Source organism: Arenibacter palladensis, assembly GCF_900129275.1.
GTDB classification, from domain to species: Bacteria; Bacteroidota; Bacteroidia; order Flavobacteriales; family Flavobacteriaceae; genus Arenibacter; species Arenibacter palladensis.
The window spans coordinates 119,137-176,807 of the sequence record NZ_FQUX01000002.1 but is presented as its reverse complement, the minus strand read 5'-3'; the positions used below and the strand labels follow the sequence as shown (position 1 = coordinate 176,807).

Here is a 57,671-nt window from a genome sequence, read left to right as displayed (position 1 = left end):
AATATTGGCATGAGAAAAATTATATCCCTTTTAAAAAGATGAATTCTTTCTACTCCACATTCGCTTTCACTTTTACAAAATCAACCAATAACGGAAAGGCAGGTTCGGTCATATTGTGTCCATAACCGTCCATTTCGTATAGGGTAATGTCCTGATGGCCGGCAACTTTCATCATCCTATAAAAATAGGCATTCTCCTCATAACGTCCCAGCATCTCTTTTTCCCTATCCCCGGTAATCAATAAGGTAGGTGGCGCATTTTTTCTTACATGGTACAAGGGCGCTAGCTTATCAATTATAGGTTGTTCCCCAGGAATACCCTGTTCCTTTCTTATAGTAAAATGGGTAATGGTATGCCCACTAAATGGTATTAGTCCCGCAATCAGATCCGAATCCAAATTGTATTTTTTTAGCCAGCTTTTATCCATAATGGCCATTAAGGCCAAATAACCCCCTGCTGAATGTCCGGAAACAAATATCCGACTTGAATCGCCGTTATAACGACCAATATTCTTAAATACCCAAGCAATGGCTGCAGCAGCATCGGCAATACAGGTTTCGGCCTCTATTTTTGGTGAAAGCCTATACCCTACCCCAACTACACAAAATCCTTTATTTTTTAAAGCCAATGGAATTTCCTTTTGGCCGGCAGTTAAACCTCCTCCATGGAACCAGATAACCACTGGAACTTTGTTGTCCCCTTCCGGATAATATATATCCAAAAGACTCTTTTCTTTCATGTATGAAGTCTGATCTGCTGTTTGGGAATCGTAGTAGTATACATTTTCTATGGTCTTATAATTAATGGCCTGGGCACTGGCGTAAAAGGGCAATACTGCCAAAAAAATATAAATGACAAGCTTTTTCATAGCTTAACTCTGGTTTAGGTTGGTTATATGGTTATGAATATTCCTCTAATATCATAAAAACAGATTAAAAAAATTATCCTTTTCTCTGTAAATAACAATAATAGATTTAGAATGGATACCTTATTCGACAGGAAATTAATCATTTTGCTGTAATTCAATCATGTAAAGTGTTATTCCTATTGGATTTGCCGAATGGATAAAACCTAGTAGCGTGCATATGAACATCGATTATATATTGGGAATGTCAATATTTAATCTGAATTCGATAAAATATAGGCTAGTAAACCCTAATGATATCTTTTATATTTGTAAGAAACGTCAAGTACTCTAAGGTAAATTTTGTTGGATTGATAAAATTGGGATAAGACGGAACAAGGATTGAAGTTAGTGCTGCCCGTACTTATATCATCTTCAGCCCTGGTTTCATTGTTTAATGGATAAGTGTAGGAGGACCTTGTAAGTACTGTTCTGCTTGTCTAAAAAAAATATTCTAAACTAATTAATAACCAGATGTTTGTTGTTGTTAACTTAAATGTATGGTTTATATAAAAAAATGGCTGTTTGAAGAAGGTATAAATTACTTTTCATCGGAAATTAAAGTTTTATGAAAAACCCTGGAGCCATTTCTGTGACGTTTAATTACCTATAAATTAATTAGACCATAAAATATGAAAATTGTTATTCTAGACGGATACACTTTAAACCCAGGAGATCTTAGTTGGGAGAACCTTAAAAAATTTGGAGAACTTACCATCTATGATCGAACTGAATATGAGAACAATAAAATTATTGAAGCTATTGGAGATGCGGAGATAATATTTACAAACAAGACACCTCTTCCAAAAGAAGTTTTGAATAAAGTATCTTCACTAAAATACATCGGGGTGTTGGCCACAGGCTACAATGTCGTGGATGTGGATGCCGCCAAAGAATTAGGTATTGTGGTCACCAATGTACCTGGCTACGGAACGACTGCCGTGGCACAGATGACTATGGCCCTACTATTGGAAATGTGCCATCATGTAGGAGAACACAATCGTGCCGTTAAAGATGGGGAATGGTCCAAAAGCAAGGACTTTTGTTTTTGGAACTACCCACTAATAGAATTGGACGGCAAAACCATGGGTATTATTGGTTATGGCAGAATTGGGCAAGCTACCGCCAAATTGGCCCAGGCATTTGGGATGAATATTTTAACTTCAGGGAGTAGAAGGAAACCTGAATTGGAAAGCGACACTTGTAAACAGGTAGATTTGGAAGAGCTCTTGGCCAAATCGGATGTGATAAGCTTACATTGTCCGCTTACCCCGGAAACCGAAGGTATTATAAGTGCTTCCAATATTGCCAAAATGAAGGAGGGCGCCATGATTATTAATACATCGCGTGGACAATTGATCGAAGAGCAAGATTTGAAGGAAGCTCTGGACAATGAAAAATTAGCTGGTGCGGCCATAGATGTTGTATCCAAAGAGCCTATAGATAGGGATAATCCATTATTAAAGGCTAATAATTGTATCATCACACCTCACATCGCATGGGCCTCAAAAGAGGCTAGGAATAGATTGTTGAGTACGGCCCAAGAAAATTTAGAAGCTTTTATAAAGGGAAATCCGATCAATGTGGTAAATAATTAATCTTATAATCTTTTTCAGGGAACGTTAAATACCAACCAATGGCACTGAACCTTAAACAAAAGTTGAGCAACAACCAAAATATTTACGGGATCTGTATTTTGTCTACTTCCCCCATTTGGTCAAAGGTGGTAAAGGGTACTGGTTTGGACTTTGTTTTTCTGGATACGGAGCATGTTCCCTTGGACAGGACGGAGCTGACTTTTTTATGTCAGGTATATAGTGCTCACGGTGTGGCTCCCATTGTCCGTATACCAAGTCCTGACCCCTATGCCGCTTGTATGGCCAAAGATGCTGGGGCTGTAGGTGTCCTTGCACCCTATATTGAAAGTGAATCTCAGGTACAGCAAATGGTAGGTGCTACCAAATATAGGCCTTTAAAGGGCGAGCGACTTCAGAAGGTGCTTACAGGGAAAGAGGAATTATTGCCGGCACTAAAATCTTATTTGCAGAACTTTAATCAGGACAGTTTATGTTTCATAAACATAGAGAGTAGCATAGCCGTACAGAGATTGGACGAGCTACTTGGTGTTCCCGGTTTGGACGGTATTGTCATTGGCCCCCACGATCTCTCCATAAACATGGGATTACCGGAACAATATGAACACCCTGATTTTGAGAGGACGGTTAAAGAAATAATACACAAGGCAAGGGCAAAAGGACTTGCCGCAGGAATACATTTTCCCGCCCATCCTGAATACCAGATAAAATGGGTGAAGGAAGGTGCCAATATTGTATTGCACAGTTCGGATATGCGACTTTTTAGACAAAAACTCGCTGAAGATATGGGTATTATTAAAAAGGCGGTAGGAGATAGCCACAATTTGTCCACAGGCAGCGAGCTGGCCATTTAATAATATAGGTGATGTGTTTTAAAAAGTTGATTATTAGGTTATTAAATTGATTTATATGAACAGGATTTTTAAACTATCCATATTCTCAATTCTGTTTGTTTTTGTTATTCCATCTGATCTTTTGGGACAAATGTTCAATTTGAGTGGAGCCAACATCATCAGCTTGGAGAGGAAGGTCCCCAAGTTTCCAAGATTTGGATTATAAACCAAGATGAATTAAATAAAAAGTAAGTCATGGAGGATAAAAAGAAAGACATAGATGGCAGAAGAAAGTTTTTGCTTCAATCGGGCTTGGCAGCTGTAGCCATACCCTTTACACAGTTGTCCTGTGAAAGTTCAAAAGAAAAGCAAGTAATAGAAGAAGAAGAAGAGGATGCGTTTGAATTTGCATTTCTAACGGATATACACATTAAACCGGAAATGAATGCACCCAAAGGGTTTCAGATGGCCATAGACAAGGTAAATGAATTAAATCCTGATTTTGTACTTACCGGGGGGGACCTGGTATATGACACCATGCGTGGTAATTATGAACAGAGTGAATCTCTGTTTACCCTGTATAAAGAGATGAGCAAGGGCTTTAATATGCCGGTTTATAACTGTATCGGAAATCACGACCTTTTTGCCATCTATGAGGAAAGTCCGGAATCTGAAGACCATCCCGATTATAAATACGGAATGTGGGAAAGACATTTTGGAGACACCTACTACTCTTTTGATCATAAAGGCTGGCATTTTATAACCTTGAACTCCTTGGATGTAACAGAAAACAAAAGATATCAGGGCATCTTTCATGAAAAACAGTTGGCATGGTTACAGGAAGACATTGCAAAGGTGGATAAAAGCACTCCCATTATCATTACCACCCATATCCCTATGATATGCACCTATTCCCAATTAAACGGCAGTGAAGGCAGTAGAACGGTCAATAATGCTTCTGAGGTATTCAAGATATTGGAAGGCCATAATTTAAAGCTGGTTCTGCAAGGACATATTCATTGGAAGGAATACGGATTCATCAATGATCGATTTCATTTTTTAACGGGAGGCTCTATTGCGGGGAATGGATGGAAAGGTAGAAGGCACAACACCAAGGAGGGCTTTGTAAAAATCAGGGTAAGTGGAAGCGATTTTTCATGGGAATATGTGGACCATGGTTGGGAAGCCGAAAGACTTAAATTGGCGGAAAACCACATATAGTGTTAAAATGCTTGCTAAGTAGTTACGAATTGGGGTAATTTATCAAAATGAAGATTACAACAAATACGGATTGGACCACTATTATAGAGGAAGTCTATGTGCCTTGCGGTCTAAAGGTTTCAAACCATGTGCTGGATAAGGAAAGTAAAGAATATGAAGCCTGCTCATTTCAATTAAATGGGTTAAAGGTTGTAGCTAGAAAGGCTAAAATCACTCCAAAGAAAATAGGACAATTCGTAACCTTATGGAAAAGAAATGCCAATGGCATAACCACTCCATACGAAGCCTCCGACGAGGGAGATTTATTCGTAATAAATATCCAAGAAGGGCCACGTAAAGGACAATTTATTTTCCCTAAGGGCGTCTTAATGGAAAAAGGAATAGTATCCCACCATAAAAAAGAGGGGAAGCGAGGTTTTCGCGTTTATCCTCCCTGGTCCCTGCCCACCAACAAAACAGCCCAATCTACCCGGAAATGGCAAATGGAATATTATTTGGAAATTGAAGAACATTCAAAAACGGACTTCGACAAAGCAAAAGTTCTTTATCAACTTCAGTGAAAATAACCAAGCTATAAACTATGTTTTGTTATCTGCAACCATCTCCATTCCTACTTGTTAGATTACCAAAAAGGGCATAAATCGTTCCTGTCTAGGCTATCTAACCTCCTTTCGCAATACTTCCAATGGTGGACTTTTAATGACACTTCTACTATTGGTTAATCCTATGATCAAGACCAGTAATGTAATTCCTGGGAATAACACTAAAAATGGGAATAAGGAAGGTGTAAAAGCTGATTCAAATACGAAATAAGCTAGTAACTGGCTGCTTACCAAGGAGAGCAAAATTCCGGACAAACCTCCCAAAACTCCCAAATAAAAGTATTCCAATGCCACTATTTTAAGTATTTGTTTGCTCCTGGCTCCAATAGTCCTTAGTAGCACACTTTCACGTATTCGTTGATATTTGCTGGTTCTAACTGCACCCATTAGTACGATTATTCCCGTAAGGATGCTGAAGAATGCCATAAAATTAATTATCCAAGATATTTTGTTCAACAAGCCTTCGATTACCACTAAAATTTGTCTTATATCTAAAATGGATACATTGGGAAATACCCTAACCAATTCCTTCTGTAACTTTGCCGATGATTTTTCATCGGGCACATTGGTAGTGAGCACAGTAAATTGTGGAGCCTCTTCCAAAATACCCAAGGGAAATACAATGGAAAAGTTTAGCTGCATCCTGCCCCAATCCACCGTTCTAATGCTGTTTACAACGGTATTCATGATTACCCCCTGTACATTAAAGCTTAGCTCGTCCCCCACTTCCACCTTGGCATCCCTGGCAAAATTATCACTCACGGAAATAGGTATTTTCTCTCTCGAGGTTACTTTTGGCACCCATTCCCCAAATTCCAATTTTTCGGAGGCGATAAGGCTATCCCTATAGGTTACCCTAAACTCATGGTTCAATATCCAAGAGTTTATCGTGGATGTTGTATCCTTTCTGATCTCGTTTACAGATTTACCTTCTATACTGTTTACCCTCATCGTAACAATAGGGATATCGGTCAACACGGGATGTCCGTCGTTACGTATGGTATTGGCTACGGCTTCTTTCTGTTCCGTTTGAATATCCAGAAGAATTATATTGGGGCTATTGGCATCTGTCCCTATGGTAGATTTGGCCAACAAGAAGTCTTTTGTAAAATATAGGGTGCTGATTAAAAAGGTTCCAATGCCAATTGCCAAGACCAAGGTCAAGGTTTGGTTCTGTGGCCTAAAGAGGTTGGATAAGCTGTGACGGGCAGTAAAACTCCAGGATCTAGGAAAGTATTTTTTTATTGTTTTCATTGCCAGTGCCGACAAACCGGTCATAATGGAAAAGGTAACTACAATGCCGGCAACAAAGGACAAGGAATATTTCCAATCCTTTAATAGCCAATATGAAAAGAGAAATAGGAAGGATAAAATGGCCAATGAGACCAAAATCAGCCCCCGTCTAGACCTTGATCTATCCACCTCCTGTACCCTTAAAGCTTGAAGTGGGGAAACATACAAGGTACCCATTAAAGGGTAGAGTGCGAAAAGGACAGACATGAAAAGGCCCAATAGAAGCCCCATGACTATTGCCTTCGGGGCCAAAGTCAATTGTACATCTACCGGTAATAGGTCCCCCAGAAGTAATGGAAATAATTGTTGTAAAATTATTCCTAATGCGGTACCTATGGCTCCCCCTATCAATCCAAGTGCAGCAATTTGTAGTAAATAAATTAAAAAAGTTTGCTTTTTGGTTGCTCCCAAGCATTTAAGAACAGCCACCGATCTTAGTTTCTCCTTTATGTAAATGTTGATGGCACTTGCAATTCCAATACACCCCAGAAGAAGGGCGATAAAAGCGACCAGATTGAGAAATTTTCCAAAATTTCCGTATCTCCTACCTAAATTGGCACTCGTAGAGGTATGGGTATCCAAATCGGCACCCTCGGCGTCCAATATTGGATCCAATTTTTTATCCAGTTTGTCTAGATCTGTATTTGGCTGGAAGAAATAATATTCGTAATCCAACCTACTACCCTTTTGTATCAATCCGGTTTCCTTAATGAACCTGTAGGGAATCACTACGGGCGGTGCCACAGAACTGAACAGCCCAGAGCTACCGGGTATTGATTTTAATGACCCGGAAATTGGAAAGGTAACTTCCCCTATTTTAATACTGTCTCCTGCCTGTAGGTTATATTGCAGCATAACAGTAGCGTCTACCAAAGCCCCACCATTTTGTTGGTAGTTATCCGCTGCTGATATAGGTAATGTTTCCAGTGTTCCATAAAAAGGAAATCCTCCTTCTATTCCGCGAACTTGTACCAATTTGGAAGCTCCTGTTTTTATGAAAGCCGCCATGGATGGAAAATTTATTTCTTTGGCATCAGGACCTCCAAGGGAATCCATTATTCCCAAAACCATTTCATTTGGTGGATTTCTACTGTCGATAATATAATCGGCCCCCATTAAGGATTTGGACTGTAAAGAGATATTTTTTTTAAGATTATCACCAAATGACTGGATAGAGACTACTGCGGCAATCCCCATAATAATTGAAGCCATAAAAAGAAAAAGTTTCCTTTTACTTGCCTTTCCATCGCGCCATGCCATTTTTAGCAGCCATTGGAACCCGGACTTGGAATTGATATTATATTCGTTCACAATGCCGTTGTTTCTTGGTTGGCAATAATTTTACCACCCTTTAACCTTAATATGTGTTTTGTTTTGGCTGCCAATTCCAGATCGTGGGTAACTATTACCAAGGTGGTGCCGGCATCCGCATTAAGTTGAAAAAGCAATTGTATTACCTTTTCGCCTGTTTCCGCGTCCAAATTACCGGTAGGCTCATCGGCAAATAATATGGATGGATTGTTGGAAAATGCCCGGGCCAAAGCAACACGCTGTTGTTCTCCACCTGAGAGTTGGGATGGGTAATGATGAAATCGATTTTGAAGACCTACCTTGTCCAGTAGTTCCATCCCGTTCTTCATGGCATTCTTATCTCCCCTTAATTCCAGCGGAATGGCCACATTCTCAAGAGCGGTTAGTGTTGGCAAAAGTTGAAAATCCTGAAAAACAAAACCTATATTCCTATTGCGCAGTATGGCCCTTTCATCTTCGTTTAAACTTCCTAGTGCTGTACCGCACAAGGTCACCGTGCCCGAATCTGGCTGGTCCAGTCCCGCACATATACCTAACAAGGTAGTTTTCCCACTCCCAGAAGGGCCTACTATGGAAAAAGTATCCCCTTCCTCTACGTCAAAAGTAATATCTTGCAATACCGTAAGTTTTTTAGAGCCACTCGTATAGATTTTCCCTAAATTGTTTACGTTTAATATCTTTGCCATATAATTTCTATTTCGTGATTTTCCTAAGTAGGCAAAATACTGAAATGATTTTGATTTTAATCCAATATCCCATGCGAACCTTGTTAAGATTTTCTTATTTATTATTCATTTTTTTCACTTCTTGTGGAAATATGGCCACCAAGAAGGCCGATGCTGGAGAAAAAGTGGAAGAGGCCATTGAAAACAAGGTGGAGACCAAAAGCGAAAGCAAGGTGATTTTGTTCTTTGGAAATAGTCTTACTGCCGGCATGGGCCTTGACCCCAATGAAGCTTTTCCCGCTTTGATCCAAGAGAAGATAGATTCCCTTCAACTGCCCTATAAAGTAGTTAACGCAGGCTTAAGTGGTGAAACAACGGCTAGCGGCAAAAATAGGCTTGGCTGGGTACTTAATGCCGATATAGAGGTTTTTGTCCTGGAACTTGGGGCCAATGATGGTCTACGTGGTATATCCCTGGAAGAAACCCGTGGAAACTTACAGGAAATCATAGATGTGGTGCAACAAAAAAATCCCAATACGACCATTATTTTGGCTGGAATGCAAATTCCTCCCAATATGGGTCAGGATTATACCAGTGAATTCAAGGATATATTTCCAGATCTTGCCAAAAAAAATAATGTAGGCCTAATTCCTTTTCTCTTGGAGGATGTGGCTGGAAATCCAGAACTAAATCAACCGGACGGTATTCATCCAACAGCCGAAGGACAAAAGATTATAGCCAATAACATATGGCCTATAATTGCCGAAATTATTAATGAGTAGGGTTTATTTGTGGGTTTGAAGAAGATCCTACCTGTCTTTAGGTGAATTATCCATTTACCTAGTGAATCAATGGGAAGTAATAAATCATATAGATTGGCTAACTTAAAGGAAGCTTCTTGGTACAGTTTTTGGTTATATTCGCCTCATATAATTGCTATTCAGTGCGAGTCTACATGTGGGTTAAAAATTTCTTTCCAGACAAAATATCTATCACTTTTGGGGCAAATGAAACCAGTCCATTATTTGGTGTGGGGATTAAAGCCTCCAATAAATTGCCTGTCCAAAAGCATCGGTCTGGATTATTTTTATTTCTAACATTAATTGGGTGAATCAGCCTCCTGACCTCTCGGACAATATAAACCTAAGTTCTATATATTAATTTAAAGTCGATTATGATTAAAAACAAATTTACATTTTTGCTCTCATTTTTATTTGGAGTACTGACCATAGTTAGTGCCCAAAAAAGTGAAACTTTATTGGAGAAAAAATCTGTTCCGATTTTTGAGAACGGAGAAGCCCAAGTCGTACCTGGTTTTAGTGATGAATCTACATGGATAACCCACGATCTTTGGGTTGAAACAGAATTTGATACTGACGGGGATGACAAGAAAGATAGGATGCACGTTTCTGTTACTCGACCAGGCCAAACTGAAACGGAAGGACTTAAATTGCCGGTCATATACATCAGTAGTCCATATTTTGCTGGTGTCGCTTCCAACTTGAACGAGATTTTTTGGGATGTACGGCATGAATTGGGAGCTACTCCCAAAGAGCGATTGCATCCCGAGGTAGTCAGAACAGGGGAAAGACCTTATATTTCAAAATCACATATACAAACCTGGGTTCCAAGAGGTTATATTGTAGTGCATTCATCTTCTCCAGGTACAGGATTATCCCAAGGTTCCCCCACTGTGGGTGGGGACAATGAGTCCTTGGCTCCCAAAGCCGTCATAGATTGGCTATGTGGAAGGGCTAAAGGCTACACGGAGCCTTATGGTAAGGAAAAGGTAAAAGCCTATTGGTCTACGGGAAAGGTTGGTATGACCGGTACTTCCTATAATGGTACCATACCCTTGGCCGCCGCTACAACTGGAGTTAAGGGATTGGAGGCTATAATACCCATTGCTCCAAATACTTCCTATTATCACTATTATAGATCCAATGGCCTTGTACGTTCTCCCGGGGGATATTTAGGTGAGGATATAGATGTACTATACGACTTCATACACAGCGGTGACGAGTCCAAACGTGCTCATAACAACAAAGTTGTAAGGGATACCGAAATGAAAAACGGTATGGATAGGATTACCGGCGATTACAACGAATTTTGGGCCGGTCGTGATTACTTGAATGATATGGAGCCCATGAAGGCCGCTTTATTAATGGCGCACGGGTTTAACGATTGGAATGTAATGCCAGAGCATAGCTATAGAATTTATAAGGCAGCCAAGGACAAAGGCCTGCCTACCCAAATTTATTATCATCAGAACGGTCATGGAGGAGAGCCTCCGCTAACATTGATGAACAGATGGTTCACACACTATCTACATGGTATTGAAAATGGTGTTGAAGAAGATGCCAAGGCTTGGATTGTTCGTGAGAATGATGACAAACAAAATCCCACACCCTATAAAGATTATCCAAATCCAGAAGCAGCTCCGGTAACGCTTTACCTTGAAGGAGGTGCACCAGAGAAAGGCGGATTAAGCACTAAAAAGAAGCTTGCTCAAGGCGTGGAAACCCTAGTGGATAATTTTTCCTTTTCTGGAGAAACTTTGGCCAAGGCAGAGAATACCAATCATCGTCTGCTTTATGTTACACCTACCCTTACCAAGGATGTTCACCTTTCTGGAATCCCTAAAATCAGTATTTCCGTAGCGAGTAACAAAGCTGCCGCCAATTTATCGGTTTGGTTGGTCTCCTTGCCTTGGAATGAAAGCAAGAAGGTGAAAATAACCGATAACATCATCACCCGTGGTTGGGCAGATCCCCAAAACCATAGTTCCATTACTAAAAGTGAACCTTTGGTGCCGGGACAATTCTACAATCTAACTTTTGAGTTGATGCCGGACGACCAGATCATACCCAAAGGCCAACAAATTGCACTTATGATTTTCTCAAGTGACAGGGAATTTACGCTTTTGCCCGATCCTGGAACAGAATTGTCGGTTGATTTGGACGTAACCACTTTAACCATACCTGTTGTTGGAGGTGCGGAAGCCTTTAAAAATGCTATAGAGTAGTTTGTTCTATAAGGAAGATTGGCGTTAATTAGTGGTCTTTCTAGCTTGGTTATAGTGTTGTTGGGCTGAATGCTTTTATGCCAACCTGATATTTATTAGTGAAACTCAATTTTGAGAAGTCAGTAAGACGCACTTAAAATTGCAAGTTGAACTAATCCCGCCTTTTTCGGCGGGATCTAGGTTCAATACCTCGACCCTTGGGTCGATTCCTATGATTGGGTTCAGGGCTTGCCCTGAGGTTTAATACCTTTTATCTACCAGTATCAATAAATGAAAACTCCTTTTTCCAAATTATTGGAAAAAGGAGTTTTTTTATTTGTTTGAAAGAGAATCCCTTCCATTATCCATACATCTTGGAACTATTTGCTCAAGTACATCTTACGTCTAGAATATAGGTTGTAGAATTCGTCATCCTTAAGACTGTCTATAAACAAAATGCTCTCCCCTGTACTCTTCATTTCAGGACCTAAATTCTTATTTACATTAGGGAATTTATTAAAGGAAAATACCGGCTGTTTTATGGCATAGCCTTCCAATTGCGGATTAAAGGTAAAGTCCTTTACCTTTTTGGCACCCAACATCACCTTGGTCGCATAATTTACATATGGTTCCTTGTAGGCCTTGGCAATAAATGGTACCGTTCTGGAAGCCCTAGGGTTGGCCTCTATGATATAAACAATATCATCCTTGATGGCGAACTGAATATTTATGAGTCCAACAGTATTCAGGGCTAAGGCAATTTTCTTGGTATGGTCCTTTATTTGTTGCATAACAAATTCGCCCAAATTAAACGGAGGTAAGGTAGCATTGGAATCCCCGGAGTGAATACCACATGGTTCTATATGTTCCATAATTCCGATGATGTATACATCTTCCCCGTCACAAATGGCATCGGCTTCGGCTTCTATGGCGCCATCCAAATAATGATCCAGCAATAATTTGTTATTTGGTATTTTTCTAAGAAGATCTACCACATGTTCCTCCAATTCTTCCTTGTTGATCACAATCTTCATTCCCTGTCCGCCCAAAACATATGACGGCCTTACTAACAGTGGAAAGTCCAATTCGTCTGACAGCGCCAAGGCTTCATCGGCCGTTTCGGCTACACCAAACTGAGGGAATGGAATATTGTTTTCTGCCAATAAGTTGGAGAAACTTCCTCTGTCTTCCGCCAAATCCAAGGCTTTGAAACTGGTGCCTATTATTTTTATACCGTATTTATCAAGCTTTTCTGCCAACTTAAGGGCTGTTTGACCGCCAAGTTGAACAATTACGCCTTCTGGTTTTTCATGTCTGATAATATCATAGATGTGTTCCCAGAATACAGGCTCAAAATAAAGCTTGTCCGAAATATCGAAATCCGTGGAAACCGTTTCTGGATTACAGTTGATCATGATGGTTTCATAACCACATTCAGAAGCGGCCAATACCCCGTGTACACAGCAATAATCAAATTCTATACCTTGTCCAATTCGGTTGGGTCCTGAGCCTAGGACCACAATTTTTTTCTTGTCGGTAACAATACTGTCGTTTTCTACATATTTCTTCCCGTCCGGAGTTTCTATTTCTGCCTCAAAAGTAGAATAGTAGTAAGGAGTCATGGCCTTGAACTCGGCGGCACAGGTATCGACCAGTTTGTAAATTCTATTTATGTTGAGGGCAACACGTTTATTATATACCTCACTCTCGTAACAATCCAGCATATGGGCAATCTGCCTATCGGCAAATCCTTTTTGCTTGGCCTCTAAAAGCAGGTCCTTGGAAAGTGTTTCAATGTTGAAGTTGGATATTTCCTTTTCCAGTTGATACAGTTCTTCGTACTGCTTTAAGAACCACATGTCTATTTTAGTGATTTCATGGATCCTGCTCAATGGAATCCCCAATTGAATAGCATCATAAATTACAAAGACACGGTCCCAACTTGGGATGGTTAGTTTGCTAATAATCTCATCGTAATTGGTGTATCCCTTACCGTCCGCTCCAAGTCCGTTCCTTTTTATTTCCAAAGACTGGGTAGCTTTGTGCAGGGCCTCCTGGAATGAACGTCCAATGCCCATTACCTCTCCTACCGATTTCATCTGGAGTCCCAAAGTTCTATCAGAACCTTCGAATTTATCAAAATTCCAACGTGGTATTTTTACTATTACATAATCCAAGGTAGGTTCAAATAAGGCAGAGGTAGATTTTGTAATCTGATTGCTCAGCTCATTTAAATTATACCCTATGGCCAATTTAGCGGCAATCTTGGCGATGGGATAACCCGTAGCTTTTGATGCCAATGCAGAAGATCGGGATACCCTTGGGTTGATCTCAATGGCAATTATATCTTCTTTTTCATCAGGACTAACTGCAAACTGAACGTTACATCCTCCTGCAAAATCACCTATACTGCGCATCATTTTAATGGCCATATCCCTCATTCGCTGGAAGGTTTTGTCAGACAGTGTCATAGCCGGTGCAACTGTAATGGAGTCTCCTGTATGGATTCCCATGGGATCCATATTTTCAATGGTACATATTATGACTACGTTGTCATTTTTATCCCTAAGCAACTCCAGCTCATATTCTTTCCAGCCCATTAAGGCCTTGTCTATCATGACCTCGTGTATTGGGGATACTTCCAATCCAAGACTAAGAAGTTCGTCGAAATCCTCTGGTTTGTATACTATGGATGCTCCTGCGCCACCAAGGGTGTAGGAAGCCCTGATGACCAAGGGAAATCCAAATTCTTGGGCAATTTCCTTACCTTTAAGAAAGGAGGTAGCCGTAGCTTGAGGCGCCATGCCGATACCAATTTTAAGCATTAGCTCACGGAATTTCTCCCTGTCTTCCGTAATATTAATGGCGTCTATATCTACACCTATGATCTTTACTCCATAATCTTCCCAAATTCCTTTAGTGTCCGCTTCAATACAAAGATTTAAGGCTGTCTGCCCACCCATAGTTGGTAACACGGCATCTATATTGGGATGTATTTCCAAAATCTCCCTAATGGATTTCGTTGTCAATGGTTTCAAATATACATGATCGGCCATGGTTGGGTCCGTCATGATAGTTGCTGGGTTACTGTTGATTAGGATAGTTTCTATGCCATCTTCTCTTAAAGATCTCAATGCCTGTGTACCTGAATAATCAAATTCACATGCTTGACCGATAACGATGGGTCCAGAACCAATAATTAAAATAGAGTTTAAATCTTTTCTTTTGGGCATTTTACTAGTTATTTATATATATGAAAAAGGGAATTGGACAAAAAAAAGGTGCTACTTCGGAAAAAGTAACACCTTGTTATTTTAAAAAAACAATTCTATCATTATTTTTTGTGCTTCAGCTCCGAGGATACAGATAATTTCTTCCTTCCTTTAGCTCTTCTTCTAGCAAGAACTTTCCTACCATTGGCAGTAGCCATACGTTCCCTAAAACCATGTTTGTTTTTTCTCTTCCTTTTTGATGGTTGAAATGTTCTTTTGCTCATCGTAGCGTATTTTTATAGTCTCCTTAAATTTCTTATTGACAATGTTTAAATTTTGCTTCGTCGACAGCAAAATCCGGCTGCAAATATACAAAGAGTTTTTGCATTGGCAAATCTAATTAAAAAAATATTTTTTTTGTTATTGCCCACTATAAGGCCCACTGGATTTTACTACTTTTGCAACGGCTTAACCAGTATGATAATTTAACATGAAGCGCTTTATTTTTTTAATGGTTTGCATCCTATGCAATACGGGTGTTAACGCACAGACCACATTGCAATATCAATTAAAAAAGGGAGATGTTTTTAAGGTGAAGCAAGATGCGGAGCAGATTATTACTCAAGAATTGGATGGTGCAAACCATGAAATTACAAATCACATTGACGGTATATTGGAATTTAAAGTGCTTGGAGAGCTGAATAATGGATATGAAGTTGCGTTGACATTTAAGGATTTAAACCTAAAAATGACCTCTAGTATCCAAGGGGAATTAATGAATGTGAAGGCCAAGGAGATTAAGGAAGATGATATGCAATCCAAAATTTTCAATACTATATTGAACAATCCGGTGAAAATGGTTTTGGCAAAGAACGGAAATATATTGAAGGTCCAGGGTGGGGATAGTTTGGTGTCCAAAATGGCAAGGGCTTCAGGATTGGAAGATGAATTTTCCATCAATATGATGAAAAAATCCTTGGAAAACGAGTTTGGATCGGAAGCTTTGTCCAATAGTTATAAGCAAATGACATTCATTTATCCGGATAAAAAAGTCAATATAAATGACAAATGGGAGAATACCTACAACGGTAAATTAAAGACCAAGAATATTTGGACCCTTAAGAGTATTGTTGAAGACAAGGCAAAGATTAGCGGAAAGGCCACGGTGTTGATGGACGTAACGGATACCAATACCATTATGAAACTCAGCGGGACGCAAACCACAACCTTGACGGCAGATACCAATACAGGTTTTATTAAGCATATGCTGGTAGAGGGTTTGAGTACTGGAATATCCACAATGAAACAAATGGGCGGAGAGGAAATACCGACCACTATTAAATCTAAAATTACGTACGAATTAATTAATAAGTAATATGTTCAATAAAAATTTAAAACTAGTTATAGCTGCGTTAATAATTGCTTATGCGGTATATCAATTTGTAGAAGGCAATATTGGCAATGGGATTTCTTTAATTCTCCTTTCCTCTATTTTTGTATTCCTCTATTACAGGAATGAGATTATTTTATTGGCATTTCTAAGAATGAGAAAGCAAGATTTGGCGGGCACGAAAAAATGGCTCGATAAAATTAAAAATCCGGATACCGCCCTTACCAAAAAGCAAAATGGGTATTATAATTACCTTAATGGCATCATTTTCTCACAGACCAACCTTACCCAGGCCGAAAAATACTTTAAAAAGGCATTGAAATTTGGTCTAAACATGGATTATGACGTGGCAATGGCCAAATTGAGCCTGGCTGGTATTGCCATGCAAAAACGTAGAAAAAGGGAGGCTACCACGCTATTGAACGAAGCCAAAAAGCTGGACAAACAAAATATGCTTGCCGAACAGATCAAGATGATGCAGCAGCAATTGAAGAAAATCTAGCTATAGTCCCATTTAACTCTTGGTGGACCCTTGCATCTAAAGCAAAGGAGCGAAAAGTCGGCTAAAGGACTCCTTTAGCCTTCTAGCTATATTTCTGTTTTTCCAACGCTCCAAGGTAACTTCTTCGCAGTCCTGAAGGTCTAAATGGAATTGTTTTCGCATTTGTTGATTGATGTCCTTATTATATAGCAAAGCGTTTATTTCAAAATTCATGGAGAAACTCCTGTAATCCATGTTAGCTGTTCCAATGCTGGAGAACATATCATCTATTACCAAGGTCTTGGCATGTATAAACCCCTTTTTGTAGCGATGTATGGAGATCCCGGAATTTAGGCATTCCTCAATATAAGAATCGGTGGCGTACTGTGCCACCACTGAATCCGATTCATAAGGCACTATTATCTTTACCTCCACCCCACTTCTGGCAGCAGTCGTCAATGCCGTAAGAATTGCTGTATTAGGCATAAAATAAGGTGTTGTGATCAATATACATTCGTGGGCCGAATTGATGGCGCAAAACATGGCTTCCATTATATTGGCCCAATCACTGTCGGGACCACTTGCGGCTATTTGGACGGCTACGGGTTTTTGGGGAGTGGACTTTTGTTTGGGTAGTAGAATTTTTTCGATTTCCATTGTATCCTTGGCGGCAAAATTCCAACTTAAAACAAATGAGGACTGAAGGGCACCTACAGCTCCTCCCCTAATGCGTAAATGGGTATCTCTCCAGTACCTTTCGTTATTAAAGGTATTGTCATATTTCTGATCTAGGTTAATACCTCCAACATACCCAATGTCCCCATCTATGACCACTATTTTCCTATGGTCCCTATAATTGAGTTTGCTGGTAGAATTGGAGAACAAAACAGGCATAAACGGAAAATGTTTCACGCCATTGTCTGAAAGTTTCCTTTTGTATATATTCGAAATATTGCTTCCTACATCATCATAAATAAGTCTCACACTTATACCTTCCTGGGCTTTTTTGCAGAGAATATCAATGATTTCACTTCCCAAACCTTTATCGAACAGCACAAAATACTCCAGATGAATGTGGTGTTTGGCATTTTCTAGGTCTTCCCTCAAATATTTAAACTTTTCCTCCCCGTTGATCAGAATGTCAACCTCGTTATCAAAGGTGAGCACGGCACTTTCGTTATTCCGCATTAAGCGGTAGATCTTAAAAATGCCTTCTCCTAAAAATTCTTTTAAATCTTCCCTTTCCGAGCGGTTGAGGTTGAAGCTATTGCGCCATTTTTTTAATCGGTCGTTATCTTCGACGTATTTTTTTTCAAAAATCTTGTCCTTTCTATAATCCTGGCCAAATAAATAATAGACCAGTAACCCAATAAAGGGCAATGTTGCCAAAACAAATATATAAGATAAGGTCTTAACCGGATTCCTATTTTTAAGAACGATTAAGACCGAAAATATGATTACCAATAAATAATTTATTCCTAAAAGTACTGACCAAATATTATCTTTTAGGAAAGGAAGCATTATTTGGAAATCTTGTAGTATCCCTTATTCGGGATTTCTATAGTATATTTCTTTTTGGAAGAATTATTTAAATGTGCCTCCCTCAACCAAGGGTTGTGTCTCTTTAAAATTTTGTAGTTGATTTCATACTGTTTTGCGAAATCGGCAAAATTGCTCACTGGTTCGGTGATTTCAACATTAAAGGTTGGAACTGCTGTATACATATCCTCTTTTTCCAGATGAAATCCGTACTTCTCAGGATTGGATAGTATTTCTTTAATGGCTAAAATTCTAAAGACATAACGACCTGTTTCTTCACCCAACAGAAGATCATAGTAGCCGTCCGCTTTCTGAATCCCCATATACTTCTGGATTCCTCCTGCTCCGGCATTGTATGCAGCTGCAGCCAAGGTCCAACTACCAAACTTTTCCTTGGACTTTTTTAGGTATCTACAAGCCACTTCGGTCGATTTCTCAATATGGTACCTTTCATCAACATTACTGTTAATTTCCAGACCGTATTCTTTTCCTGTAGCACTCATTATCTGCCAAAAGCCAGTAGCTCCTGCCGGAGAAACCACGTTTTGAAGCCCACTTTCCGCCAAGGCCAAGTATTTAAAGTCGTCCGGAATTCCATTTTTCGCCAAGATAGGCTCTATAATCGGAAAGAATTTATTGGCTCTTTTCATAAGTAAAAGAGCATTGGATTGCCAATACGTATTTACTAAAAACTCACGGTCTACACGTTCCATGATCTCTGGATCGTCAAAAGGAACCGGTTCCCCTGAGAAGTTTAAATCGTCCGGTATCTCAATTGCGGTTATACGATAGCCGGTTTCCTCTCCATCATTGGTTTTGGGCTGAGACTCCTCGACCAGCATGGCCGTTTCCTTGTACTGATTTTGCACGGCAAATATTAAGGTGCTTCCTACAAAAAAAACTCCCAAAATCATTAAAATATTCTTTATAACCTTCATCTGTTCAAATTTTTTAAAATTCCTTATTTTATTATGTGTCTTACTACATTGGTGCGCAGCATTTCCATCAGGGTAACCCGTGCCATGAACCTATTTCTACATCAAATATATTAAATAGAACTGCCTTATTGCAAAATAATTGTGGGTAAGTGTTCATTAAACCATTTTGACCTGTGAATAATCATGGTATGGGTCCCATTTTTTACCGTAATGCAATTTTTTATGTGGCCTATGGGAAAGACCGGGTCATTTTCGCCATGGATATGAATAATATTTTCTTGGTATTGCGTTTGTTTCCAGTTTACTATAGCATCTATGGACCAATCGATATAATATTTATCACGGACGGATAAATACTGTTCGTAAAGGGCCAGACGCTTAGGAATGGTTTCACCAAAGGCATATTTTGCCAATAACTCCATATTGTTTACAAGGCCCGTAGGCAATAGTTTATGGGCTTTGGTATATCTCGCAAAAATCATTCTTTTGGGCAGTTCCGATTTGCTTTTGACACTCGAAATTATAATGACCTTTGCTACTTTAATGTGTTTTGCTATCTCCTGGACCAGAATACCACCGAAGGAGACCCCGATAAGGACGGCATCCACGTGTTTGATGCGCCTGGACATAATTAGGGCATAGTCCTCCAGACTAATATCCTTATCGGGAACTGACCAATCCAAGAAATGTTTTTCGAAAGTTTCCGGGGGTAGGTCTATATTGTCAAAAATGGAGGGGTTGGCTGCCATACCGGGCATGAAATAAACATGTTTTTTATTTTGGACCGTCTGGTTTTCTAGCATACTATTTTAATAGGATAATAACTATTTTTTCACTAACTTTGTTTTCTTGGCTTTTTCGTCCCTGCTTATGTGTTTATTTAGTTTATGAGCCTAGATTGTAATTTGAGAACGTTATGATCCAAAATTAGTCATTATTTAAAATCAAACTATATGAATGAAGTAGAAATTAAGGACAATGGTTTCTTGAGACAATTTGAAGCCAGGGTTGACGGCCACTTGGCTAAAATTGAGTATTCTTCCCAAGAGCGCAAAGTTTTTTTAACAAAACTTGTTATTCCTGAGGAAATAACTAAGGAAGGTTTTAAAGAAGAGTTCATTAAAAGTGTATTGAGCCATATCCAAGAACAAAATTTAAGAGTGGTGCCTACCAGCCCTCAAATTGCTGGTTTCTTGAGAAAGAATCGACAATACAAAGAAATGCTTCCTGTAGGTATAAGAATATAGTGATAAGCAAAAAAAAACCTCTCCATTACGAGAGGTTTTTTTTGTTTTACTTATTTTCCATATACCTAATTGACTTTGTCAATGGGGGTGATTCATTGTATATCTAGGGGGTTACCATGCTACCAACCTCGACGCCCCTTACCATACCATCATCATCAATTTCCGTAAGTTTTATATCGTGCAAGGTGTTCACTAAGTCAGGGTTCCATGGTGTTTTTACTTTTACGTAATTCTCGGTAAATCCGTGGATATAGCCCTCCTTGTTTTCGGCTTCGTACAAGACTGTTCTGGTAGACCCCAATTGGCTTTCATAAAAAGCCCTTCTCTTTTTTACGGAAAGCCCCCTCAACATTTTACTTCTTTTGTTCCTAACTTTTTTTGGAACCACTCCAGATAATTCCGTTGCCTTGGTATTATCCCTTTCCGAATATGTAAATACATGCAGATAGGAGATATCCAGTTCATTCAGGAAATTATAAGTTTCCAAAAAATGTTCTTCGGTTTCCCCGGGAAATCCAACTATAACATCGACCCCTATACAGGCGTCTGGCATAACTTCCCTTATTCTTTTAACCCGATCCACATACAAATTGGTCAGGTATCTTCTACTCATCAATTTTAAAATGGCATCGCTTCCGCTTTGTAAGGGAATATGGAAGTGCGGTACAAAGGAATTGCTTTGTGCCACAAAATCTATAGTTTCGTTTTTTAATAAATTGGGTTCAATGGATGAAATTCGTAAACGGTGTATCCCCTCTACCTTATCCAATGCTTTTACCAGATCCAAAAAGGTATGTTCATGTTTTTTATTGCCAAATTCCCCTTTTCCGTAATCGCCGATATTAACGCCGGTAAGCACAATTTCCTTGATGCCCTTGGATGAGATTTCGGCTGCATTTTTTAGAACATTCTCCAGGGTGTCACTTCTTGATATCCCTCTGGCCAAAGGAATGGTGCAATAGGTGCATTTATAGTCACAGCCATCCTGTACTTTTAAAAATGCCCTAGTGCGATCGCCAATGGCATAACTTCCCACATAAAAGTCGGCCTCTTCTATTTCGCAGGAATGTACCTGACCAAAATCGTTTTTGGAAAGATCATTGACATAATCTGCAATCTTAAATTTTTCAGTGGCTCCCAGAACAAGATCAACTCCGTCTACCGCTGCCAATTCTTCCGGTTTAAGCTGTGCATAACACCCTATGGCCGCAACAAAGGCATTCGGATTGCTTTTTTGTGCTTGCTTAACGATCGATTTAAATCGCTTATCTGCATTTTCCGTAACGGAACAGGTATTGATGACATACATATCCGCATTTTCGGAAAAATCAACACGCTCAAAGCCTTCCTCTACCAAATCTCTAGCTATGGTTGAAGTTTCTGAGAAATTGAGCTTGCAACCCAAAGTATAGAAAGCGACTTTTTTCTTCATCATTGTTCTTCTTTAACCAACTAGCAGTCGGTTTCTTGTACATTAATCCAAAAGGTTTGCAAATATACCAATAATTGGGAACCCTCAAGTTATAGCTTTGGGTTTGGTTTATTCAACAAACAAAAGTTATTCCTTGCGCCAACGCTTTGTTTCCTCAAATACGTGGTTCAATATCTTTGCATCCATGTCATTGAATTCCACTCTCCTACGCGCCATCATTACCTTTGCGGCTTCATATGCCTTTTGGGGCTGGTATGTAGTGAAGCCGGAGGCACCTCCCCAACTAAAACTGGGGACAAAATTCCTAGGAAATCCGGGTACGTAAATATTGCAATTAACGCCTATTACGGTTCCTGTATTGAACATGGTATTTATGGCCGTTTTACTATGGTCGCCCATCATTAGGCCGCAGAATTGAAGTCCGGTCTGTTCAAATTTCTCGGTAGCATAGTTCCATAGGCGCACCTTGGCGTAATTGTTCTTTAAATTGGAATTATTGGAATCGGCTCCTATATTGCACCATTCCCCTAGCACCGAATTTCCAAGATAGCCTTCATGGCCCTTACTGGAATAGCCTATAAGCACAGAATTGGAAATTTCCCCACATACTTTACTATAGGGACCAACAGTAGTAGGGCCATAGATTCTGGCACCCATTTTTACCACTGCTTTTTCGCATAGGGCAAAACCACCTCTTATTAGGTTACCTTCCCATACTTCTGAATTCTTGCCAAGATAAATGGGTCCTTCGGAGGCATTTAAAATACTGTATTCAACACTGGCCCCTTCCTCTAAAAATATATTCTCCGGGTTTACCAAACTATTGGTCTTGGAAATGGGAGCACTTTTTCTGCCTTTGGTCAACAGGTCAAAATCTGCCTGCATGGCCTCTCCATTTTTTGAAAAGATATCCCAAGTATTTTCAATTCGCAGTACGTGACCTTCAAATTCAATATGTCTGTAGGTTGAAAAATCAACTTCTTCCTGGGTTTCCTTCGAGTAAAAGGCAATAACTTCCTCTCCCAAGAATACCGCTTCGTTTTCATTTAAGTTGGCTACCAGCTCCACTAATTCGGCATTGGGCAAAAAGGACGCATTTATAAGCACGTTCTCGTCCATTTCAACCATAGGGAATCTTTCCGAAAGATAATCCTCGGTTATAGTGGTAATGGTATTCCCAAGGTAGTTTTCCCACTTTTCCCTGATGGTGAGAATTCCGATCCTAATATCTGCAACCGGTCTGGTAAAGGTAAACGGCAACAAGGCCCTTCTCACCGTTCCGTCAAAAAGAATATAGTTCATACAACTAAATTAAAACAAAAAAAGTCACGCTACTGCGTGACTTAATAACTCTTTTGTAAAGAAAATATTATTTTTTGAACTTCTCGTACTTGCTCTTAAATTTATCGATACGTCCTGCAGTATCCAAAAATTTGGCCTTACCAGTATAGAATGGATGTGAAGTTCTTGAAATTTCCAATTTAACCAATGGATATTCAACTCCATCAACATCTAAAGTTTCTTTGGTATCGGCTGTGGATTTAGTGATAAAAACCTCTTCATTGGACATGTCCTTAAAGGCTACCAATCTATAATTCCCTGGATGTATATCTTTTTTCATTGTAAAAACGTTTGTTCCTGCTTAATTTCGAGGTGCAAATTTAAATATTTTTCTGAAAACAACAACTTAAAACTTCAAAAAAGAAAAATAAAAATAGCCTATCTTTAAATGTAACAAATTTATGCCCGATAATACTAACCATAAAAACTATTAAATATTTGATCAACATGGAAGAAAACCAACCAAAAACTGGAAAGTATGCTTTAACCTATGGCCTTATCCTGGGTGCCATTAGTGTAGCATTTTTATTGATGTTATATTCGTTGGATATGCATTATCAGGGTGGCCCTATGGTAATGGGCGTTAGCCTTCTGATAACCATTGCCGTAATCGCTATTGGCATGATACAATTTAAAAAGGACAATAAAGGTTTTATGTCCTTTGGGCAAGGATTAAAAGTTGGTGTGGGCATTGGCTTGATCGCTGGTATCATGGGGATTATTTTTAATCAGATCCTCGCAGGGGTGATTGATCCTGAAATGATGAACAAGGCCATGGAATACCAAAAGGGCTTGCTCATGGAAACTACTAAAATGACTCCGGAGCAAATTGATGCCCAAATGGAAGGTGCCAAAAAATTTACTACACCATCAATGCAAATTGTATTTGGATTGGTTTATAGTGTCGTAGCAAGCCTTTTATTATCACTTATTCCTGCTTTAATTTTAAAAAAGAAAGAAACTATTCAGTAATTTGTACTTTTGAAAAGATTTTCCATTAGTACCGAATGAATATATCTATAATAATTCCCTTACTTAACGAAGAAGAATCGTTGACAGAACTGCATGATTGGATTGTACCTGTAATGCAATCCAATCATTTTTTATATGAAATACTTTTTATAGATGATGGAAGTACCGATGGTTCTTGGAACATTATCACCAAATTGGGCAAGTCCAACCCCAATGTGAAAGGTATACGGTTCTTAAAGAATTTTGGAAAATCGCAGGCTCTTCATGCCGGATTTAAGGCAGCGCAAGGCGATGTGGTCATTACTATGGACGCGGACCTACAGGACAATCCCGAGGAAATTCCGGAATTATACCAAATGATCAAACAAGAGGGCTTTGATCTTATTTCAGGATGGAAGAAAAAAAGATATGACTCCATACTCAGTAAAAACCTTCCCTCCAAGTTATTTAATTGGGCCGCACGCAAAACTTCCGGGGTAAGATTGCACGATTTTAATTGTGGTCTAAAAGCCTATAGAAAAGAGGTGGTAAAAACAATTGAAGTCTCTGGAGAAATGCACCGCTACATTCCTGTTTTGGCCAAAAGTGCCGGATTTCATAAAATAGATGAAAAGGTAGTACAGCATCAGGCCAGGAAATATGGGAAGACCAAATTTGGGATGGACCGTTTTATTAATGGCTTTTTAGACCTGATTACCATCTGGTTCGTTTCCAAGTTTGGAAAACGCCCCATGCACCTTTTTGGTGCTTTGGGAGTCCTTATGTTTACTATTGGTTTTGGATTTGCCCTTTATTTGGGAATAGATAAAGTATTCATCAACCCTTTTGGGCGACTCATTACGGAACGTCCCCAATTTTATATTGCACTGACAGCCATGCTTATAGGGACACAACTTTTCCTTGCAGGCTTTTTAGGGGAAATAATGGTAAGATCCCGCAAGAATGAAACCCGTTACAATATCACGGAAGAAATAAATATCACCGAAAAATAAAAGAATATTCTTCGTATTTTTAAAGAACATATAATACCAAATAACTATGGAAGCCATACTAAAAAATGCCAAAAATTGGTTGACCGATTTTTTTGACGATAAGACCAAGACCGAGATTCAAAAGTTAATAGATAGCAATACTGAAGAGCTAAAGGACCGTTTTTATAAGAACCTGGAATTTGGAACCGGAGGGATGCGGGGAATTATGGGTGCCGGTACCAATAGAATTAACAAATACACTTTGGGAAAAAGTACCCAAGGCCTTAGTAATTACCTGAACCAAGTATATAAGGATGAACAGGTCAAAGTGGTTATTGCCTATGACTGTAGACATAATAGTGACACCTTGGCCAGGACAGTGGCCCAAGTTTTTTCTGCCAATGGTATTAAAGTGTTCCTGTTTTCAGAACTGCGTACTACCCCAGAACTGTCTTTCGCCGTAAAATATCTCAATTGCCATGCAGGTATTGTTTTAACAGCTTCACATAATCCACCGGAATACAACGGTTACAAAGTGTATTGGACCGATGGGGGACAAATAGTACCGCCGCAGGATGGCGCCATAGTTAGCGAAATAAATAGCCTTTCCTTTGAAGATATCAAATTCAATGCCGATGAGAGCTTAATAGAATTAATAGATAAAAAGGTGGATGAGGCCTTTATTGAAGCTTCCGTTAAAAATGGCAATTTCGATGCCAAGGGCAAGGACGATTTTAAAATAGTCTTTACTTCCCTTCACGGTACTTCTATCACTGTAATACCAGAGGTACTTAAAAGGGCCGGGTATAAAAATGTTACCGTTATTGAGGAACAGGCCAAGCCAGATGGTAATTTCCCAACGGTAGTATCACCAAACCCCGAGGAGCCCGAGGCCCTATCCATGGCCATTAAAAAGGCAGAGGAAATTGGTGCGGATATGGTAATTGGTACCGATCCGGATAGCGACCGACTAGGAGTAGCTGTTCGTAACCTAGAGGGAAAAATGGAGATTTTGAACGGCAACCAGGCCATGATCATGATGACCAAATTTTTGCTGGATCAACGTAAGAAAAAAGGAATTACAGGTAAAGAATTTATAGCCTCTACCATTGTTTCCACTCCTATGATGGACTCCTTGGCCAAAGGCTATGGGGTGGAATGTAAGACCGCCCTAACAGGTTTTAAGTGGATCGCCAAAATGATCAAAGATTTCCCGGAACAGCCTTTCATTGGTGGTGGCGAGGAAAGTTTTGGATTTATGGTGGGCGATTTTGTACGGGATAAGGATGCGGTAACCTCTACCCTATTGGCCTGTGAAATTGGTGCCAACGCCAAAGCAAATGGCAGCTCCTTCTACAAGGATCTTATAGATTGCTATGTGGACTACGGGTTCTTTAAGGAAAAATTGATTTCCTTGACCAAGAAAGGGATGTCGGGAGCGGAAGAAATTAAACAGATGATGATCGATTTTAAGGATAATCCCGTTGAAAGCATAGACGGTTCCAAAGTTGTTGTTGTAGAAGATTACAATACTGCGACCTCTAAAAACGTAATTACAGGTAAAGTGACCCCAATAGATATTCCAAAATCCAACGTATTGATTTACATTACGGAGGACGGCACCAAAATGGCGGCCAGACCAAGCGGTACGGAACCTAAGATCAAGTTTTACTTTAGCATCAATACCAAATTGAAGAACGCGGCCGATTATAAAAAAGTAGACGCTGAGCTGGAAGCTAAAATTGAAAGAATCCTTAAAGAACTGAATATAGGTTAATGGAGTATTTTAAAAAGATTCTTCGCTTTGCCAAACCCTACCGTAAATACGGTTTTTTAAACATTTTTTTTAATATTCTATATGCCCTTTTCAGTGCCCTTTCCTTTGCGGCCCTAATTCCCATGTTGGACGTACTCTTTAAGCCAGAGGAAAAGATTTTGGTTGAACCGGTATATGAAGGTTTGGGGCAACTAAAGGATTATTTGCAGGATTATATTAATTATAGGGTCAATGCCTATTCCGGTGATGATGAAATGAAAGGCTTGGTCTTGGTCATTGGACTGGTATTGATACTTTTCCTTTTGAAAAATTTCTTCAATTACCTGGCCATGTATTTTATTACGTTTTTAAGAAACGGGGTATTAAAGGACATCAGAAACAAGATGTACGCCAAAATAGTGGATTTGCCCATATCCTATTATTCGGAGAAGCGAAAAGGCGATGTTATCGCACGAATTACTTCCGACGTTTTGGAAATACAACATTCCTTTCTGTCCATTTTGGAACTCATTGTTAGAGAGCCATTAACCATATTGTTCACCATAGTGATCATGTTCGGGATAAGTACAAAACTTACTCTTTTCGTATTCATTTTCATTCCTATTGCGGGAATGATCATTTCAAGGATTGGTAAATCACTAAAGAAGAAATCGGATAGGGTTCAAAAGGAACAAGGTGAGTTTTTATCAATTGTAGAGGAGACCTTGGGTGGTCTAAGGGTAATTAAGGCCTTTAATTCGGAATCCAGATTTTATAAGACCTTTACCACTTCCACTAATAGATTTTTCCACTTTTCAAATAAATTGTTGAATAGACAAAACCTTGCTTCCCCAACGGGAGAATTCTTGGGTATAATGGTTATTGGGGTTCTGCTTTGGTTTGGTGGTAAAATGGTCTTGATAGATAAAACCTTGGATGCCTCCTCGTTCATTGCCTATATGGGGCTTGCATACAACATACTTACCCCGGCAAAAGCCATTAGTAAGGCTTCTTTCGGCGTGAAAAAGGGAAATGCGGCTGCTGAGCGGGTATTGGAAATTTTGGAAACAGAAAATCCAATTGTTGAAAAGAAGGAAGCTGTAGTGAAACCTACCTTCGATAAGGGAATAGAGATCAATGGTGTTTCCTTTAAATATGAGGATGAATATGTATTGAAGAATTTTAATCTTAAAGTTCCCAAGGGTAAAACCGTGGCCTTGGTAGGCCAATCTGGAAGTGGAAAAAGTACCATAGCCAATTTAATGACCCGTTTTTATGATGTTAATGAGGGGGAGATAAAAATTGATGGCGTTGATATTCGGGATTTTACCAAAAAATCACTTCGCAATTTAATGGGACTTGTAACCCAGGATTCCATTTTATTCAATGATACCGTTAAAAGTAATATTGGACTCGGAAAAGAAGATGCTACGGAGGAAGAAATAATTGAAGCTGCCAAAATAGCCAATGCCCATGATTTTATCAGTGAGCTGCCCCTAGGGTACAATACGAATATTGGGGATAGTGGAAATAAATTAAGTGGTGGACAAAAACAAAGGTTGTCCATTGCCAGGGCCGTTCTAAAAAATCCACCCATTATGATTCTGGATGAGGCTACCTCTGCCTTGGATACGGAAAGCGAAAGATTGGTGCAGGATGCTTTGGAAAAAATGATGCAGAATAGGACCTCCATTGTTATTGCCCACAGACTTTCCACCATACAAAATGCCGATACCATCGTAGTTTTGCAAAAGGGGGAGATTGTGGAACAAGGATCCCATTCCCAACTTATGGATAAAAATGGGGTCTATAAAAAGTTGGTTACCATGCAATCATTTTAAGACTTGTCTATATCTTAAAATATGGCACTGATCCACATAAAGATGGTACTTTGGATCTATTGTATTGGTGCAATTATCTAGAGACCTGTTGTTCCAAAATTTGATTTTGGAACAACCTATATTCAAGTATATCCAGGTATTCCATGGCATCCTTGATTTCATGGACTTTATAGGATTTTGATGCCCAATCCATAGCTGCTGTCAAGTCGCCATTAATTTCGTTCAATACGGCCATATTGTAACAGGCGCGGCCTGCAATTTTGGAATTGGTATTATCCAATTCCTTTTGCCAAAGTTGTGATGCTCCCTGCCAGTCCCCATTTTCCACTAAAATACTGGCTTGTTCAAAATTGGTGGTACCACGCGCAAAGTATGATCTTTCTACACTGTTTTCAAAAGGTAATAGTCGCTGCCCATAATTGCTGCCCGAGGCCTTGCTCTGCTCCACAAGGGTCTCCTTTCTGTCCTCTATGGCCTTATAGGCCTCTATAGGATTGGTGCCTTTGCCTATGGATATAACTTGATCGTTAAAAACTATCTCATCAATTATTTCCTTGGAATTGGGATAGTATATTTTCCATCCATTTTCAATCAGGGTTTCCAAGGTAAGCTCTTGGGCCGGTACCTTTACCTTTACCCTCATGAGGTTTGGCTGCATCATAGATGTTTTCTTTATGGATACTTTGGTTTCCGTATCAAAAAAGGCCATTGAAAAAATGGCATCCACATCGTAAGTATTACAAATATTTTCAACAGTAGTCCAGGAAATAGAATCGTTTCCCATCTCAAAATGTAAAATTTCTTGGGGTATCGAATCCAAGATTTTAACAGTCTCAAAACGGTTGTCTTTTAGCAACTCGTTGAACAGCCCCGTAAGGGCAGCATTCCTACCCTTTTCTGAAAGCCATTGCTCTTCGGCCGCAACCATTCTATTGAGGCCTATTTCATCTTCTTCCAACTCTGGTAATATACTCCTATTAACGATGCCTATTCTTTTAATTTTTTGGGAAATATGTACAGGTGAGGGTTCTAAAGTTTGAAGAACAATTTCTTTAGTGGATCCACAGCCTACAAATGAAGCTAAAAGGGCTAACAAAAAAAACTGGGTACAAAACTTTCGCATGCTTTGTAAATTTATTTGAAACGAAATAAAAATTAAACGTAATATCATAACCTTTCTAAAACTCAATTTATATGGAAAATATTGTCCTTTTATCCCAAAACCATTGATTTTCAGGGTTATTTCGACTTTTTTCGCTCAAAAACACCATTTAAACAATGCTAGTGATACAGTTTTAAGAATTAGTATTGTTTAAGAAATATTCATTACACCAAAAAAAGTCCATTTCCTTTCCTTTGGAAAACGGACTTTTTGTAGTTATGTTATTATGAAAAGTGCCTTATAATTTGCAATTGTGGCTATCTTGATGCTTGTTGCTCCAAGATTTCATTTTGCGATAATCGGTATTTAAGGATATTCAAATATCTAAGGGCATCCTTATTCTCGTAATCCGCATAAGATTTGGAAGCCCAATCCATGGCGGCATTCAAATCCCCGTTTATCTCATTTATTATGGCCATATTGTAACAGGCCCTTCCTGCTATTTTGGCCTTGGAATTACCCAATTCTTTTTCCCATAGTTGGGCAGCACCTTGCCAATCCCCGGTTTGAGCCCTTCTTTTTGCCACTACGAAATTATCGGTTCCACGTACAAAATAGTCTCTTGAAATTCTATGCTTATATGGCGAAAGTCTAGATCCATAGGCATAGCCAATATTCTTACTCAATTCCTCAACAGCCTCGTTTCTACGTGCTACGGCTTCGATAGCCTTAACCGGATTAATACCTTTTCCTGATGATACTAGGTGATCTGTGTACATAAATTCGTCCACAATTTGCCTGGTACTGGGGTTATAAATTCGCCATCCATTTTTAATAAGGGTATTTAGGGTAACCTCATGGGCTGGAACCGACACTTTAACACCCAAACTGTTGGGTAGTTGCATTACGGATGGTTTATAGGAAACTTGTGTGTCCGTATCGTAAAAAGCCAAAGAAAATATAGCGTCAACACCGTTGGCTGCACAAATCTCCCCTATAACCTCCCAGGAAAGACTGGCAGGAAAGACATCCAGGCCTTTTCTAATTTCCGTTTCGTTATCCAAGATAAGTATTTCTTCATACCTTCCTGTACCGGCCAATTTATCGGATAGGGCTTGAATGGCAACTTCGGCTCCTTTTTTATCCAGATTTAGACCTTCGGCAGACAATATTTGGTCTATTTTGTCAATTTGCTTATTGCCTTCAGAGGGTAAACTTCTATTGATGATTCCTATTCTTTGGACATCCTTGGGAAGATGCACTATGGCCGGTTCAGTGGCACCCATCGTTAAGTTGTTGGTGGCACTGCAGGACATTAATAAAATGCCTATAACAATATATCCGAGTATTGATTTATGGTTTTTCATGTGCTGGTTTTAATTGGTTTCTTAATAAAACTATAGTAATAGCCTAGCTATAAAACATATACTGTACCAAAAATATTGTTCAGGGAACCAATATTCCTTTACTTTTCCTTACTTGGGCTAGGTCCTTGAGTTAAAAAAAGGTGGACCAGAGTAATAAATACATCCTTTTACAGTCCTCCCATATAGCGCCTATTCCTTACCTTTGAAGGTTGTAAATCCTCATGGAAAGGAAAATTGATTAAATGAATAAAATAAGTTCAAAAACGCTTCAAGATCTCGAGTTTAATACTGTCCTTTTGCAATTGGCAGCTCGTTGTACCACCGAGTTGGGAAAGGAACAGGTGGCTAATCTGGAACCAATTTCCATCAAATCCGAATTATTGGACGTTTTGGGACAAACTTCCGAGTATTTGGCCTCCTATTCCAATGACAATAGGATTCCCAATCATAACTTTGATACCATTAATCCGGAGTTGAAACTCCTTAAAATTGAGAATACCACTTTGGAAGTAGGTGGGTTCAAGAAAATAGGTTCCATATGTACAACAGTAGCTACCCATATTAAATTCTTTATAAAATTTAAAGAGTACTATCCCTTGCTTTTCGCTGTTTCCGATGAAATAACCCTTAACACTGAAATTCCTCGAAATATAGAGGCTGTGATTGATAAATTTGGGGAAATAAAGGATAATGCTTCCAGCAACCTTCAAAGTATCCGTTCCCAAATGGTTGTGGTGAAGGGTAAAATAAATCAGAGTTTTGCCACAGCACTGAATACCTACCATGCCTCGGAACTTTTGGATGAAATCAGGGAATCGGTTGTAGATAATAGAAGGGTACTTGCCGTGAAGAGCATGTATCGAAAAAAAGTTAAGGGAGCCGTTATGGGAACTTCCAAAACCGGGAGCATTGTCTATATAGAACCAGAGGCGACCCTAAGATATAGTAGGGAACTCGGAAATCTGGAATTCGAGGAACGGGAAGAGGTACAAAAAATATTGAACGATCTAACCAATCGTATACGGCCGTTTGCACCTGAACTATATGCTTATCAGGATTTTTTGGTTCATATGGACATTACGGCGTCCAAGGCAAAATATGCTCTGGAAATGGATGCCCTATTGCCCGAAATTAGTGATAATAGGGAGCTTTTTCTGAGGGATGCCTACCATCCCTTGCTATTTTTGAGCAATAAGTATAAAAAGGAAAAAACATACCCCCAAACAATTACCCTGCATCCTGAAAACAGAATTATAGTTATATCCGGACCCAATGCCGGGGGGAAAAGTATTACACTAAAAACAATTGGTCTTTTACAGGTAATGCTACAGAGTGGTTTATTGATCCCTGTGCATGAGAGGTCCAAGGTATGTTTGTTTGACAATATCCTAACGGATATTGGTGACAACCAATCCATTGAGAATCATCTCAGCACCTACAGCTATCGCTTGAAGAACATGAATTACTTCTTGCGTAAATGTAATGACAAGACCTTGTTTCTAATAGACGAATTTGGAACAGGAAGTGATCCGGAACTGGGCGGTGCCCTAGCCGAGACCTTTCTGGAGGTTTTCTATGAAAGGGGTGCCTACGGAGTTATTACCACCCATTATGCCAATCTTAAATTGTTGGCCAATGAATTGCCTCATGTTACCAATGCCAATATGCTTTTTGATGGTAAGTCCTTGGAACCCACTTATCAGTTGGTATTGGGACAGGCCGGTAGTTCCTTTACTTTTGAGGTGGCGCAAAAGAACGGTATTCCCTATAGCCTCATTAATAAAGCTAAAAAGAAAATAGAGCGCGGGAAGGTTCGTTTTGATGCCACTATAGCCAAACTACAAAAGGAGCGTAGTAAAATGGAAAAAACCGGGTCCAGGCTTCAGGAAGAGGAATCCAAGGCCAGAACGGAAGCCCAAAAATTGGAGGACCTTAATTCCAAGATCAAATCCAAATTGGAAAACTATCAGGAATTGTATGATCATAACCAAAGGATGATCTATTTGGGAAATAAGGTAAACACGGCGGCGGAAAAATATTTTCAGGATAAAAAGAAACGCAATTTGGTTTCTGAATTGATACGAATTGTAGAAACAGAAAATAGCAAGCGCAAAAAACAATCGGTAAAGGAAGTAAAGGCCCAAAAAGAAAGAAAGGCCAAAGTAGAACAAGAGGTGATAAAAAAGGTAGAGGTAATCCGAGAAAAGAAAAAAGTTGAGAAAAAGAAGGCAGAGGTAAAGGAAAAAAACAAGCCACGCCCCGTATTTAAGGTGGGCGACCGTGTGCGTTTAATTGATGGAAAGGCAGTGGGCAGTATAGACAGTTTGGAAAAGAACAAGGCTATTGTTAACTATGGTATTTTTACCACCAATGTTGCTGTAGACCAATTGGAATTGGTAGAAAGAAAAATATAAAATGTGGTTGGACCACTCAGATAATGATTCAAGACAATAAAATAATACTCTTTGATGGGGTTTGCAATCTTTGCAATAGTTCTGTACAGTACGTTATAAAGCGCGATAAAGGAAATGTGTACAGGTTTGCGGCACTACAAAGCGAAATCGGAAAGAAATTAGTGGAAGAGCGCGGGATAGATACCTCCCAGGTCGACAGTATTATTCTTATAGAACCCGGTGTAGCCTATTATACCAAATCTACCGCTGCCCTTAAAATTGCCCAGTCTTTTGGCGGAGTCTGGCAGTTGGCAAGCGTTTTTGAATGGATACCTGAAAAAATTAGAGATTGGGTGTACGACTATATAGCCAAAAACAGATATAAATGGTATGGTAGAAAGGATGCCTGTATGATTCCGACACCAGAACTGAAATCAAAATTTTTATGACAGTTGAATTTCCTTTCTGACCCATTTGGAAATTTTATTACTTAATCAGATAAATGTAAATTTGTAATTATCAATAAACTCAATTTAAATTATGGAATATCGTATAGAAAAGGATACCATGGGCGAGGTTAAAGTGCCGTCCAACAAATATTGGGGAGCTCAAACCGAACGCTCGAGAAATAATTTTAAAATTGGTCCGGCGGCATCAATGCCCTTGGATGTAGTTTATGGATTTGCCTATTTAAAAAAAGCGGCGGCCTACGCCAATTTTGAATTGGGAGTACTATCCGAAGAAAAAAGAGATCGTATTGCCCAAGTATGTGATGAAATATTGGAAGGCAAACACGATGACCAATTTCCTTTGGTAATATGGCAAACCGGATCTGGAACCCAAAGTAACATGAACGTTAACGAGGTGATCGCCAATAGGGCCCATGAATTGGCCGGAAAAAAAATAGGGGAAGGTGAAAAGACCATTCAGCCCAATGATGATGTAAATAAATCCCAATCTTCCAACGATACTTTTCCTACTGGGATGCATATTGCAGCCTATAAGAAGATTGTTGAAGTAACCATACCTGGAATTACGCAACTAAGGAATACGTTGGATAAAAAGGCAAAGGAATTTGCCAAGGTGGTAAAAATAGGTAGGACGCATTTAATGGATGCCACTCCCCTAACCTTGGGACAGGAGATTTCCGGTTACGTTTCCCAATTGGACCACGGGCTAAAGGCCTTGGACAATACTTTGGATCATTTGAGTGAATTGGCACTTGGTGGTACTGCCGTAGGCACCGGTTTAAATGCTCCCAAAGGTTACGATGTATTGGTTTCACAATATATTGCCAGATTTACGGGACTGCCGTTTAAAACTGCGGAAAATAAGTTTGAGGCTTTAGCTGCCCATGATGCTATTGTAGAAACCCATGGCGCCTTAAAGCAGTTGGCGGTATCCTTGAACAAAATTGCCAACGATATAAGAATGATGGCTTCCGGACCAAGATCGGGGATCGGTGAAATTATTATTCCCGCAAACGAGCCAGGTAGTTCCATTATGCCTGGAAAAGTTAATCCTACACAATGTGAGGCCCTGACCATGGTCTGTGCCCAAGTGATGGGGAACGATGTAGCCATTAGCGTAGGTGGTACGCAAGGGCATTACGAACTCAACGTTTTTAAGCCCATGATGGCGGCGAACATTTTGCAATCTGCACAATTGATCGGGGATGCCTGTGTTAGTTTCGATGAGAACTGTGCCGTAGGCATAGAACCTAATCACGATGTTATTAAGCAACTTTTAAATAATTCCTTGATGTTGGTTACGGCCTTGAATACTAAAATAGGATATTACAAGGCTGCAGAAATTGCCAATACGGCCCATAAAAATGGTACTACTTTAAAGGAAGAGGCCATTAATTTAGGATATGTAACCGCAGAGGATTACGATGAATGGGTAAAACCTGAGGATATGGTAGGTACCTTGGATTAATACTTGAAGTCAATAATTAAAAAAGGCCAATCCCGAAAGATTGGCCTTTTTATTTAAATGGATAGTGTTCCTTATTTTAATTGAAACTTGGAAGTTCCCAATAATTTTAAATTGTTATCATAAACATTTACCATATAGTTTCCTTTTTGGAATTCACTTGCAGGCTTGTTAATGAAATCACATACGTCCAAAGAGCGGTTCTCATAGTAGAATTCAGTTCCTTTGCTGTAAGTAACAGAAGCTCCCGAATCACTTGTTTTAGAGAAACTTTCTCCCAAAACATTTCCTTGTGGATCCAAAACCTCAATAAAGAATTGTCTGTCACCAGCTTGGGCAATTACGTTGTCCGCAACGGTGAAACAAACTTTTAATTTGTCGGTAGCCTTAGCTCTGGAAGTAGAAACCAATTTACCGCTTGTTCTTTCCTTAACTGCATCTACAGAGAATTTGGATAAATTTAAAGCTGAACCTTTTTCAACTACATCTGCCAATTGGGTATTCTGTACAACTAAAGAATCGTTGAAAACAGTTTGCTTTTCCAATTCAACATAGGTGCTGTCCCTTTGCATGGCCAAGAAAGTATTGGATCTGGTTAAAGAATCAACCTTTCTTAATAGTTGCTCCCTTTCTTTGGTCAAGATACCTACTTGCTTTCTGTAACGATATAGACTTGCGATATCGGCTTTCATTGTCTTAACGGAATCAATGTATTTTGCAATGTTATCCCTGGCGGAAACCAATTCCTCATTGGTAGCGTTGCTTTCCAAGATAGCTTTGTCATACTCAGATTTCAAACTGGTCAAATCTTCAACAACCAATTCTTTTTCTTTTGTAAGTAATGCAGTGTTCTTTTGTTTATCCTGATATAAACTTACTGTGTAAATGATTACCCCAAGTAAAATTACACCTAATAAACCTGCAATAACCTTCAATCCATTATTACTTTTTGTTTCAGTCATAATTGTAATTATTAATTATTTAATTTTTTTTTAACCTTAAATTTATTTGTTTGTAACACTCTATATACGATCAGGTTTGGATTTTAGATTTTTTTAGTTAAAAAAAATAAATTTCCTTCTTAAGAATACAAAATGATTACCGTAAATTTAGTAAAATACTGATCGTACCAAGATGTCATTAAGTATTGTACCTTTTGAATCGAGCTATGCAACAAGGTTTAAGGACCTTAATGTGGCATGGTTGGAAAAATATTTTTATGTTGAGCCTATGGACACCATTCTCTTGGAAAACTGTGAAGCCAACATAATAGGTAAAGGTGGGTATATATTTTTTGCACAGTACAATGAGGAAATAGTAGGTTGCTTTGCATTTTTAAAAGTGGGGGACAGAACGTATGAATTGGGCAAAATGGCCGTAGATCCGAATTTTCAAGGTTTGAAAATTGGCCAAGCACTTTTAGTTTTTGCCATTGAACATGCCAAACAAAACAAATGGGATAAATTAATTTTGTATTCGAGCACCAAATTGGAAAACGCCCTTTATATTTATAGAAAGTATGGTTTCAAAGAAGTTGAAATCGAAAAGAATCTCCCCTATGCGAGGAGTGACATTAAAATGGAATTATTACTAATTTAAAATACTCTAATTATGCGCCATTCAAAACACCTTATTATAACAGCTGTATTTATGGGTCTATTGACTTTGGGATGTAAAGAAAAATCAAAATCCCTACCGGAAAAAGCTGAGGCTGTTGGTCTCCAAACGGATAATACGATTTCCAATATTGAGATTACGCCGATAGAACACGCCACTGCGGTTTTGGATTGGGATGGAACCATTATCTATGTAGATCCCGTTGGAGGTAAGGATGCTTTTGCAGCTGAAAAGGAACCGGACCTGATCTTGATTACGGACATCCATGGTGATCACTTTAGTTTGGAAACCCTACAGGCTCTAAATACCCAGAAGGCGAAAATTATCGTTCCCCAGGCGGTGGCCGACAAAATTCCTGCAGAATTTACGCCACAACTGGATATTTTAAATAATGGGGAATCCAAAGAACGTTATGGCATTAACATAGAAGCAATTCCCATGTACAATCTTAGGGAGGAAGCCAAGGACTTCCATGTTAAGGGAAGAGGTAACGGTTATGTGCTAAGCAAAAACAATGAACGCATTTACTTTTCAGGAGATACAGAGGATATTCCTGAGATGCGGGCATTACAGAATATAGATAAAGCCTTTGTATGTATGAACCTTCCCTATACCATGACCGTAGAAAGTGCAGCGGATGCTGTGCTGGAATTTAAGCCAAAAAAGGTATATCCCTACCATTATAGAGGAAAGCCCGATGTTGGGGATGTGTCAAAATTTAAAGCGTTGGTAAACGATAAGAATTCGAATATTGAGGTAGTACAGTTGGATTGGTATCCTACGGAAGATTATTAAGCGGACTGGAGAATGCTACAGGGTTCAATTAATTAAAAAAAATACGCTGTTGTCCTAAATATAGTGTCAACAGCGTATTCTTATTTAATTAGGATGGGACCGATTAGCGCACCAATTTTTTATATTTTAGTCGCTTGGGTATTAAATCTCCTCCCAAACGTTTCTTCTTGTTTTCTTCGTATTCAGAGAATGATCCTTCAAAGAAATGTACTTGGGAATCTCCTTCAAAAGAAAGGATATGGGTACAAATCCTATCCAAGAACCACCTGTCGTGGGAAATGACCACGGCACAACCGGCAAAATTTTCCAGACCTTCCTCCAAGGCCCTTAGCGTGTTAACATCCAAATCGTTGGTAGGCTCATCCAAAAGAAGAACGTTGCCCTCTTCTTTAAGGGTCATGGCCAAATGCAGACGGTTACGCTCCCCACCGGAAAGCATATCCACCTTTTTATTTTGCTCACTTCCAGAAAAATTGAACCTGCTTAAATAAGCTCTCGAATTTACCTGTCTACCTCCCATCATGATCAATTCCTGCTCATCGCTAAAATTCTGCCAAATGGTCTTATTGGGGTCAATATTGGAATGACTTTGGTCCACATAGGCAATTTTTGCCGTTTCCCCTACAATGAATTCACCTTTGTCCGGTTTTTCCTCACCCATTATCATTCGGAAAATAGTGGTTTTACCAGCTCCGTTAGGACCAATAATACCTACAATTCCCGCCTGAGGCAATTTAAAATTTAAGTCCTCATAAAGTAATTTATCCCCATAGGCCTTAGATACTCCTTTGGCCTCTATTACATTGGTCCCTAATCGGGGACCGTTGGGGATATAGATCTCCAGTTTTTCATCCAATTGTTTTTGATCCTGGCTCATCAATTTGTCATAGTTCTGTAAACGGGCCTTTTGTTTGGTCTGTCTACCTTTGGCCCCTTGTCGCACCCAATCCAACTCCCTTTCCAATATTTTTTGTCTTTTGGAGGCTGTTTTGCTTTCTTGGGCCATACGCTTCGATTTTTGATCCAACCAGCTAGAGTAGTTTCCTTTCCATGGTATACCTTCTCCCCTATCCAATTCCAAGATCCATCCGGCAACATTATCCAAGAAATATCTATCGTGGGTTACAGCAATAACGGTGCCTTTGTACTCTGCCAAATGATGTTCCAACCAATGAACGGATTCAGCATCCAAGTGGTTTGTTGGCTCATCCAACAATAGAATTTCGGGTTCCTGTAACAACAGTCTACACAGAGCTACCCGCCTTCTTTCACCTCCGGACAGTATGCCGATTTTCTTATCGGATTCCGGGGTACGCAAGGCATCCATGGCAACTTCCAACTTGTTGTCCAGTTCCCAGGCATTGGTGGCATCTATCTTGTCCTGAAGCTCGGCCTGCTTGTCCATGAGTTTTTGCATTTTATCTGCATCCTCATATACCTCCGGAAGTCCGAACATATCATTGATCTTATTGTATTCATCCAGGATGGCCACAGTATCTGCCACGCCTTCTTTGACTACCTCCAAAACGGTCTTGTTCTCGTCCAATTGAGGTTCCTGCTCCAGATAACCTACCTTATATCCAGGAGAAAAAACTACATCTCCCTGGAAGTTTTTATCCACCCCGGCAATAATCTTGAGCAGTGTAGATTTACCAGAACCATTAAGACCTAAAATTCCGATCTTAGCTCCGTAAAAGAAACTTAAATAAATATTCTTTAATACTGGGGTATTGGCAGTTTTGTATGTTTTAGTAACCCCAGACATGGAGAAAATGACTTTCTTATCGTCTGACATATAGTATTTGTATTATTAGTTGTGATTATTTGAATTATAAGTGGAAGGGCAGATACCCACCGTCTTTAGCTATTAATTTTTCATTATGATGCCAGGGTAGCCTACAATTCTTAAAACGCCAAATCTCCAGTGGCTTTTTATACCCTACCTTTTAAAGCATTAAATACCCATGCAATTGCAAAGAAACCTATTCCAACCGAGGCAAATCCCCATCCGGCAACATCATCATATCTAAATGCACCCAATGCTATAAGCGAAAGACCTACAATTATCATTATAAAGGTTGCCCATGCAAGCACTGTATTCTTATTCATTCCCATTTTTTTAATTGGTTTGGTTTGTAGAGCCCCAAATATCGTAAATTTTACAAGAATTTATCACCTAACAAAAAAACTTTATTCGTGAAACGCGTATTTCAGAAGCCACAGGCGCATTGAAATACGATAGTTGAACGGATCCCGCCTGTTTAGCGGGGTTACTGGTTTAATACCACTACCCTTGGATTGTCTCCCAAAAGGAGTTCAGGTCTTGCCTTGGGGCTTAATACCTTTTATTCCTCAAACGGAAATGTAATTCCATTTTGTTTTCTCACGGTGTCCATTAAGCTTATTAAATCCATACTGTTCCTATGGCTCCATAGACTACTTTCCAACTTCCCTTGGTCCAGACAGTCGTGAACCTCGTTTATTTCGTAGAAATACCCTCTACCTGTAGTTGGCATGCTGAACTCTTCCTTTTCTCCATTTCTTTCTACAGTATATCCCTGCGCTTCATGCCACCTGCCAGGTATAAAGATAGATCCCTTTTCTCCGGATATTTCGGCCTTCATTTCGGATCTACTCGTAAAACCTGAATATAGAATTGCCTGGGCCTTGGGGTATTTAAAGATCATTGAAGTCTGTACTTCAGCACCATTGGGATGAAAGTTGGAGGTAGAAAATAATTGATCTGGCTTGCCAAGAAGTAAATATGCAAGGAAGATGGGATAAATCCCAATATCCAATAAGGATCCACCAGCGAGTTCAGGATTTAACACCCTTCCGTTAAAATCCCTATCCAAGGCATAAAAAGCAAAATCTGCATGTAAATAAGCCAATGGACCAATATCCCCAGAATCTACCATTTGTTTTACCTTTCTAATGGAAGGATTAAACCTACTCCATAGGGCCTCCATTAAAAAAACCTTGTTTTCTTGGGCTGCCGCAATCATTTTTTCGACCTCTACCCTATTTATACCCATTGGTTTTTCACATAACACATGTTTGCCATGTTCCATGGCCATTATGGAAAGCTCGCAATGCGAAGTATGCGGCGTAGCAATGTAGACCACATCAACTTCCTTGCACTCCAAAAGTTCCTTATAGCTTCCAAAGGCATTTGGAATATTATATTCCTTCGAAAATCCTTTGGCCTTTTCCAAATTTCTTGAAGCCGCTGCGTAAATTTCAGCCTCCTTGACCAGAGCAAGGTCCTTGACAAAATTACTGGCAATGTTGCCCAATCCAATAATTCCCCATCTTACTTTTTCGCTCATTTAGAATATAATTTAGTTAAAGTTAATAAATATAACTCCTTATCTTTATTGCGCAAAAGAAAGGCATCTCAACATGGATATCAACTTCAACAAAAACGAAGACCACAATAAATTACTACTATCAGCATTAAAAAATAAACTGGCCAAGGTAAAACTAGGAGGCGGGAAAAGTAGGTTGGAAAAGCAACATGCCCTAGGTAAATTAAGTGCTAGGGAGCGTATTGATTACCTTTTGGATAAGGGCAAAAATGTTATTGAAATCGGGGCGTTTGTAGGTGATGGCATGTACGAGGCCCACGGTGGATGTCCCTCTGGAGGTGTTGTAGTAAAAATTGGCTATGTACAGGGCAAGCAATGTATTGTGGTGGCCAATGATGCCACGGTAAAAGCAGGAGCTTGGTTTCCTATCACCGCAAAAAAAAACCTAAGGGCCCAAGAAATTTCTATTGAAAATCGCTTGCCGATAATTTACTTGGTAGATAGTGCCGGGGTATACCTTCCCATGCAGGACGAAATATTTCCGGACAAGGAACATTTTGGTAGAATTTTTAGAAATAATGCGGTAATGAGCAGTATGGGAATTACCCAAATTTCGGCCGTTATGGGCAGTTGTGTTGCAGGTGGGGCCTATCTGCCGATAATGAGCGATGAGGCTTTAATAGTGGACAAAACGGGTAGTATTTTTTTGGCGGGTAGTTATTTGGTAAAGGCTGCAATAGGAGAAGTTATTGATAATGAAACTTTAGGAGGTGCCACTACCCATTGTGAAATTAGTGGAGTAACGGATTACAAGGCGAAGGACGACAAAGATGCTTTGGATACCATAAAGAACATCATGGGTAAAATTGGCGACTATGATAAGGCGGGATATAACAGAATCCCAGCGGTAACACCCAAGGAAAAGGAAGATGATATTTATGGGATTATTCCAAAATCGAGGGCCGAGCAATACGATATGTTGGAAATTATAAATCGATTGGTAGATAATTCCGATTTTGAACAATACAAGGAAGGTTACGGAAAAACTATACTTACTGGATATGCCCGTATAGATGGATGGGCCGTAGGTATCGTTGCCAACCAGCGTAAAGTAGTAAAGACCAAAAATGGGGAAATGCAATTTGGAGGGGTCATCTATTCCGATTCTGCGGATAAGGCCACCCGTTTTATAGCCAACTGCAACCAAAAGAAAATTCCCTTGGTATTTTTACAGGACGTTACCGGTTTTATGGTAGGTAGTAAAAGTGAGCATGGGGGTATTATAAAGGATGGGGCAAAAATGGTGAACGCGGTCAGCAATTCCGTGGTACCTAAATTCACAGTTGTTATAGGCAATAGTTACGGAGCGGGAAATTACGCTATGTGCGGCAAGGCGTACGACCCGAGATTGATTATAGCGTGGCCCAGTGCCGAATTGGCGGTAATGAGCGGTAATTCTGCCGCCAAGGTGTTACTACAGATAGAAACCGCTTCACTGAAGAAGAAGGGCGAGAAAATTACGGAAGCCCAGGAAAGCGAACTTTTTAATAAAATAAAACAGCGATATGATAATCAGATATCGCCCTATTATGCAGCCTCCCGTTTATGGACGGACGCAGTAATAGATCCTCTGGACACTCGCAAGTGGATATCTATGGGTATCGAGGCTGCCAACCATGCCCCTATTGAAAAGCAATTTAATATGGGAGTGGTACAGGTTTGATAATTTGAAGATTTGGAAATGGGATAATTTGAAAATGTACCAATGTGCAAATGTACTAATGTAGCAATGTGTTAATTTGGGTCTTTGAAGATTTGGAAATGGGATAATTTGGGAATGTAAGAATGTACCAATGTTAAAATGATGTAATGTATCAATATGTTGACATTACCATAGTTGGATTTGTATCCCTATCAAAGAGTGAAGTTCATTCAATAAATAATTTTGATTCCGTATTTATTCTACACAAATAAGAATCTTCCTTAATCCCTGCCAGTTTAAAAACCTTGGTAGCCTGTCGTTGCTCCAAAGTGCCGTAATCAAAAAATGTAGTTACTTTCAGGTAAGTGGGGTCTTGGGAACCATTTCCAAAGTAAGAAATATTAATCACCCATGCTCCTTTTAGGTCATCATGCAAAAAGAATTGTTTACTGGAATATCCTTTTGAAATTTCTGCGGACAATTCGGCTTCTTTGGTTTCAACAGAATATTCCCAACTGTTATAATACTTTTCAGGATCTACAAATTGTAATTCAAATTCGGCTGCATTGTTATTCCATTCTATCAATACCCTATTCCCAGGATTTGCAGTACTTTCTTCCAATGTTCCACTTTCCAAAGAAAACTTACCTGCATTAAGTTTAACAATATTCATACGTTCCGTAGTCATAAGCTCGTCCGTTCCATATTTGTCAAATGGAACAGAATCCAGATCGTTTACGGCCAGTTCATAACGGGAATAAATATGTAATGCCTTTTGGTAATTCCCTATCTCATTATAGGCATTGGCCAAATCCCTGTGCGACTGGGCATCCCTTGGTTTCAATTTCAGAATCGCCAAATATTGCTGTAAGGCACTTTCCAATAAACCCAATTTTTCATACCTATAAGCCAATGCCTTGAGAGCTATGTCGTCATGTGCGAATTGTTTTGCCATTGAATCCAGAAGTGCAATTGATTGTTTTTTGTCGCCCCAAGTGTTTCTGAAATAATCGGAAATGTCAAGTAGATAATAGGGAGAGTTGCCAAACCTTGCTTTTTGACTTTCAAATATTCGATTGGACATATCTTCCGTATCGGCCAAAGAATATTCTTTAATATACTCAGGAATTTCCGCAACATATGCCGGCTTAATAGCTAACTGATCATTAATACTATCCCTCAACCCTGAATTGTTGTAGATTCTTTTTACTTCTAAATCATCTATACGTGTCTGCTCCTTGGTATTAATAATAATGACTCCGCCAGCACCTCTAGAACCATATCTGGCAAATGCGCCGTTTCGAGTAAGTACCGCAACACGTTCAATGCCGTGGACGGAAATAAATGTCGGGGCCTGTTCATAAACAAAGCCGTCAACATCAAAAATAACAGGTACTTTTGTGCTTGCATATTGTGGCAAATAAACTCGTGGATCCAAGGGGTTGGTTACCCTGTCAATTACCATATTAGGAACCCATGGAAGTAGGGCATCCAGAAAATCAACCCCCGAGGTCATTAAATTTTTGCCATCAATGACCCGCATCGAATATGATGTCCGGTCCTTGTCCATAATTCCCCAGGAGGACTTAATTAAATTTGTGTTGGTGGGATACTCTGCTAGAAGTTCTTTTTGGCTTTTACGCTTTATCTTTTTTACCACAACTTCATCCAATTCCTCTGCATGTTCCGAAAGCCTTATATCCAGTACATTGTTCATGTCACCAACGGGCACTTCAATTGTTTGCATTCCCAAATAGGAAAATGTCATTATATTTCCAGGAGACACTTCGATGCTATATTGACCTTTGGAATCCGTTTTTGTTCCCACAGTAGTGCCTTTTATGAACACATTGGCATTGGGTAAAGCTTGGTCCATATAAGTGACCTTGCCGCTAATGGTAAACGTAGTTTCCTGAGCGGTCCCAATAACGAAAATACAGAGAAATGTAATACTGACAAAAATCCGGGCCATTCGGTACACTTTAGAATTTGAAAGGAATATTTAATTCTTGAATTTAGGTAATTAATTTAAGATATAACCCTGAACCTCTCTATTTTATAATTTCTAAAGTTTCGTTTCTATTTACCTTTCCACTAGCTGTTTCCACAAACTGGAGTACACTAAATATTTCTTTGGGAATTTCATATTTAGAAATTGTGTTAAGGAATTTTATGTCTTGGGACAATTGATTAACATCTATATCACCTTCGACTACCAATATCAATTTTTGGCCTAAATAGGCATCAGGGATGCCCGCCACAAAAAATCTGGATTTGATCAATACAGATAACTTGGACTCCAGTTGTTCCGGGATTAATTTTACTCCCCCGGAATTAATTACGTTGTCATACCTGCCCAGCCACTGGAACTCAGTGGGTGAAATTAGGTTAATTACATCGTTGGTTACTATAACGGCATCGGAAACTTTTGGAGCTTCAATCACCAAGCAATCCCTTTCATCCCTGGAAAGAACAACATCCGGAAGGGTCTTAAAATTATGGTCTTCAGGGCCTTTTGCAAGCTCTTTTACGGCAATATGGGTAATGGTTTCGGTCATACCATAAGTTTCGAAAATCCGTGTATCTACCTTGTTAAGATCTAATTTTAGTTCAGGGGAAATAGGTGCCCCTCCAATAATTAATGTGCCAATTTGCTTTAAATATGGAATAGAACCTTGTACCTGCATGGGCACCATGGCAACAAAGTCGTAATTCTTGGAAGTGAATTGCAAAGGATTGGAAGAAGGTTCCACCAAGTCTATTTCCCAACCCAGTACCATGGCTCGGACCAACATCATTCTCCCCGCTATATGGTCGGTGGACAGACATAGAAGGGCTTTTGTTCCAGGTCCCATTTTAAAAAAAGCTCCTGTGGCCAAGGCAGAATTTACCATATGTTCCTTTTTCAACGAAATTGTTTTGGGGACACCTGTAGATCCGGAAGTTTTTACTAGAATGGTATCGGTATCATCTAACCAATCCATTAGAAAATTTCCTATACACTTCTCGTACACTTGACCTTCCTTAACAAGACTGTAGGCCAACTCTTTTAAAACTCCAAAATCGTAATGGATTTCGTTGAATTTAAATTTAGGATGGATGTTTTTAAAGGTTGGAATCACTTTCTACATTTAGTTGTAAAGTTTCTGGACTTTGTACATCACCGGTAAGACGCTCCTTCCAGTTGGTCCAGCCGTATTTTTTGGAGAATACATACAAGATAATGGGATAGATCACCAATACCGGTAAAAACACATCCCAACCCAACTCTGGTTCCGATATATCCCTGTAGAGGGATTCGGTCTGGAAGGCGGTCCAATCTGCGGTCACCAAGAGGGCTGTCAATAAATTATTGGCGGCATGAAAACCTATGGCCAATTCCAATCCCTCATCCATTAGGGTCAAAATCCCTAGGAAAAACCCAGTACCTATATAATAAACCATTATTCCATAGCCCAATTTTTCAACCTCAGGATTAAAAAGGTGTAACAAACCAAAAATCATGGAAGTGATTACTAATGGCACCCATCTTTTGCCCGTCATTAACCCAATACCCTGCATTAGGTAACCTCGCATAAAATACTCCTCAAAACTGGTTTGGAGCGGGATTAGGAAAACGGAAATAAGGCATAATATGACAAAGGGCATTACATTAAAATTAAAAACATAATCCTCTGGGGACAAAAAGATGTCCAGCCCGGTAATCAAAATTGTTATTAGTCCCCAAAGTCCAAAAGCGAAAAACACTCGTTTCCAATCTATTTTGTTTCTACTGGTGGTAAGGGAGGTTATAGTTTGCCTATGAACAAATTGAACCGTAAGAAATGTGGCCACAAGGCCAAATACAAATGAAATAAGCATTAAAAAGAGAAATAGATTGCTACCTACCATTTTCGACATTCCTGCAACATCCGAAGGAAAGGTTTCCCCGCCAAGAGACTTAACGATTATTACCCCAAGTAGTGGAATGGACCCCAAAAGTTGCCAGCCAATGAATATGATCAAAATTCCGACTAGGTATCTCCAAGATTCATGGTTTCCTTTATATCCCTGTTCTATATACATATATTCTTTATTAAATTGTTTTCCCAACTCCCGGTTTGTTCATAGGAAATTGTTCCATTTTTTACTTTTAGCGGGCATTTAAAATTATTGGTATATAACCCACCGGTACCCAATCCCTGTGGTAGAGGGTTGTTTAAGGTAAAGGTCCATTGGGCTATGGCATTAAGGCCTATATTGCTTTCCAATGCACTGGTAACCCACCATTTTATATTTAATTTCTCGGCAATTTTAATCCATTCCATACTTCCTTTAAACCCTCCAACCAAACTTGGTTTTAGGATTATATACTGCGGCCTTATAATTTGTAGAAGTTTCTCCTTTTCCGTTACATCAGTAATTCCTATTAATTCCTCGTCCAAGGCTATGGGGATGGGAGTATTTAGGCATAATTCCGTCATTTCATTAGTGTTGCCAGCCTTGATGGGTTGTTCTATGGAGTGTAGTCCATAAAGGGAAAGTCGTTCCAGTTTAGCCATGGCTTCTGAAGGAATGAATGCACCGTTGGCATCGACCCTTATTTCAATCTCTTTTTCACTGTATGTATTTCTAATGGATTTTAAAAGCGCTATTTCCTTCTCGAAATCGATGGCTCCAATTTTTAATTTAATGCACTTGAAACCTTCTTCAAGTTTTTTTTGGATCTGTTGGTGCATAAAACGTTCATCCCCCATCCAAATCAATCCGTTGATGGCTATGGGGCTATTGTTTAGCGTAAATTCTGAAGGATAAAGTAAAAAGGGATCCTCGGAATTAAGGGATAAAAAGGCTTGTTCCACCCCGAATTGAATGCTTGGATATTGCATCAAGGCTTTCAACAGTTGGTCTTTTCCCAAATGAATATTGTCACCGGTCCATTTCAGCTTGTCCTCATAGCCCGGAACATCATCAACACTCAACCCCCTTAAAATACCGCATTCCCCGATTCCAAATCTTTTGTCCCGTTCTAAAATAATAAAGAAGGTTTCTTTATGGGTCATTATTCCCCTGGAAGTACCACTGGGACGTTTAAATTCTAAAATGTATTTTTTGTAGGTTGCTTTCATGAAATATAAAATCAAATTTAACTATCTTTTTTTCTAAATATGAATAAAATGAAAACAAAAGTCGATAAGGTGGTATGGATAACTGGAGCTTCCTCAGGCATAGGGGAAGCCCTGACCTATGAACTTAACCGCATAGGCTATAAACTCATTATTTCTTCCAGAAAATTAAAGGATATACAATCAGTTAAGACCCGTTGCCCAAAAAGCGATCTTATCTCCCTTCTGCCATTGGATTTGATGGATAAGGATACCATGTCTGAAAAAGTAACGGAAGCTATGTCATTTTATGGGTCTATCGACTTATTGATAAATAATGCTGGTATTAGTCAACGTTCCTTAATTATGGAAACCAATTTGCAGGTTTATCAGAAATTAATGGACGTTAATTATATGGGTACCATTGCCCTTTCCAAAGCAATCCTTCCCTATTTTGTAACTCAACAAAAAGGACATTTTGTTACCGTAACCAGCCTAATGGGAAAATTTGGCTCTCCCTATCGCTCTGGATATTGTGGGGCCAAGCATGCGCTACATGGTTTTTTTGACGTTTTGCGCATGGAACATGAAACTGACAATATTAAGGTTACCATGGTATGTCCAGGCTTTGTAAATACCAATGTGGCCATTAATGCCCTAACCGCAGATGGCAGTCCCCAAGTTGACAATGATGTGGCCACTAAAAACGGATTATCTCCACAAGTCTTTGCCAAAAAAATGGTCAAGGCCATAGAAAAAGAAAAATTCGAAGTTTACATTGGCCGAAAAGAGGTAGTCGGAATCTATTTGAAAAGATTTTTCCCTAAACTGCTCCACAGGCTAGTACTGCGAAGTAATGTGAGATAATTAAACCGTTAAAGATCCTCCTATTTCCAGTAGAATTAGCTCTTTACCCTTTTTTGAAAATTTTTGAATGGCCTGGTCATGATCAATAACAATATACCCAAAAGTATCATAATGACAACCCAATATCTTAGGGCATTCCACAAAATCCGATGCTAGAAGGGCGTCATCGACCCCCATCGTAAAATTATCGCCAATGGGCAATACAGCAAGATCCAATTGATAGGACATGGGAATTAGTTTCATATCCATTGTCAAGGCTGTGTCGCCGGCAATATAAATGTGCTTTCCTTCAGAAGAAAGAATAAATCCCCCTGGCTGTCCACCATAGGTTCCATCAGCAAAGGAAGAGGTATGAATGGCATTTACATATTTCAGGGTACCAAAGTCAAACTTCCAGTTCCCACCGTGATTCATAGGATGAGCCTTTAGGCCTTTGTTTTCAAAATAAGTGGCAATCTCAAAATTGCTAACCACAGTGGCATTGCTCATTTTTCCAATTTCTTCAACATCCAAGGTATGGTCTTGATGGGCGTGGGTTACCAGGATGTAATCGGGTTTTAAATCTTTAATATCGATTTTACCATCTACTTTCTCATTTCCTGAAATAAAAGGATCTACCAATAACCTTTTGCCAGCTGTTTCAATGAGTAAAGTGGCATGGCCTAGAAATGTAATTTGCATAAGTTGAACTGTTTTTATTCAAATTTATTTAAAATTGAACCAAAAACGAACTCCTTCGGATGTTTTATCGATATTTAAGGTAGATTGAAGCTGATTTACCAAACGATTCATTAACCTGATTCCCATGGAGGAATTGGCCCTGTCATCCGTATCCTCTGGCAGTCCTACCCCATTGTCCGTGTACTCAAAATAGCCTTGTCCCCCATTTTTCCTTAAATGGATATAAATCTTTCCATTTTCGTCATCATCCGGGAAGGCATATTTAAATGAATTGGATACCAATTCATTTAAAATAAGGCCAAAGGGAATTGCCCTATCAATATCCAACTCAACGCCTTCGGCATCAATGGTAATATTTATATTATGGCCGCCTTTTTTGTAGACCGATTGTACACTATTAATAAGACTTTCTATATATCCCTGCATTTCTATCACGGAGAGATCATCGTTCTGATATAATTTTTGATGGATAAGGGCCATGGCCTTTACCCTACTCTTGCCCTCTTCCAACGCCTCTATAGCTGCCTTACTACGGGTATTTTTGGTCTGTAAGCTAAGCAGGCTGGAAACCATTTGCAAGTTATTTTTAACCCTGTGGTGAATTTCTTTTAAAAGGGAATCCTTTTCTACCAATGAAGCCTCTATTATGCGCTTCTGATCCGCAATGAGCCGCTGGTTCTTAATACTTTTCAAATAGGCAAAAACTAAGCCTGCAAATCCCAAAAGAGTAAAGATCAAAGAAATAAAAACAATGTTTATTCTTTCCTCTTTGGCCTGTAAATCGCTTCGGGATTGCTCTAGGTCCTTTTTCTGCTGCTCCATCATTTTCTTGGAGTACTCTATCTCTTGCCCGGCCACGGCCGCCAACTGTTGTTTTTTCATGGAGGATTCATTCCTATTCAATGAATCCCTTATGCGTACGTTTCGTTTTAAATAATCGACTGAATTTTTATAATCGCCAATACGGTCAAAGTAGGCCGCTAATAATCTATTTCTTCTTAGGATATTTTCAATTTTCACAGGATTTTGTCCATCCAAGAGATACTCCTGGGCCTTTTCATAGTCTTCTTTCTGCAAATAGCAATCTGCCAACTCCAAGGTGTTTTCTACCTTTTCCGACGAGAATTTACCCTTGTTGTATTCATTGATCAGGTTAATGGAATTCTCCAAATAAGGAATGGCAATATCATATTCCTTAAGCAGGGCATGGCATTTACCAATGTTCCCTTCTATAATGGCTTTCAATAAATTACCTTTGCTAATTTCTTGTTCTGTTTTTTCCCTGCTAATATCATTGAGATATACATCAATAAATCCCTTTGCCTTCTTGTAATAGGTTAGGGCTGTTGGTATGGACATATCCAAAAGAAGGTAGTTGCCAACGTTGCTCTGATATTCCGCCTGGCCATAATAATCGTCTTCCCTTATGGTTTTCAGCTTGTCCTTGATATAGTCGTCCATTGCCTTTCTATGAAGTCCAAGGTTGGAGTAGATATCATAGAAAATAACCTTATCTGTAAGGCCTAAGTTCTTTTTCTCATTCCTAATTTCAAATTGCCTATCGTATAGCCCCAATTTTGCATAGTTGTTGTCTATAAGATCTAAAAGGATTTTTTTGGATTGCAAATCCAAGCTTTCAATTTTCTTGTACAATTGGTTTGCAATGGCCACACTTTTGCTAAAGTCGCCTATATCATAATAAAGTTGGGACTGCATAAGCTCATATTTGGTGATACTTATTGAATCCTTTACTTTTTGGGCATTGTTGTGATAAACGTTTACGGCCGCTTGCCAGTCATAGGCCGAATCTTCTAGATAGCGATTGGGAACACCAAAGAAATAATCAAATCTTTCCTGTGCTCCTTTCTTATTCTGGAACTCTTGAAAATAATCGGGTTTGGTGGAAGGGTCCTGGGCAGGCGAATACCAGAAACACAATGAACAAATCATTAATGAAACAAACATTTTATTAAAAGACTTCACCATTGTTCAATTGTTGTCTAAATATTCTAATTACTTCTTGGTTTTTTTAATAATTTTAAAGCCTTTTGGCATATTGGCACCCAATACTACAAACGCCAAAGCTGGGTTATTGTTGTACCCCGTATATCCCTAATTACCATCATCGGTACTTACCAATTAAAAACACAAATCAAATTAAGGGATTTGTGGGCAAGTTAACCATTATTTTATCCTACATTTTTGTACCTGTAGTAAGATTCTAAAATAAAAAAGGCGATACAATTTAATTGCACAGCCTTTTTATATATGTAATGATAAGATTTGGGACTCATTATCAGCTCAAAAATATGTTCTTGTAGTGTGAATTCTAGAATTTTGTTGTGTAACATCACGATCTTGTTGTGAAAGCTGGAAATAGAAGATAATCTTGCGGTTCGTCGGTAATAACATGCACTTTATCGGTAAAACTATCTATAAGGTAAAACCTACAATTACAAGATATTAATCCTATTTAATGTGAAAATTCCAAGATGGGTCAAGTTTAATCCTGTCCGAAGCGGGCAGGGACAATCGGTTTCTATAATCTTTTTATTACAGGAAAAGTCTTCCCTAAAAAATACTCGGGTAATAAGCCTCTAAGCCTAACAATAAGGTGGTATTAGTTATTGACTTTTTTTAATTGATTTTTTAGCTCATCCATAGATTCCTGCAATTGCCTTAGCAATCCCTTCTCGGAAGTGGCATCTACTCCAAAAGTTATTTTACTGCTAACTTGCCAAAGCTCTTGTATGTCTTCTGTGTTAACGCTGTATGGAGGATAGTTTTCATTTAATGATATTAGGGAAATTACGGCCGGATTGGGCGATTTTTCAATCTTTTTCACCAAAACGGCGTCCTGTAATACCACAACGTAAATCTTATTGGGACTTACATCCTTTAGACCTTCAACGGCCCTGGCCAATACCCATTCCCCTGGCCTTAGATTGGGTAACATACTGTCCCCTTCAATTTGGAAACCTCTATAGGTGGCATTTCTGAATTCTGGCAAAGGAATATCAAAGGCAGGCAGCTGTTTGTACCAACTGGTGTCCTGAATGTTTTGGGGGTATCCGGCGGCGGCCTTTGCATTTACCAATACCATATTCTCGTTTTCGGATGAATTAACCGTAACCACCTTGGGAATAACACTGACATTGGTAACCGCTAGATACTTTTGGGAACTGTCACCGAATAGCCAAAGTGGATTTATTTTAAATTGCTTGAGCAATTCAGCCACTACTTTTCCCGATAATTTGGTACGCCCCCTTTCTATGTCGGCAGTAGTATTTGAAATACCAAGCAAGTTGGCAAAGTCAGATTGGGTATACCCCAATTCCCGGCGTAAATCGGTAAAGCGCTTTGTCACAATTTCCATATCCTCGTTCATAGTAAAGGTTTTTAATTCATATAGTTGACATGGAGATATTCCCTATTTGGGTAAGAGACTATATCCCATAGCCTCAAATATACGTATTTTGGAATATATCCAAAAAATTTATTGGACTATTTCCATAATTAGGAAATAATCCATATATTTGGAATAATTACAAATACAAAAACATGACTTTGGACGATTTGCATCAAAAATTAAGTAGTCTAGCCTTTTCCGGGATGGATGATAATCACTTTGTTTCCATTAGCTCCAAAAAAGAGAGTGGTTTATCCAAGGGTCATTTAGTAAAAACGGAAAGAAGACGTTTAAAAAAGGAATTAAGTGTACAACTCAGTTTATTTGAATAATTATGGAAAATCCTAAGGTTTTAATTTACGACGGCAGTTTCAATGGTTTTCTAACTACGGTTTTCAAAATTTTTGAGGAGAAAATACCTGTGGCGGACATCCAAAAAAATAAGGAGATTCAAAAAGGTCTGTTTTCGGAAGCGATAACTGTTTTTACCCAGATGGATAAGGCAAGACGGGTTTGGAACAGTATACAGAACAAAAGCAATGCGGCCATTAAGTCCATTTACTTTGCCTTTTTAAGCGAAACTAATGGTATTGAACTACTGCTATATCAATACATCCGTTCTATGTATGCCAATCCCAATGAAAGCCCTGTTGAAGGATTGTCGGAAATTATTTTAAAAATTCAGCAACTATCCAGAATGGTGGCACGGGAAAAACATAGAATAGAGGCCATTGCAAATTTTAAAATATCGCAAGATCAGGTCTACTTTTCCAATGTTTCACCAGGATTCGACGTGCTACCGCTTATTTCCAAATACTTCAGGTCTAAATTCCATGGTCAGGAATTTATGGTGTACGATCAAAAGAGGAAGTATGCCATATATTACAACCTATACACTGTAGAAATTATATCCTTGGAATTGTCAACCTATGATTGCACCGGAGATCTTTCCCAGACGAACATAAAACAACTTATAAATAACAAAATACACTCACATTCGCGATATTCCGGACAACGCCAGTTGGCAATTGTAAGTGAAAAGGAGGCAGTATAATAAATGTGCCCGTTTGATTGGCACAGCGTTCAATTAAGCCCCCTATTCCTTCTTTATACAAATGTGTCTTGTACCTTCAATTTGTGGTATTGAATCCTAATTTAGGTTACTTGGTTTTTTCCCCTACAAAATTATCGCTCTGATTTTTAAAGAGTACGTTGAAGGTAGTTAGGCTACCATAAATTCGGGTTATATATTGCTGTAGATCAACTTTTTCCTGATCATCCAAATTGTTACTGCTGTTTATTTTTTGCTCCATTACCCTAATTCGGTCCCTCACCATAACAATTTTGTGAAAAAAGGTATCCAGTGGAATTTCCTTATCGGATAAGTTGGCATCACCTGGTTTTAAAACTAGGCTCCCGCCCTTCCATTTGTCCGCAATTGGAGTGATGGAGCTGGCATCGCTCCATCGTTTTAAAATGGAAATCAGCGATTGTTCCACTTCGGAAAAACTTATAGTATCCACTTCGTCCTCCACTGCTTCTATAACATCAAAATTGGAATCCAATTCTATGGTTTCCAAACCATTTTCCATGAAGGTCACCCAATAATGTTTAGAAGTTACATTGGTAACTACCCCTTTACCGTATTCGCTATGATTAATCCTAGAACCAATTCCTAAAAGCTGCATTTAAAAATATTTTATAGTTAAGAATGCTAATTTATAGCTAAGCTTTTAATCTACAAAAAACTAAATAGCACCTACTTCATTTTTAGGTATCAAAGTCGTAACTTCGCACATTGCTAATGAAAATGATTAATTACGAAGAGAATATTGAGGTTAAAGGCGCCCGTGTGCACAACCTTAAAAATATAGATGTTACCATACCCCGTGAAAAGCTGGTCGTTATTACCGGACTGTCCGGAAGCGGCAAATCATCCTTGGCTTTCGATACCATTTATGCCGAAGGCCAAAGAAGGTATATTGAGACTTTTTCGGCCTATGCCCGACAGTTTCTGGGTGGCTTGGAGCGCCCGGATGTGGACAAGATCGATGGCCTATCACCTGTAATTGCCATAGAGCAAAAGACGACTTCAAAATCTCCCAGGTCCACCGTAGGTACCATTACCGAAATCTACGATTTCCTTAGACTTTTATTTGCTAGGGCCGGGGATGCCTACAGTTACAATACCGGGGAGAAGATGGTTAGTTATGATGATTCACAGATAAAGGAATTGATCATATCTTCCTATAAGGGCAAGAAAATAAATATACTGGCTCCTATCGTTAAATCTAGAAAAGGTCATTATAGGGAGCTATTTGAGCAAGTTGCCAAACAAGGTTTTGTCAAAGTAAGGGTAGATGGGGAAATCAAGGATATTGTAAAGGGCATGAAAGTGGACCGTTACAAGACCCATGATATTGAGATTGTTATTGATCGACTCAAAATTGAGGAGAGTACCGAATTGGACAAGCGTATTTCGGAAACAATCAATACCGCCATGTACAGCGGTGAAAATGTACTGATGATTTTGGAAGAGGGTAAGGATGAACCCCGTTATTTTAGTAGGGATTTGATGTGCCCTACTACGGGAATTTCATACCCCTCCCCAGAACCCAACACATTTTCCTTTAATTCACCAAAAGGCATGTGTCCCGATTGTAATGGGCTTGGACATATTTATGAGGTAAATGAAAATAAAATTTTCCCAAACAAAACTCTGTCCATTAAAGGAGGTGGCATTGCTCCATTGGGCGAATATAAAAATTCGTGGGCCTTTAAACAGATAGAAACCATTGCGCAGCGATATAATTTTGAACTAACCACCTCAATTGCAAAAATACCCGAGGAAGCCATTGGAATATTGCTTTATGGCGGTAAGGAAAGTTTCGAGGTGGACTCTAAGACCCTTGGGGTAAAACGCCTATATAAAATAGATTATGAAGGTATATCCAACTTTATAAAGAGTCAATTTAACGAGGCCAACTCCACCTCCATCAAACGTTGGGCCAAGGAGTATATGGACAAAATTAAATGTCCAACCTGTGAAGGCACTAGGTTAAAGCAAGAATCGCTGAATTTTAAAATAGACAACAACAATATTGCCGACCTATCCAATCTGGATATCGCGGAATTGGCCGATTTCTTTAACGGTCTGGAAAAAAAACTGGAGGGTAACCAATTAAAAATTGCCGAGGAAATTATAAAGGAGATCAAAACAAGGGTTCAATTTCTATTGGATGTTGGTTTGGATTATCTCTCCTTAAATAGAAGTAGTAAATCCCTGTCCGGCGGGGAAGCACAGCGTATTAGATTGGCAACCCAAATTGGGTCACAGTTGGTAGGTGTACTTTATATCCTGGATGAGCCAAGTATTGGTCTGCATCAGAGGGATAACGAACGATTGATAAAGTCTTTGGAATCGCTAAGAGACCTTGGTAATTCAGTAATTGTGGTAGAGCACGACCGTGATATGATAGAACGTGCAGACCATGTTATAGATATAGGGCCAAAGGCCGGAAAACACGGAGGGGAAATAATTTCGGAAGGTAAACCGGATGATCTAAAAAACCATCATACCCTAACAGCAGATTATATTACCGGAAAGCTAAAAATTGAAGTTCCAAAAAAACGAAGGCAAGGCAATGGAAACAACCTGGAATTATCCGGTTGTTCGGGAAATAATCTTAAAAATGTTTCGGTAAGTTTTCCTTTGGGAAAAATGATAGGGGTAACGGGTGTTTCTGGCAGTGGTAAATCTACCTTGATCAACGAAACCTTATACCCTATTTTAAACGCCCATTATTTTAATGGGGTAAAAGTTCCTATGCCCTACAAGAAAATTAAGGGCTTGGAGCATATAGACAAGGTCATTGATATTAACCAGTCACCTATTGGAAGAACACCGCGGTCCAATCCGGCAACCTACACCGGTGTTTTTAGTGAAATTAGGTCTCTTTTTGCCAAGACACAGGAAGCTTCGATTAGGGGCTATAAGCCCGGGCGTTTTAGCTTTAATGTTACGGGAGGACGATGCGAAACCTGTCAAGGAGGAGGTCTAAGGGTTATTGAAATGAATTTTCTTCCTGATGTATATGTAGAATGTGAGACCTGTAATGGTAAACGGTTTAATAGGGAAACCTTGGAGATTAGATATAAGGGCAAATCCATTGCCGATGTGCTGGAGATGACTATTAACGAGTCTGTGGAGTTTTTTGAAAATATCCCCAAAATCTATCGCAAGTTAAAAACTATTCAGGATGTGGGACTGGGATATATCTCCCTGGGCCAGCAATCCACTACCCTATCCGGTGGAGAAGCGCAGCGTATAAAGTTGGCTACGGAACTTTCTAAAAGGGATACTGGAAATACCTTTTATATATTGGATGAACCTACCACGGGATTACATTTCGAAGATATCAGGGTATTGATGCATGTACTTAATAAACTTGTAAACAAAGGAAATACCGTTTTGGTAATTGAACACAATATGGATGTCATAAAAATGGTAGACCACATTATAGATATTGGCTACGAAGGCGGTCGTAATGGTGGTATGGTAGTTGCGGAAGGTACTCCGGAGGAAGTGGCCTTGGATAAAAAGAGTTACACCTCAAAATTTTTGAGAAAAGAATTAGGTTTGTGAAATTAAGTGTCGGTAAAAGATACTATTTTCTTCAAAACTACATTATAACGATATGAAAACGGTAGTCTAATTTGATTATTGATAATATTCTAACATGAGAAAAGAACAACATCACAAAGGATGGAACGAGATAAAAACTAACGATTCCTGGGCCTTATTCAAGATTATGGGCGAGTTTGTGAACGGATTTGAAAAAATGAGTGCCATTGGCCCATGCG

General features: G+C 39.2%; 49 protein-coding genes (1 of these 49 running past the window's edge). 24 read left to right on the top strand and 25 right to left on the bottom strand.

What is annotated here, in order from left to right:
- Positions 1-49: 49 nt before the first annotated feature.
- Positions 50-868 carry an alpha/beta hydrolase gene (locus tag BUA60_RS06800; protein ID WP_072861017.1) on the bottom strand — a complete coding sequence of 273 codons (819 nt, stop codon included), beginning with the start codon at positions 866-868 and terminating at the stop codon, positions 50-52.
- A gap of 668 nt (positions 869-1,536) precedes the next feature.
- Here BUA60_RS06800 and BUA60_RS06795 point away from each other — a divergent pair.
- The 4 genes from BUA60_RS06795 (at position 1,537) to BUA60_RS06780 (ending at position 5,113) form a co-directional block, all read left to right on the top strand.
- A complete protein-coding gene (locus BUA60_RS06795; RefSeq protein WP_072861016.1) occupies positions 1,537-2,502 on the top strand; it encodes a D-2-hydroxyacid dehydrogenase in 966 nt (321 codons plus the stop codon).
- 38 nt (positions 2,503-2,540) lie between these two features.
- On the top strand, positions 2,541-3,353 hold the full coding sequence (locus tag BUA60_RS06790; RefSeq protein WP_072861015.1) for an HpcH/HpaI aldolase family protein: 813 nt from the start codon (positions 2,541-2,543) through the stop codon (positions 3,351-3,353).
- Between the two features lie 234 nt (positions 3,354-3,587).
- Positions 3,588-4,553 carry a metallophosphoesterase family protein gene (locus BUA60_RS06785; RefSeq protein WP_072861014.1) on the top strand — a complete coding sequence of 322 codons (966 nt, stop codon included), beginning with the start codon at positions 3,588-3,590 and terminating at the stop codon, positions 4,551-4,553.
- 47 nt (positions 4,554-4,600) lie between these two features.
- The gene (locus BUA60_RS06780) at positions 4,601-5,113 is read left to right on the top strand and encodes a MepB family protein (RefSeq protein ID WP_072861013.1); all 513 of its coding nucleotides are present in this window, start codon (positions 4,601-4,603) and stop codon (positions 5,111-5,113) included.
- Between the two features lie 96 nt (positions 5,114-5,209).
- On the opposite strand, the gene BUA60_RS06775 is transcribed toward BUA60_RS06780, so the two are convergent.
- Entirely contained in the window at positions 5,210-7,708 is a 2,499-nt protein-coding gene (locus BUA60_RS06775; protein ID WP_072861589.1) for an ABC transporter permease, read from the bottom strand.
- A gap of 47 nt (positions 7,709-7,755) precedes the next feature.
- Positions 7,756-8,445 (bottom strand): ABC transporter ATP-binding protein, encoded by a 690-nt coding sequence (locus BUA60_RS06770; protein ID WP_072861012.1) that lies wholly within the window; start codon positions 8,443-8,445, stop codon positions 7,756-7,758.
- Between the two features lie 71 nt (positions 8,446-8,516).
- Here BUA60_RS06770 and BUA60_RS06765 point away from each other — a divergent pair, with 71 nt between their 5' ends.
- Both BUA60_RS06765 and BUA60_RS06760 read left to right on the top strand, forming a co-directional pair.
- Complete coding sequence (locus tag BUA60_RS06765) at positions 8,517-9,206, top strand: arylesterase (protein ID WP_072861588.1); 690 nt, start codon at positions 8,517-8,519, stop codon at positions 9,204-9,206.
- A 392-nt stretch (positions 9,207-9,598) separates the two neighbouring features.
- The gene (locus BUA60_RS06760; RefSeq protein WP_072861011.1) at positions 9,599-11,449 is read left to right on the top strand and encodes a Xaa-Pro dipeptidyl-peptidase; all 1,851 of its coding nucleotides are present in this window, start codon (positions 9,599-9,601) and stop codon (positions 11,447-11,449) included.
- A gap of 359 nt (positions 11,450-11,808) precedes the next feature.
- Here BUA60_RS06760 and carB read toward each other — a convergent pair whose 3' ends face one another.
- Together carB and rpmH are read right to left on the bottom strand one after the other, a co-directional pair.
- The gene (gene carB / locus BUA60_RS06755) at positions 11,809-14,661 is read right to left on the bottom strand and encodes a carbamoyl-phosphate synthase large subunit (protein WP_072861010.1); all 2,853 of its coding nucleotides are present in this window, start codon (positions 14,659-14,661) and stop codon (positions 11,809-11,811) included.
- Between the two features lie 101 nt (positions 14,662-14,762).
- Positions 14,763-14,924 carry a 50S ribosomal protein L34 gene (gene rpmH / locus BUA60_RS06750; RefSeq protein ID WP_026809253.1) on the bottom strand — a complete coding sequence of 54 codons (162 nt, stop codon included), beginning with the start codon at positions 14,922-14,924 and terminating at the stop codon, positions 14,763-14,765.
- Positions 14,925-15,130: 206 nt separating this feature from the next.
- On the opposite strand from rpmH, the gene BUA60_RS06745 reads away from it, so the two are divergent.
- Positions 15,131-16,015 (top strand): DUF6263 family protein, encoded by an 885-nt coding sequence (locus tag BUA60_RS06745; RefSeq protein WP_072861009.1) that lies wholly within the window; start codon positions 15,131-15,133, stop codon positions 16,013-16,015.
- A gap of 1 nt (position 16,016) precedes the next feature.
- Positions 16,017-16,532: a hypothetical protein gene (locus tag BUA60_RS06740; protein WP_072861008.1), complete on the top strand. Its 516-nt coding sequence runs from the start codon at positions 16,017-16,019 to the stop codon at positions 16,530-16,532.
- Between the two features lie 36 nt (positions 16,533-16,568).
- Here BUA60_RS06740 and cls read toward each other — a convergent pair whose 3' ends face one another.
- The 3 genes from cls to BUA60_RS06725 form a co-directional block, all read right to left on the bottom strand.
- Positions 16,569-18,032: a cardiolipin synthase gene (gene cls / locus BUA60_RS06735; RefSeq protein ID WP_072861007.1), complete on the bottom strand. Its 1,464-nt coding sequence runs from the start codon at positions 18,030-18,032 to the stop codon at positions 16,569-16,571.
- Entirely contained in the window at positions 18,032-18,988 is a 957-nt protein-coding gene (locus tag BUA60_RS06730; protein WP_072861006.1) for a lytic transglycosylase domain-containing protein, read from the bottom strand. Before BUA60_RS06730 ends, cls begins: the two co-directional genes overlap by 1 nt.
- Positions 18,989-19,113: 125 nt before the next feature.
- Positions 19,114-19,791: an alpha/beta fold hydrolase gene (locus BUA60_RS06725; protein WP_245802505.1), complete on the bottom strand. Its 678-nt coding sequence runs from the start codon at positions 19,789-19,791 to the stop codon at positions 19,114-19,116.
- 150 nt (positions 19,792-19,941) lie between these two features.
- Here BUA60_RS06725 and BUA60_RS06720 point away from each other — a divergent pair, with 150 nt between their 5' ends.
- Positions 19,942-20,235 (top strand): GNAT family N-acetyltransferase, encoded by a 294-nt coding sequence (locus BUA60_RS06720; RefSeq protein ID WP_072861005.1) that lies wholly within the window; start codon positions 19,942-19,944, stop codon positions 20,233-20,235.
- 103 nt (positions 20,236-20,338) lie between these two features.
- On the opposite strand, the gene mtaB is transcribed toward BUA60_RS06720, so the two are convergent.
- The 3 genes from mtaB to BUA60_RS06705 form a co-directional block, all read right to left on the bottom strand.
- Positions 20,339-21,667, bottom strand: coding sequence for a tRNA (N(6)-L-threonylcarbamoyladenosine(37)-C(2))-methylthiotransferase MtaB (gene mtaB / locus BUA60_RS06715; RefSeq protein WP_072861004.1), 1,329 nt, complete (start codon positions 21,665-21,667; stop codon positions 20,339-20,341).
- A gap of 126 nt (positions 21,668-21,793) precedes the next feature.
- Positions 21,794-22,969 (bottom strand): GlmU family protein, encoded by a 1,176-nt coding sequence (locus tag BUA60_RS06710; protein ID WP_072861003.1) that lies wholly within the window; start codon positions 22,967-22,969, stop codon positions 21,794-21,796.
- 67 nt (positions 22,970-23,036) lie between these two features.
- Positions 23,037-23,288: a type B 50S ribosomal protein L31 gene (locus BUA60_RS06705; RefSeq protein WP_031443897.1), complete on the bottom strand. Its 252-nt coding sequence runs from the start codon at positions 23,286-23,288 to the stop codon at positions 23,037-23,039.
- 167 nt (positions 23,289-23,455) lie between these two features.
- Here BUA60_RS06705 and BUA60_RS06700 point away from each other — a divergent pair, with 167 nt between their 5' ends.
- Genes BUA60_RS06700 through BUA60_RS06685 form a run of 4 tightly spaced genes read left to right on the top strand, consistent with a single transcriptional unit; the run spans position 23,456 to position 28,548 of the window.
- Positions 23,456-23,980 carry a DUF4199 domain-containing protein gene (locus tag BUA60_RS06700; protein WP_072861002.1) on the top strand — a complete coding sequence of 175 codons (525 nt, stop codon included), beginning with the start codon at positions 23,456-23,458 and terminating at the stop codon, positions 23,978-23,980.
- A gap of 35 nt (positions 23,981-24,015) precedes the next feature.
- On the top strand, positions 24,016-24,972 hold the full coding sequence (locus tag BUA60_RS06695; protein WP_072861001.1) for a glycosyltransferase family 2 protein: 957 nt from the start codon (positions 24,016-24,018) through the stop codon (positions 24,970-24,972).
- A gap of 46 nt (positions 24,973-25,018) precedes the next feature.
- Positions 25,019-26,728, top strand: a complete 1,710-nt coding sequence (locus tag BUA60_RS06690) for a phospho-sugar mutase (RefSeq protein WP_072861000.1) — start codon at positions 25,019-25,021, stop codon at positions 26,726-26,728.
- Entirely contained in the window at positions 26,728-28,548 is a 1,821-nt protein-coding gene (locus tag BUA60_RS06685; RefSeq protein WP_072860999.1) for an ABC transporter ATP-binding protein, read from the top strand. The genes BUA60_RS06690 and BUA60_RS06685 overlap by 1 nt, the downstream gene beginning before the upstream one ends.
- Positions 28,549-28,621: 73 nt before the next feature.
- On the opposite strand, the gene BUA60_RS06680 is transcribed toward BUA60_RS06685, so the two are convergent.
- Both BUA60_RS06680 and BUA60_RS06675 read right to left on the bottom strand, forming a co-directional pair.
- A complete protein-coding gene (locus BUA60_RS06680) occupies positions 28,622-29,671 on the bottom strand; it encodes a DUF6340 family protein (RefSeq protein WP_072860998.1) in 1,050 nt (349 codons plus the stop codon).
- A 296-nt stretch (positions 29,672-29,967) separates the two neighbouring features.
- Positions 29,968-31,017, bottom strand: a complete 1,050-nt coding sequence (locus tag BUA60_RS06675; protein ID WP_072860997.1) for a DUF6340 family protein — start codon at positions 31,015-31,017, stop codon at positions 29,968-29,970.
- A gap of 242 nt (positions 31,018-31,259) precedes the next feature.
- Between BUA60_RS06675 and BUA60_RS06670 the strand changes: the two genes are divergently transcribed.
- The 3 genes from BUA60_RS06670 to fumC all read left to right on the top strand — a co-directional run bounded on the left by BUA60_RS06670 (position 31,260) and on the right by fumC (position 35,348).
- Positions 31,260-33,431, top strand: a complete 2,172-nt coding sequence (locus tag BUA60_RS06670) for an endonuclease MutS2 (protein ID WP_072860996.1) — start codon at positions 31,260-31,262, stop codon at positions 33,429-33,431.
- A gap of 23 nt (positions 33,432-33,454) precedes the next feature.
- Positions 33,455-33,859: a thiol-disulfide oxidoreductase DCC family protein gene (locus tag BUA60_RS06665; protein ID WP_072860995.1), complete on the top strand. Its 405-nt coding sequence runs from the start codon at positions 33,455-33,457 to the stop codon at positions 33,857-33,859.
- A gap of 91 nt (positions 33,860-33,950) precedes the next feature.
- Positions 33,951-35,348 carry a class II fumarate hydratase gene (gene fumC / locus BUA60_RS06660; RefSeq protein WP_072860994.1) on the top strand — a complete coding sequence of 466 codons (1,398 nt, stop codon included), beginning with the start codon at positions 33,951-33,953 and terminating at the stop codon, positions 35,346-35,348.
- Positions 35,349-35,419: 71 nt separating this feature from the next.
- Here the strand turns inward: fumC and BUA60_RS06655 are convergent, their stop codons facing one another.
- Positions 35,420-36,307 carry a hypothetical protein gene (locus tag BUA60_RS06655; RefSeq protein WP_072860993.1) on the bottom strand — a complete coding sequence of 296 codons (888 nt, stop codon included), beginning with the start codon at positions 36,305-36,307 and terminating at the stop codon, positions 35,420-35,422.
- A gap of 172 nt (positions 36,308-36,479) precedes the next feature.
- Between BUA60_RS06655 and BUA60_RS06650 the strand changes: the two genes are divergently transcribed.
- Entirely contained in the window at positions 36,480-36,944 is a 465-nt protein-coding gene (locus BUA60_RS06650; RefSeq protein ID WP_072860992.1) for a GNAT family N-acetyltransferase, read from the top strand.
- A gap of 12 nt (positions 36,945-36,956) precedes the next feature.
- Positions 36,957-37,757, top strand: a complete 801-nt coding sequence (locus BUA60_RS06645; protein WP_072860991.1) for an MBL fold metallo-hydrolase — start codon at positions 36,957-36,959, stop codon at positions 37,755-37,757.
- Positions 37,758-37,860: 103 nt separating this feature from the next.
- Here BUA60_RS06645 and ettA read toward each other — a convergent pair whose 3' ends face one another.
- The 3 genes from ettA to BUA60_RS06630 form a co-directional block, all read right to left on the bottom strand.
- Positions 37,861-39,552, bottom strand: a complete 1,692-nt coding sequence (gene ettA, locus BUA60_RS06640) for an energy-dependent translational throttle protein EttA (protein WP_072860990.1) — start codon at positions 39,550-39,552, stop codon at positions 37,861-37,863.
- Between the two features lie 137 nt (positions 39,553-39,689).
- Positions 39,690-39,872: a CAL67264 family membrane protein gene (locus tag BUA60_RS06635; RefSeq protein ID WP_031443882.1), complete on the bottom strand. Its 183-nt coding sequence runs from the start codon at positions 39,870-39,872 to the stop codon at positions 39,690-39,692.
- Between the two features lie 230 nt (positions 39,873-40,102).
- Positions 40,103-41,086 (bottom strand): Gfo/Idh/MocA family protein, encoded by a 984-nt coding sequence (locus BUA60_RS06630; protein ID WP_072860989.1) that lies wholly within the window; start codon positions 41,084-41,086, stop codon positions 40,103-40,105.
- Positions 41,087-41,159: 73 nt separating this feature from the next.
- Between BUA60_RS06630 and BUA60_RS06625 the strand changes: the two genes are divergently transcribed.
- A complete protein-coding gene (locus tag BUA60_RS06625; protein ID WP_072860988.1) occupies positions 41,160-42,788 on the top strand; it encodes an acyl-CoA carboxylase subunit beta in 1,629 nt (542 codons plus the stop codon).
- 205 nt (positions 42,789-42,993) lie between these two features.
- Here BUA60_RS06625 and BUA60_RS06620 read toward each other — a convergent pair whose 3' ends face one another.
- The 4 genes from BUA60_RS06620 to BUA60_RS06605 all read right to left on the bottom strand — a co-directional run bounded on the left by BUA60_RS06620 (position 42,994) and on the right by BUA60_RS06605 (position 47,875).
- The gene (locus BUA60_RS06620; protein ID WP_072860987.1) at positions 42,994-44,739 is read right to left on the bottom strand and encodes a carboxypeptidase-like regulatory domain-containing protein; all 1,746 of its coding nucleotides are present in this window, start codon (positions 44,737-44,739) and stop codon (positions 42,994-42,996) included.
- 79 nt (positions 44,740-44,818) lie between these two features.
- Complete coding sequence (locus BUA60_RS06615; protein WP_072860986.1) at positions 44,819-45,889, bottom strand: AMP-binding protein; 1,071 nt, start codon at positions 45,887-45,889, stop codon at positions 44,819-44,821.
- Positions 45,873-46,832, bottom strand: coding sequence for a CPBP family intramembrane glutamic endopeptidase (locus BUA60_RS06610; RefSeq protein ID WP_072861586.1), 960 nt, complete (start codon positions 46,830-46,832; stop codon positions 45,873-45,875). Before BUA60_RS06610 ends, BUA60_RS06615 begins: the two co-directional genes overlap by 17 nt.
- Complete coding sequence (locus tag BUA60_RS06605) at positions 46,823-47,875, bottom strand: o-succinylbenzoate synthase (RefSeq protein ID WP_072860985.1); 1,053 nt, start codon at positions 47,873-47,875, stop codon at positions 46,823-46,825. Before BUA60_RS06605 ends, BUA60_RS06610 begins: the two co-directional genes overlap by 10 nt.
- Before the next feature lie 48 nt (positions 47,876-47,923).
- On the opposite strand from BUA60_RS06605, the gene BUA60_RS06600 reads away from it, so the two are divergent.
- On the top strand, positions 47,924-48,718 hold the full coding sequence (locus BUA60_RS06600; protein ID WP_072861585.1) for an SDR family oxidoreductase: 795 nt from the start codon (positions 47,924-47,926) through the stop codon (positions 48,716-48,718).
- Here the strand turns inward: BUA60_RS06600 and BUA60_RS06595 are convergent, their stop codons facing one another.
- The 3 genes from BUA60_RS06595 to BUA60_RS06585 form a co-directional block, all read right to left on the bottom strand.
- The gene (locus BUA60_RS06595) at positions 48,719-49,399 is read right to left on the bottom strand and encodes a metal-dependent hydrolase (protein WP_072860984.1); all 681 of its coding nucleotides are present in this window, start codon (positions 49,397-49,399) and stop codon (positions 48,719-48,721) included.
- A gap of 24 nt (positions 49,400-49,423) precedes the next feature.
- A complete protein-coding gene (locus BUA60_RS06590) occupies positions 49,424-51,349 on the bottom strand; it encodes a sensor histidine kinase (RefSeq protein ID WP_245802504.1) in 1,926 nt (641 codons plus the stop codon).
- Between the two features lie 670 nt (positions 51,350-52,019).
- On the bottom strand, positions 52,020-52,787 hold the full coding sequence (locus BUA60_RS06585; RefSeq protein ID WP_072860982.1) for an XRE family transcriptional regulator: 768 nt from the start codon (positions 52,785-52,787) through the stop codon (positions 52,020-52,022).
- A 173-nt stretch (positions 52,788-52,960) separates the two neighbouring features.
- Between BUA60_RS06585 and BUA60_RS06580 the strand changes: the two genes are divergently transcribed.
- A complete protein-coding gene (locus BUA60_RS06580; protein ID WP_072860981.1) occupies positions 52,961-53,140 on the top strand; it encodes a hypothetical protein in 180 nt (59 codons plus the stop codon).
- A gap of 2 nt (positions 53,141-53,142) precedes the next feature.
- Complete coding sequence (locus BUA60_RS06575) at positions 53,143-53,862, top strand: TIGR03915 family putative DNA repair protein (RefSeq protein ID WP_072860980.1); 720 nt, start codon at positions 53,143-53,145, stop codon at positions 53,860-53,862.
- Positions 53,863-53,968: 106 nt separating this feature from the next.
- Here BUA60_RS06575 and BUA60_RS06570 read toward each other — a convergent pair whose 3' ends face one another.
- On the bottom strand, positions 53,969-54,496 hold the full coding sequence (locus BUA60_RS06570) for a hypothetical protein (protein ID WP_072860979.1): 528 nt from the start codon (positions 54,494-54,496) through the stop codon (positions 53,969-53,971).
- A gap of 122 nt (positions 54,497-54,618) precedes the next feature.
- Here BUA60_RS06570 and uvrA point away from each other — a divergent pair, with 122 nt between their 5' ends.
- Both uvrA and BUA60_RS06560 read left to right on the top strand, forming a co-directional pair.
- A complete protein-coding gene (gene uvrA / locus BUA60_RS06565; RefSeq protein ID WP_072861584.1) occupies positions 54,619-57,453 on the top strand; it encodes an excinuclease ABC subunit UvrA in 2,835 nt (944 codons plus the stop codon).
- A 94-nt stretch (positions 57,454-57,547) separates the two neighbouring features.
- Positions 57,548-57,671: the beginning of an LOG family protein gene (locus BUA60_RS06560; protein ID WP_072860978.1), read on the top strand. Its footprint extends 563 nt past the window's final position; the window shows 124 of its 687 coding nt (coding positions 1-124); its start codon is at positions 57,548-57,550; its stop codon lies beyond the right edge, outside the window.

Coding starts and splice junctions, on each gene's coding strand:
- BUA60_RS06650 (WP_072860992.1), top strand. CDS start 36,480: ATGTCATTAAGTATTGTACCTTTTGAATCGAGCTATGCAACAAGGTTT.
- BUA60_RS06740 (WP_072861008.1), top strand. CDS start 16,017: ATGTTCAATAAAAATTTAAAACTAGTTATAGCTGCGTTAATAATTGCT.
- BUA60_RS06625 (WP_072860988.1), top strand. CDS start 41,160: ATGGATATCAACTTCAACAAAAACGAAGACCACAATAAATTACTACTA.
- BUA60_RS06610 (WP_072861586.1), bottom strand. CDS start 46,832: ATGTATATAGAACAGGGATATAAAGGAAACCATGAATCTTGGAGATAC.
- BUA60_RS06730 (WP_072861006.1), bottom strand. CDS start 18,988: ATGAAGGTTATAAAGAATATTTTAATGATTTTGGGAGTTTTTTTTGTA.
- BUA60_RS06795 (WP_072861016.1), top strand. CDS start 1,537: ATGAAAATTGTTATTCTAGACGGATACACTTTAAACCCAGGAGATCTT.
- BUA60_RS06700 (WP_072861002.1), top strand. CDS start 23,456: ATGGAAGAAAACCAACCAAAAACTGGAAAGTATGCTTTAACCTATGGC.
- BUA60_RS06745 (WP_072861009.1), top strand. CDS start 15,131: ATGAAGCGCTTTATTTTTTTAATGGTTTGCATCCTATGCAATACGGGT.
- BUA60_RS06705 (WP_031443897.1), bottom strand. CDS start 23,288: ATGAAAAAAGATATACATCCAGGGAATTATAGATTGGTAGCCTTTAAG.
- uvrA (WP_072861584.1), top strand. CDS start 54,619: ATGATTAATTACGAAGAGAATATTGAGGTTAAAGGCGCCCGTGTGCAC.
- BUA60_RS06575 (WP_072860980.1), top strand. CDS start 53,143: ATGGAAAATCCTAAGGTTTTAATTTACGACGGCAGTTTCAATGGTTTT.
- BUA60_RS06720 (WP_072861005.1), top strand. CDS start 19,942: ATGAATGAAGTAGAAATTAAGGACAATGGTTTCTTGAGACAATTTGAA.
- BUA60_RS06770 (WP_072861012.1), bottom strand. CDS start 8,445: ATGGCAAAGATATTAAACGTAAACAATTTAGGGAAAATCTATACGAGT.
- BUA60_RS06800 (WP_072861017.1), bottom strand. CDS start 868: ATGAAAAAGCTTGTCATTTATATTTTTTTGGCAGTATTGCCCTTTTAC.
- BUA60_RS06725 (WP_245802505.1), bottom strand. CDS start 19,791: ATGCTAGAAAACCAGACGGTCCAAAATAAAAAACATGTTTATTTCATG.
- BUA60_RS06595 (WP_072860984.1), bottom strand. CDS start 49,399: ATGCAAATTACATTTCTAGGCCATGCCACTTTACTCATTGAAACAGCT.
- BUA60_RS06605 (WP_072860985.1), bottom strand. CDS start 47,875: ATGAAAGCAACCTACAAAAAATACATTTTAGAATTTAAACGTCCCAGT.
- BUA60_RS06690 (WP_072861000.1), top strand. CDS start 25,019: ATGGAAGCCATACTAAAAAATGCCAAAAATTGGTTGACCGATTTTTTT.
- BUA60_RS06620 (WP_072860987.1), bottom strand. CDS start 44,739: ATGGCCCGGATTTTTGTCAGTATTACATTTCTCTGTATTTTCGTTATT.
- BUA60_RS06775 (WP_072861589.1), bottom strand. CDS start 7,708: ATGGCATGGCGCGATGGAAAGGCAAGTAAAAGGAAACTTTTTCTTTTT.
- BUA60_RS06570 (WP_072860979.1), bottom strand. CDS start 54,496: ATGCAGCTTTTAGGAATTGGTTCTAGGATTAATCATAGCGAATACGGT.
- BUA60_RS06785 (WP_072861014.1), top strand. CDS start 3,588: ATGGAGGATAAAAAGAAAGACATAGATGGCAGAAGAAAGTTTTTGCTT.
- BUA60_RS06670 (WP_072860996.1), top strand. CDS start 31,260: ATGAATAAAATAAGTTCAAAAACGCTTCAAGATCTCGAGTTTAATACT.
- BUA60_RS06790 (WP_072861015.1), top strand. CDS start 2,541: ATGGCACTGAACCTTAAACAAAAGTTGAGCAACAACCAAAATATTTAC.
- BUA60_RS06645 (WP_072860991.1), top strand. CDS start 36,957: ATGCGCCATTCAAAACACCTTATTATAACAGCTGTATTTATGGGTCTA.
- fumC (WP_072860994.1), top strand. CDS start 33,951: ATGGAATATCGTATAGAAAAGGATACCATGGGCGAGGTTAAAGTGCCG.
- carB (WP_072861010.1), bottom strand. CDS start 14,661: ATGCCCAAAAGAAAAGATTTAAACTCTATTTTAATTATTGGTTCTGGA.
- BUA60_RS06680 (WP_072860998.1), bottom strand. CDS start 29,671: ATGCGAAAGTTTTGTACCCAGTTTTTTTTGTTAGCCCTTTTAGCTTCA.
- BUA60_RS06760 (WP_072861011.1), top strand. CDS start 9,599: ATGATTAAAAACAAATTTACATTTTTGCTCTCATTTTTATTTGGAGTA.
- BUA60_RS06685 (WP_072860999.1), top strand. CDS start 26,728: ATGGAGTATTTTAAAAAGATTCTTCGCTTTGCCAAACCCTACCGTAAA.
- cls (WP_072861007.1), bottom strand. CDS start 18,032: ATGCTTCCTTTCCTAAAAGATAATATTTGGTCAGTACTTTTAGGAATA.
- BUA60_RS06585 (WP_072860982.1), bottom strand. CDS start 52,787: ATGAACGAGGATATGGAAATTGTGACAAAGCGCTTTACCGATTTACGC.
- BUA60_RS06675 (WP_072860997.1), bottom strand. CDS start 31,017: ATGAAAAACCATAAATCAATACTCGGATATATTGTTATAGGCATTTTA.
- BUA60_RS06665 (WP_072860995.1), top strand. CDS start 33,455: ATGATTCAAGACAATAAAATAATACTCTTTGATGGGGTTTGCAATCTT.
- mtaB (WP_072861004.1), bottom strand. CDS start 21,667: ATGAAGAAAAAAGTCGCTTTCTATACTTTGGGTTGCAAGCTCAATTTC.
- BUA60_RS06635 (WP_031443882.1), bottom strand. CDS start 39,872: ATGGGAATGAATAAGAATACAGTGCTTGCATGGGCAACCTTTATAATG.
- BUA60_RS06780 (WP_072861013.1), top strand. CDS start 4,601: ATGAAGATTACAACAAATACGGATTGGACCACTATTATAGAGGAAGTC.
- BUA60_RS06600 (WP_072861585.1), top strand. CDS start 47,924: ATGAAAACAAAAGTCGATAAGGTGGTATGGATAACTGGAGCTTCCTCA.
- rpmH (WP_026809253.1), bottom strand. CDS start 14,924: ATGAGCAAAAGAACATTTCAACCATCAAAAAGGAAGAGAAAAAACAAA.
- BUA60_RS06590 (WP_245802504.1), bottom strand. CDS start 51,349: ATGATTTGTTCATTGTGTTTCTGGTATTCGCCTGCCCAGGACCCTTCC.
- BUA60_RS06630 (WP_072860989.1), bottom strand. CDS start 41,086: ATGAGCGAAAAAGTAAGATGGGGAATTATTGGATTGGGCAACATTGCC.
- ettA (WP_072860990.1), bottom strand. CDS start 39,552: ATGTCAGACGATAAGAAAGTCATTTTCTCCATGTCTGGGGTTACTAAA.
- BUA60_RS06695 (WP_072861001.1), top strand. CDS start 24,016: ATGAATATATCTATAATAATTCCCTTACTTAACGAAGAAGAATCGTTG.
- BUA60_RS06655 (WP_072860993.1), bottom strand. CDS start 36,307: ATGACTGAAACAAAAAGTAATAATGGATTGAAGGTTATTGCAGGTTTA.
- BUA60_RS06580 (WP_072860981.1), top strand. CDS start 52,961: ATGACTTTGGACGATTTGCATCAAAAATTAAGTAGTCTAGCCTTTTCC.
- BUA60_RS06710 (WP_072861003.1), bottom strand. CDS start 22,969: ATGAACTATATTCTTTTTGACGGAACGGTGAGAAGGGCCTTGTTGCCG.
- BUA60_RS06765 (WP_072861588.1), top strand. CDS start 8,517: ATGCGAACCTTGTTAAGATTTTCTTATTTATTATTCATTTTTTTCACT.